Origin of the sequence: Ruegeria sp. HKCCA6707, assembly GCF_013033515.1 — a bacterium.
Classification (GTDB): domain Bacteria; phylum Pseudomonadota; class Alphaproteobacteria; order Rhodobacterales; family Rhodobacteraceae; genus Ruegeria.
In genome coordinates this window covers 1-45,177 of sequence record NZ_WQEG01000015.1, presented here as the reverse complement: position 1 = coordinate 45,177, position 45,177 = coordinate 1, and the positions used below count along the sequence as shown (strand labels likewise).

General features: G+C 57.1%; 57 protein-coding genes, 1 tRNA gene and 1 pseudogene. 47 read left to right on the top strand and 12 right to left on the bottom strand.

What is annotated here, in order from left to right:
- Positions 1 to 359: 359 nt before the first annotated feature.
- The 43 genes and pseudogenes from GOW40_RS20980 (at position 360) to GOW40_RS20765 (ending at position 32,320) form a co-directional block, all read left to right on the top strand.
- Positions 360 to 2,072 (top strand): amidohydrolase, encoded by a 1,713-nt coding sequence (locus GOW40_RS20980; RefSeq protein ID WP_254444536.1) that lies wholly within the window; start codon positions 360 to 362, stop codon positions 2,070 to 2,072.
- Positions 2,073 to 2,097: 25 nt separating this feature from the next.
- Positions 2,098 to 2,244 (top strand): annotated as a pseudogene (gene tuf, locus GOW40_RS20975) (elongation factor Tu); the annotation flags it as partial.
- Between the two features lie 469 nt (positions 2,245 to 2,713).
- Positions 2,714 to 3,028: a 30S ribosomal protein S10 gene (gene rpsJ / locus GOW40_RS20970; protein ID WP_008756422.1), complete on the top strand. Its 315-nt coding sequence runs from the start codon at positions 2,714 to 2,716 to the stop codon at positions 3,026 to 3,028.
- A 16-nt stretch (positions 3,029 to 3,044) separates the two neighbouring features.
- Entirely contained in the window at positions 3,045 to 3,779 is a 735-nt protein-coding gene (gene rplC, locus GOW40_RS20965; protein WP_171133753.1) for a 50S ribosomal protein L3, read from the top strand.
- Positions 3,776 to 4,393 carry a 50S ribosomal protein L4 gene (rplD, locus tag GOW40_RS20960; RefSeq protein ID WP_171102852.1) on the top strand — a complete coding sequence of 206 codons (618 nt, stop codon included), beginning with the start codon at positions 3,776 to 3,778 and terminating at the stop codon, positions 4,391 to 4,393. The genes rplC and rplD overlap by 4 nt, the downstream gene beginning before the upstream one ends.
- Positions 4,390 to 4,686, top strand: coding sequence for a 50S ribosomal protein L23 (locus GOW40_RS20955; protein ID WP_039523333.1), 297 nt, complete (start codon positions 4,390 to 4,392; stop codon positions 4,684 to 4,686). Before rplD ends, GOW40_RS20955 begins: the two co-directional genes overlap by 4 nt.
- Positions 4,687 to 4,820: 134 nt before the next feature.
- Positions 4,821 to 6,122, top strand: a complete 1,302-nt coding sequence (locus GOW40_RS20950; RefSeq protein ID WP_171133752.1) for a hypothetical protein — start codon at positions 4,821 to 4,823, stop codon at positions 6,120 to 6,122.
- Positions 6,123 to 6,339: 217 nt separating this feature from the next.
- The gene (gene rplB, locus GOW40_RS20945) at positions 6,340 to 7,182 is read left to right on the top strand and encodes a 50S ribosomal protein L2 (RefSeq protein WP_171133751.1); all 843 of its coding nucleotides are present in this window, start codon (positions 6,340 to 6,342) and stop codon (positions 7,180 to 7,182) included.
- Positions 7,183 to 7,185: 3 nt separating this feature from the next.
- Positions 7,186 to 7,464, top strand: a complete 279-nt coding sequence (gene rpsS, locus GOW40_RS20940; protein WP_005980699.1) for a 30S ribosomal protein S19 — start codon at positions 7,186 to 7,188, stop codon at positions 7,462 to 7,464.
- A 3-nt stretch (positions 7,465 to 7,467) separates the two neighbouring features.
- The gene (gene rplV / locus GOW40_RS20935; RefSeq protein WP_171102866.1) at positions 7,468 to 7,848 is read left to right on the top strand and encodes a 50S ribosomal protein L22; all 381 of its coding nucleotides are present in this window, start codon (positions 7,468 to 7,470) and stop codon (positions 7,846 to 7,848) included.
- Positions 7,848 to 8,558, top strand: a complete 711-nt coding sequence (rpsC, locus tag GOW40_RS20930) for a 30S ribosomal protein S3 (RefSeq protein WP_008758042.1) — start codon at positions 7,848 to 7,850, stop codon at positions 8,556 to 8,558. Before rplV ends, rpsC begins: the two co-directional genes overlap by 1 nt.
- Before the next feature lie 12 nt (positions 8,559 to 8,570).
- Positions 8,571 to 8,984: a 50S ribosomal protein L16 gene (gene rplP / locus GOW40_RS20925; protein WP_171102868.1), complete on the top strand. Its 414-nt coding sequence runs from the start codon at positions 8,571 to 8,573 to the stop codon at positions 8,982 to 8,984.
- 236 nt (positions 8,985 to 9,220) lie between these two features.
- Positions 9,221 to 9,841: a 2OG-Fe(II) oxygenase family protein gene (locus tag GOW40_RS20920; RefSeq protein WP_171133750.1), complete on the top strand. Its 621-nt coding sequence runs from the start codon at positions 9,221 to 9,223 to the stop codon at positions 9,839 to 9,841.
- A gap of 429 nt (positions 9,842 to 10,270) precedes the next feature.
- Positions 10,271 to 10,477, top strand: coding sequence for a 50S ribosomal protein L29 (gene rpmC / locus GOW40_RS20915; RefSeq protein ID WP_010437082.1), 207 nt, complete (start codon positions 10,271 to 10,273; stop codon positions 10,475 to 10,477).
- Between the two features lie 4 nt (positions 10,478 to 10,481).
- A complete protein-coding gene (gene rpsQ, locus GOW40_RS20910) occupies positions 10,482 to 10,712 on the top strand; it encodes a 30S ribosomal protein S17 (protein ID WP_068340771.1) in 231 nt (76 codons plus the stop codon).
- Positions 10,713 to 10,787: 75 nt separating this feature from the next.
- Positions 10,788 to 11,156 (top strand): 50S ribosomal protein L14, encoded by a 369-nt coding sequence (rplN, locus tag GOW40_RS20905; RefSeq protein ID WP_039523372.1) that lies wholly within the window; start codon positions 10,788 to 10,790, stop codon positions 11,154 to 11,156.
- Between the two features lie 2 nt (positions 11,157 to 11,158).
- Positions 11,159 to 11,470, top strand: coding sequence for a 50S ribosomal protein L24 (gene rplX, locus GOW40_RS20900; RefSeq protein ID WP_170576057.1), 312 nt, complete (start codon positions 11,159 to 11,161; stop codon positions 11,468 to 11,470).
- Positions 11,463 to 12,023, top strand: coding sequence for a 50S ribosomal protein L5 (rplE, locus tag GOW40_RS20895; RefSeq protein ID WP_171102872.1), 561 nt, complete (start codon positions 11,463 to 11,465; stop codon positions 12,021 to 12,023). The genes rplX and rplE overlap by 8 nt, the downstream gene beginning before the upstream one ends.
- Before the next feature lie 19 nt (positions 12,024 to 12,042).
- On the top strand, positions 12,043 to 12,348 hold the full coding sequence (gene rpsN / locus GOW40_RS20890; protein WP_010437098.1) for a 30S ribosomal protein S14: 306 nt from the start codon (positions 12,043 to 12,045) through the stop codon (positions 12,346 to 12,348).
- Positions 12,349 to 12,361: 13 nt separating this feature from the next.
- Positions 12,362 to 12,754 (top strand): 30S ribosomal protein S8, encoded by a 393-nt coding sequence (rpsH, locus tag GOW40_RS20885; protein ID WP_068340741.1) that lies wholly within the window; start codon positions 12,362 to 12,364, stop codon positions 12,752 to 12,754.
- An 11-nt stretch (positions 12,755 to 12,765) separates the two neighbouring features.
- On the top strand, positions 12,766 to 13,299 hold the full coding sequence (gene rplF, locus GOW40_RS20880; protein WP_170467582.1) for a 50S ribosomal protein L6: 534 nt from the start codon (positions 12,766 to 12,768) through the stop codon (positions 13,297 to 13,299).
- 11 nt (positions 13,300 to 13,310) lie between these two features.
- Positions 13,311 to 13,670 (top strand): 50S ribosomal protein L18, encoded by a 360-nt coding sequence (rplR, locus tag GOW40_RS20875; protein ID WP_171102875.1) that lies wholly within the window; start codon positions 13,311 to 13,313, stop codon positions 13,668 to 13,670.
- A 174-nt stretch (positions 13,671 to 13,844) separates the two neighbouring features.
- Positions 13,845 to 14,414, top strand: coding sequence for a 30S ribosomal protein S5 (gene rpsE / locus GOW40_RS20870; RefSeq protein ID WP_171102877.1), 570 nt, complete (start codon positions 13,845 to 13,847; stop codon positions 14,412 to 14,414).
- Between the two features lie 12 nt (positions 14,415 to 14,426).
- Positions 14,427 to 14,615: a 50S ribosomal protein L30 gene (gene rpmD, locus GOW40_RS20865; RefSeq protein ID WP_008757946.1), complete on the top strand. Its 189-nt coding sequence runs from the start codon at positions 14,427 to 14,429 to the stop codon at positions 14,613 to 14,615.
- A gap of 310 nt (positions 14,616 to 14,925) precedes the next feature.
- Complete coding sequence (locus tag GOW40_RS20860; RefSeq protein WP_171102878.1) at positions 14,926 to 15,195, top strand: HlyU family transcriptional regulator; 270 nt, start codon at positions 14,926 to 14,928, stop codon at positions 15,193 to 15,195.
- A 388-nt stretch (positions 15,196 to 15,583) separates the two neighbouring features.
- The gene (locus tag GOW40_RS20850) at positions 15,584 to 15,799 is read left to right on the top strand and encodes a DUF1127 domain-containing protein (protein ID WP_171102879.1); all 216 of its coding nucleotides are present in this window, start codon (positions 15,584 to 15,586) and stop codon (positions 15,797 to 15,799) included.
- Between the two features lie 101 nt (positions 15,800 to 15,900).
- Positions 15,901 to 16,809 carry a hypothetical protein gene (locus GOW40_RS20845; RefSeq protein WP_254444535.1) on the top strand — a complete coding sequence of 303 codons (909 nt, stop codon included), beginning with the start codon at positions 15,901 to 15,903 and terminating at the stop codon, positions 16,807 to 16,809.
- 153 nt (positions 16,810 to 16,962) lie between these two features.
- The gene (rplO, locus tag GOW40_RS20840) at positions 16,963 to 17,436 is read left to right on the top strand and encodes a 50S ribosomal protein L15 (RefSeq protein ID WP_171133749.1); all 474 of its coding nucleotides are present in this window, start codon (positions 16,963 to 16,965) and stop codon (positions 17,434 to 17,436) included.
- Between the two features lie 109 nt (positions 17,437 to 17,545).
- Entirely contained in the window at positions 17,546 to 18,910 is a 1,365-nt protein-coding gene (gene secY, locus GOW40_RS20835; RefSeq protein WP_171102882.1) for a preprotein translocase subunit SecY, read from the top strand.
- Complete coding sequence (locus GOW40_RS20830; protein ID WP_171102883.1) at positions 18,907 to 19,554, top strand: adenylate kinase; 648 nt, start codon at positions 18,907 to 18,909, stop codon at positions 19,552 to 19,554. Before secY ends, GOW40_RS20830 begins: the two co-directional genes overlap by 4 nt.
- Before the next feature lie 210 nt (positions 19,555 to 19,764).
- Entirely contained in the window at positions 19,765 to 20,133 is a 369-nt protein-coding gene (gene rpsM / locus GOW40_RS20825; RefSeq protein WP_171102884.1) for a 30S ribosomal protein S13, read from the top strand.
- Between the two features lie 15 nt (positions 20,134 to 20,148).
- Entirely contained in the window at positions 20,149 to 20,538 is a 390-nt protein-coding gene (gene rpsK, locus GOW40_RS20820; RefSeq protein ID WP_008757289.1) for a 30S ribosomal protein S11, read from the top strand.
- A gap of 115 nt (positions 20,539 to 20,653) precedes the next feature.
- Positions 20,654 to 21,670, top strand: coding sequence for a DNA-directed RNA polymerase subunit alpha (locus GOW40_RS20815; RefSeq protein ID WP_171102885.1), 1,017 nt, complete (start codon positions 20,654 to 20,656; stop codon positions 21,668 to 21,670).
- A 119-nt stretch (positions 21,671 to 21,789) separates the two neighbouring features.
- Positions 21,790 to 22,212, top strand: a complete 423-nt coding sequence (gene rplQ / locus GOW40_RS20810; protein WP_170476977.1) for a 50S ribosomal protein L17 — start codon at positions 21,790 to 21,792, stop codon at positions 22,210 to 22,212.
- A 170-nt stretch (positions 22,213 to 22,382) separates the two neighbouring features.
- Positions 22,383 to 23,768, top strand: coding sequence for a trypsin-like peptidase domain-containing protein (locus GOW40_RS20805; RefSeq protein WP_171133748.1), 1,386 nt, complete (start codon positions 22,383 to 22,385; stop codon positions 23,766 to 23,768).
- Positions 23,769 to 23,772: 4 nt separating this feature from the next.
- Positions 23,773 to 25,083, top strand: a complete 1,311-nt coding sequence (locus tag GOW40_RS20800; RefSeq protein WP_171133747.1) for a replication-associated recombination protein A — start codon at positions 23,773 to 23,775, stop codon at positions 25,081 to 25,083.
- A gap of 127 nt (positions 25,084 to 25,210) precedes the next feature.
- Entirely contained in the window at positions 25,211 to 26,254 is a 1,044-nt protein-coding gene (locus GOW40_RS20795; RefSeq protein ID WP_171133746.1) for an RluA family pseudouridine synthase, read from the top strand.
- The gene (locus tag GOW40_RS20790; protein WP_171133745.1) at positions 26,251 to 26,925 is read left to right on the top strand and encodes an HAD-IA family hydrolase; all 675 of its coding nucleotides are present in this window, start codon (positions 26,251 to 26,253) and stop codon (positions 26,923 to 26,925) included. Before GOW40_RS20795 ends, GOW40_RS20790 begins: the two co-directional genes overlap by 4 nt.
- A gap of 1 nt (position 26,926) precedes the next feature.
- Complete coding sequence (locus GOW40_RS20785; RefSeq protein ID WP_171133744.1) at positions 26,927 to 27,634, top strand: ATP12 family chaperone protein; 708 nt, start codon at positions 26,927 to 26,929, stop codon at positions 27,632 to 27,634.
- A 205-nt stretch (positions 27,635 to 27,839) separates the two neighbouring features.
- Entirely contained in the window at positions 27,840 to 28,856 is a 1,017-nt protein-coding gene (locus tag GOW40_RS20780) for an amino acid ABC transporter substrate-binding protein (protein WP_171102895.1), read from the top strand.
- 125 nt (positions 28,857 to 28,981) lie between these two features.
- Positions 28,982 to 30,214, top strand: a complete 1,233-nt coding sequence (locus GOW40_RS20775) for an amino acid ABC transporter permease (RefSeq protein ID WP_171133743.1) — start codon at positions 28,982 to 28,984, stop codon at positions 30,212 to 30,214.
- Between the two features lie 3 nt (positions 30,215 to 30,217).
- Positions 30,218 to 31,516, top strand: a complete 1,299-nt coding sequence (locus GOW40_RS20770; RefSeq protein WP_171133742.1) for an amino acid ABC transporter permease — start codon at positions 30,218 to 30,220, stop codon at positions 31,514 to 31,516.
- Between the two features lie 12 nt (positions 31,517 to 31,528).
- The gene (locus GOW40_RS20765) at positions 31,529 to 32,320 is read left to right on the top strand and encodes an amino acid ABC transporter ATP-binding protein (RefSeq protein WP_305848767.1); all 792 of its coding nucleotides are present in this window, start codon (positions 31,529 to 31,531) and stop codon (positions 32,318 to 32,320) included.
- Between the two features lie 46 nt (positions 32,321 to 32,366).
- Here GOW40_RS20765 and GOW40_RS20760 read toward each other — a convergent pair whose 3' ends face one another.
- From GOW40_RS20760 to rpmH, 11 genes are all read right to left on the bottom strand, one after another.
- Positions 32,367 to 32,864, bottom strand: coding sequence for a histidine phosphatase family protein (locus tag GOW40_RS20760; RefSeq protein WP_171231145.1), 498 nt, complete (start codon positions 32,862 to 32,864; stop codon positions 32,367 to 32,369).
- A complete protein-coding gene (locus tag GOW40_RS20755; protein ID WP_171133740.1) occupies positions 32,861 to 33,529 on the bottom strand; it encodes a ferredoxin in 669 nt (222 codons plus the stop codon). The genes GOW40_RS20760 and GOW40_RS20755 overlap by 4 nt, the downstream gene beginning before the upstream one ends.
- An 18-nt stretch (positions 33,530 to 33,547) precedes the next feature.
- Positions 33,548 to 34,411: an acetylglutamate kinase gene (gene argB, locus GOW40_RS20750; RefSeq protein WP_171133739.1), complete on the bottom strand. Its 864-nt coding sequence runs from the start codon at positions 34,409 to 34,411 to the stop codon at positions 33,548 to 33,550.
- Between the two features lie 58 nt (positions 34,412 to 34,469).
- Positions 34,470 to 35,123, bottom strand: coding sequence for a ribosome biogenesis GTP-binding protein YihA/YsxC (gene yihA / locus GOW40_RS20745; protein WP_171133738.1), 654 nt, complete (start codon positions 35,121 to 35,123; stop codon positions 34,470 to 34,472).
- 133 nt (positions 35,124 to 35,256) lie between these two features.
- On the bottom strand, positions 35,257 to 37,080 hold the full coding sequence (gene yidC, locus GOW40_RS20740; RefSeq protein ID WP_171133737.1) for a membrane protein insertase YidC: 1,824 nt from the start codon (positions 37,078 to 37,080) through the stop codon (positions 35,257 to 35,259).
- A gap of 123 nt (positions 37,081 to 37,203) precedes the next feature.
- A complete protein-coding gene (locus GOW40_RS22495; protein WP_371731879.1) occupies positions 37,204 to 38,181 on the bottom strand; it encodes an EAL domain-containing protein in 978 nt (325 codons plus the stop codon).
- A gap of 14 nt (positions 38,182 to 38,195) precedes the next feature.
- Positions 38,196 to 38,693: a diguanylate cyclase domain-containing protein gene (locus GOW40_RS22490; RefSeq protein WP_371731878.1), complete on the bottom strand. Its 498-nt coding sequence runs from the start codon at positions 38,691 to 38,693 to the stop codon at positions 38,196 to 38,198.
- Between the two features lie 120 nt (positions 38,694 to 38,813).
- On the bottom strand, positions 38,814 to 39,707 hold the full coding sequence (gene ttcA / locus GOW40_RS20730) for a tRNA 2-thiocytidine(32) synthetase TtcA (RefSeq protein WP_171133736.1): 894 nt from the start codon (positions 39,705 to 39,707) through the stop codon (positions 38,814 to 38,816).
- Between the two features lie 44 nt (positions 39,708 to 39,751).
- Positions 39,752 to 39,979, bottom strand: a complete 228-nt coding sequence (gene yidD / locus GOW40_RS20725) for a membrane protein insertion efficiency factor YidD (RefSeq protein ID WP_171102914.1) — start codon at positions 39,977 to 39,979, stop codon at positions 39,752 to 39,754.
- Complete coding sequence (gene rnpA, locus GOW40_RS20720; RefSeq protein WP_171133735.1) at positions 39,976 to 40,401, bottom strand: ribonuclease P protein component; 426 nt, start codon at positions 40,399 to 40,401, stop codon at positions 39,976 to 39,978. The genes yidD and rnpA overlap by 4 nt, the downstream gene beginning before the upstream one ends.
- A 25-nt stretch (positions 40,402 to 40,426) precedes the next feature.
- Positions 40,427 to 40,561: a 50S ribosomal protein L34 gene (gene rpmH, locus GOW40_RS20715; protein ID WP_005980833.1), complete on the bottom strand. Its 135-nt coding sequence runs from the start codon at positions 40,559 to 40,561 to the stop codon at positions 40,427 to 40,429.
- 294 nt (positions 40,562 to 40,855) lie between these two features.
- On the opposite strand from rpmH, the gene GOW40_RS20710 reads away from it, so the two are divergent.
- From GOW40_RS20710 to GOW40_RS20695, 4 genes are all read left to right on the top strand, one after another.
- Entirely contained in the window at positions 40,856 to 41,587 is a 732-nt protein-coding gene (locus GOW40_RS20710) for a TVP38/TMEM64 family protein (protein ID WP_171133734.1), read from the top strand.
- Positions 41,588 to 41,590: 3 nt separating this feature from the next.
- The gene (locus GOW40_RS20705) at positions 41,591 to 43,009 is read left to right on the top strand and encodes an NAD(P)/FAD-dependent oxidoreductase (protein WP_171133733.1); all 1,419 of its coding nucleotides are present in this window, start codon (positions 41,591 to 41,593) and stop codon (positions 43,007 to 43,009) included.
- 18 nt (positions 43,010 to 43,027) lie between these two features.
- Positions 43,028 to 44,410: a HAMP domain-containing sensor histidine kinase gene (locus tag GOW40_RS20700; protein WP_171133732.1), complete on the top strand. Its 1,383-nt coding sequence runs from the start codon at positions 43,028 to 43,030 to the stop codon at positions 44,408 to 44,410.
- Positions 44,411 to 44,474: 64 nt separating this feature from the next.
- Positions 44,475 to 44,551, top strand: a tRNA-Arg gene (locus GOW40_RS20695).
- Positions 44,552 to 44,659: 108 nt separating this feature from the next.
- Here the strand turns inward: GOW40_RS20695 and GOW40_RS20690 are convergent.
- Positions 44,660 to 45,109 (bottom strand): terminase large subunit domain-containing protein, encoded by a 450-nt coding sequence (locus tag GOW40_RS20690; RefSeq protein ID WP_171133731.1) that lies wholly within the window; start codon positions 45,107 to 45,109, stop codon positions 44,660 to 44,662.
- Between the last annotated feature and the right edge of the window lie 68 nt (positions 45,110 to 45,177).

Genomic DNA, 45,177 nt, shown 5'->3' with positions numbered 1-45,177 from the left:
CCGCGAAGGCGGCCGCACCGTCGGCGCCGGCGTCGTGTCGAAAATCATCGAGTAAGGCGCGCTTGCCGCGCCCGGTTGCGGCAGGCGATTTTCCATAAGAAAACCTGCCGGGAGCAACTCGGTTGAACTAAAGAAGGCCGTCCCAAAAAGGGGCGGCCTTTTTCTTTTTTGCTCAAGCCGACTGAGATGCTAACCTCTTCCGTATTTAGACGTAACAATTAGAAAGAGGTCACAAGATGTGTTTCTCGGCTCGTTCACTTTGTTTTGTCACCGCAGTCACCGCAATTATTAGCTTTTCTTCCCCAGTGTCATCACAGCAAATCGCGGACAGGATCTATCTCGGGGGTCCAATCGTTACGATGAATGACACGGCACCTTCAGCCGAAGCAGTTGCCGTCAAGGATGGGCGCATTCTAGCGGTGGGGTCTCTTTCTGATGTGTCGACCCACCAAGGCGACAAGACCGAAACCTATGATTTGGATGGCCGCGCGATGCTTCCGGGTTTCGTCGACAGCCACGGTCATGTCGTCATGGGAGGCTTGCAGGCTCTCTCTGCGAACCTTCTTTCACCGCCCGATGGCGAGGTTGTTGATATAGCCAGCCTGCAATCCACTCTTTCAGCATGGGCCGAAGAGAATGCGCAGGCTGTTGAACAAGTGAAAATGATTATTGGGTTTGGCTATGACAATGCTCAACTAAAGGAACTGCGCCACCCGACACGGGAAGAACTGGACAAAGTGTCTGAGGATTTGCCTGTCGTAATCGTTCACCAGTCCGGGCACTTGGGTGTTGCAAACTCAAAAGCCTTGGAACTGGCGGGCATCACAGCTGCTTCAGAGGCTCCTCCGGGGGGCGTGATTCAGCGGGACGAAAGCGGTGAGCCAAACGGCGTTCTGGAAGAATACGCATTCTTTTCCGTCCTTGTGCCCATGTTAGGAAATTTGGGTGAGGATGGACTGGCAGAATTTGCCAAAGCGGGCACAAAGCTTTGGGCGAAATTTGGATACACAACCGGGCAAGAAGGTCGATCCTCTGGTGAAATTGTCGAGGTACTAAAGAAAGTCGCTGCCGACGACGGGCTTCCCATCGACGTCGTAGCGTTCCCGGATGTCCTCGAAGCCAGGGAATATATTGGTGCCAACACTTCCATGAACTATGACAACCGGGTTCGGGTCGGTGGCTGTAAGCTTACAATTGACGGTTCGCCACAGGGGTTCACAGCGTTACGGGACCGACCCTATTACGACCCGGTCGGGAACTATGCTGCCGGGTATGCGGGATACGCGGCCATCACTATGGAACAACTCCAGGACGCAGTGAACTGGTGCTATGAAAACGGGTTCCAAATTATTGTTCATTCCAACGGTGAGGGGGCGTCTGATATGCTTATCGCAGCCCTCGAAGAGGCCCAGATCAAGTATGGCGACCCCGGTAACCGTCCGGTTCTGGTTCACGGGCAGTTTCTAAGAGAGGATCAGGTCGCTAGCTTCAAACGGCTCGGGGTTTTTCCATCGCTTTTCCCAATGCATACGTTTTATTGGGGCGACTGGCATCGGGATCACACGGTTGGGCCAGTGAATGCCGACAACATCTCGCCGACCGGTTGGCTACGCGAGCGCGATATGATCTTCGGCACGCACCATGATGCTCCTGTGGCTTTTCCAGACAGCATGCGTGTCCTTGCCGCGACGGTCACCCGGCGCACCCGGTCCGGTGACATTTTGGGCCCGCATCAAAGGGTTGATGTCATGACTGCCCTGAAAGCCATGACAATCTGGCCCGCCTGGCAACATTTCGAGGAAGATGCGAAGGGTTCTATCGAAGTCGGAAAGGTCGCGGATTTTGTGATCCTGTCAGACGATCCCACGGCGGTCGATCCAGAGACATTGGCGGAACTTGAAGTACGCGTGACCATCAAGGGCGACGAAGTGATCTATGAAGCTGAAGGCGATGTCAGAGAAGGAAATCTGCAATTCTCGCCATTTTCAAATGACCCTGTGATCGCTCATCTTTTCCTGCACGCGGTATATCAGGGCATGAAGGTCGAAGACCCGTGGCTCGTTAAGAACTAGCCTGTTGATGTCAGGGAAGCGATACGGCGCAGTAATGGTTAGGCCGGGCGATAACGTTGGCTTCACCGTCGAGATGATCGCGGCCATCGCAATGAAAAACGGCCTCCGCTTCGCCATCCGCGAAGGCGGCCGCACCGTCGGCGTTGGCGTCGTTTCCAAAATTATTGAATAATTTTGGAAAGCGGTGGGCGGCAGTTGCTCTGAAAGAGCAATGAGAGCCCACACCGTTGAACTAAAGATGGCCGTCCCACATCGGGGCGGCCTTCTTGTTTGCTTTTGCCCTTGGGAACAGCGACTTTAGGTTTCGCAGGCGCTTTCAAAAAGTGGAGTTGGTTGCGTTTAACAACCCGAAAACAAATTTGTTCTTCGATGCCCCCACCGATCTTAGCTTGTACGCATATGAAAACGACGACATTCGGATTTTCAAGCTGCAAAACAATACCTGTGTACCGTGGTCCTGAGCGACCTTGTTGGTGGACATCAACAATAGCCCTTGCCAAACCCCACCAACCCCACTAATACGCGCGAGTTCTTCATAAGAACGTCAAGGCGGGGTGATTCCCGCCTTTTGGGTTCGATGAGGGTTGGCGATGCGCGTCTGTCCTCCTCTCAACCTCAACGCCTGATAAAAGGCTGTATCTATGCAAAGCCAAAATATCCGTATTCGGCTGAAGGCATTTGACTATCGCGTTCTGGATGCCAGCACGCAAGAGATCGTCAACACTGCCAAGCGGACCGGCGCGAACGTGCGCGGCCCAATCCCGCTGCCGAACAAGATTGAGAAGTTCACGGTTCTCCGTGGCCCTCACGTTGACAAGAAATCCCGCGACCAGTTCGAGATCCGTACGCACAAGCGTCTGCTCGACATCGTTGATCCGACCCCCCAGACCGTTGACGCGCTGATGAAGCTCGACCTCGCTGCTGGTGTGGATGTCGAGATCAAGCTGCAGTCGTAATCGGAGGGTATTATTCATGCGCTCTGGTATTATCGCAAAAAAAGTTGGCATGACCCGCCTGTTCATGGAAGACGGCAAGCAGATCCCTGTGACCGTTCTTCACCTGGACAACCTGCAGGTTGTTGCACAGCGCACCGCTGACAAAGACGGTTATACCGCCGTTCAGCTGGGCGCCGGTGCGGCCAAGGCAAAACGCACCTCGAAAGCCATGCGCGGTCACTATGCCGCTGCCAAGGTCGAGCCCAAGCGTAAGCTGGCCGAGTTCCGCGTCTCCGAAGATGGCCTGATCGATGTGGGTGCCGAGATTTCGGCAGAACACTTCCTGGAAGGTCAGAAGGTTGACGTTTCGGGCACCTCGATCGGTAAAGGCTTTGCCGGTGCGATGAAGCGCTGGAACTTTGGTGGTCTGCGCGCCTCGCACGGTGTTTCGATCAGCCACCGTTCGCACGGTTCGACCGGTCAGTGTCAGGACCCGGGCAAGGTGTTCAAAGGCAAGAAGATGGCCGGTCACATGGGTGCTGCCCGTGTTACCACCCAGAACCTCGAGGTTGTCAAAACCGACGCCGACCGCGGTCTGGTCTTCATCAAAGGCGCCGTTCCCGGACCGAAATCGGGCTGGGTCACCGTCAAGGACGCCGTCAAGAAGAAAGCACCGGAAGGCCTGCCTTTCCCGGCTGCTGTGAAATCGGCCGTATCTGAGGCAACCGAAGCTCCTGCGGAAGAAGCACCCGCGGAAGGTGGTGAAGCATGAAACTTGATGTAATCAAACTGGACGGCGGCAAAGCCGGCAACATCGAGCTGAACGCCGAACTGTTCGGGCTCGAGCCGCGCGCGGACATCCTGCACCGTGTGGTCCGTTGGCAGCGCAACAACGCGCAGGCCGGCACCCACAAGGTCAAGACCCGCTCGGAAACCAGCTACTCGACCAAGAAGATCTATCGCCAGAAGGGCACCGGTGGCGCGCGCCATGGTGACCGCAACGCGCCGATCTTCCGCAAGGGTGGTATCTACAAGGGCCCGACCCCTCGCTCGCACGGCCACGACCTGCCGAAAAAGTTCCGCAAGCTTGGCCTGCGCCACGCTCTGTCGGCCAAAGCCAAAGCAGGTGAACTGGTTGTGATCGAGAACGCCGAAGCCGAAGGCAAGACCGCCGCTCTGGCCAAACAGGTTGCAAACCTGGGCTGGAAACGTGCTCTGGTCATCGACGGCGCGACCGTGAACGAAGGGTTCCTGAAAGCGTCCAAGAACATCGAAGGTCTGGATATCCTGCCGTCGATGGGCGCAAACGTCTATGACATCCTCAAGCGTGACACTCTGGTGCTCACCAAAGCGGCTGTCGAAGCACTGGAGGCTCGTCTGAAATGAGCGCGAAGGCAGAACATTACGACGTGATCCGCAAGCCGGTCATCACCGAAAAGTCGACCATGGCGTCCGAAAACGGCGCGGTTGTCTTTGAAGTGGCGATCGACAGCAACAAGCCGCAGATCAAAGAGGCCGTTGAGGCGCTGTTTGGTGTGAAGGTCAAAGCGGTGAACACCACTGTGACCAAAGGTAAGGTCAAGCGGTTCCGCGGCCAGTTGGGCAAGCGGAAAGACGTCAAAAAAGCATATGTGACCCTTGAAGAGGGGAACACCATCGACGTGTCCACCGGTCTTTGATCGGATCACGTTTGTGGAGAGAGATAATGGCCCCCGCGCAAGCGGGGGTTTTTTTGTTTTAGTACGTATGCCTCTGGCACTTGATATTCTTGCATGCATAAGATGTGCGAGAAGTGCATCGGAGGTGCTAATAGTTGTCGCGTTGGTCTAACGAATTTGAGAATCACCCACTACACGAAACGCTGCGGCAATCTGCAGAATTTTTAGATACTACAGTGGAGAACAGCGAACCAGAATTTGAGGTGGAACGGCACCGACTAACGAAGGTTCTAGATAACTTACAGACTATTGTTACCGGCTTAGATGATGAGTTTTTTCCAAAGGCTTTGTTAGATCAGATCAACCAACACTTGCGACATGCGCACTTTTTTCAACAGCTTCAAGCTTATTCGAATTCACCTCAGATAACGCACCTGCAAACAGCCAATAATCACATAACACAATACGCTCTGCAGATCTATCAATTGGCGGCGATGTCCCGACTCCCTGAGCCTCAGTCGGTCATTAAGCAAGCAGAAAAAGCCTACAGATCATTTTCCGCATCGATGGAAGGCTTCATCAAACAGACAGAGGGAAGACTTGAAGAAACTGCTGAGGCTCACTCCAAACTAGAAAGTAAGGCGAACGACTTAGGAGATCAGCTAGATCATCTTTCGACAGACGCTGAAACGAAGCTTTCAGAGTGGCAGTCTGACTTCACGGAAAAGCAAACGGCTCGCGCTGAAGAACATTCCGAAGCCCAAATAGAACGGGATACGAAGTTTGAAGAGCTGTTGTCAGAATGGCGAAAGTCGGCCGATACTCAGCATATTGAGTTAGGGAAAACACAAGCCGAGAAACTCGCGGCGCTACTGGAGCGTTTTGCAAAGCGAGGCGAAGCGGCTTTGGCGGATGTGAATGAGAAACATCAAGCTGTGTTGGAAATACACGAATTGGTTGGCCGTGATAGTGTCGCCGGGGGGTACCAAAAGAGCGCTGGTGAAGAAAAGGAAGAGGCTGACCTTTGGCGATGGATATCCATGGGATCACTGGTCGCAGCTATCATATGGTTAGGTTTCAAGTATTGGATCGGGTTTGAGCCAACTGACTCTGGCGCTATAAATTGGGCCAACATCGTCACTGCATCATCGCTTACAGCAATTCTCTTAGTGACAGCCGGATACGCGTCGCGGCAATCAAAAATGCACCGAGACAACGAGAAGCAGATGCGATCATTCGCTCTTGAGACCAAAGCCCTCGATCCCTTCATTGCCAACTTGGAGGAAAAGGATCAGAAGGAGATTAAAGCTGAGTTGATCAAACGTATGTTCGGTCAGCAGCATAACCACACCATGGGTGGATCAAACAAAATAGATGACGGGACTGTAAACACAGTGGCGGAGCGAATAGCTGATAAAGCTTCTACACTGATCATGAAGGCGGGCGACAAGTCTTAGCTCATATTCTATGAAGGCCACCACACAAATCACTCCCACCCTATAGACACCCACCCCCAACCCTGTTACACGCTCCCAATCTTGCGGCCTCGGATTCGTTCCGGGGCCTCTGATATTTGTAACCGGGGACCTTCGGGGCCCTTCACCTCGGGCACCTACGGGGGCCTATCACATAGCGGGGCAAAGCCTCGCACTTGCTAAACGGAAGACAGAAAGCATGGCACTCAAGTCGTACAAGCCGACGACGCCGGGCCAGCGCGGGCTGGTGCTGATCGACCGTTCGGAGCTTTGGAAAGGACGTCCGGTCAAATCTCTTACAGAGGGTTTGACCAAATCGGGCGGCCGGAACAACACCGGACGGATCACTTCACGCCGCCGCGGCGGTGGCGCAAAGCGTCTCTACCGGATCGTTGACTTCAAACGGAACAAGATGGATGTCGCGGCAACCGTCGAGCGGATCGAATATGACCCGAACCGGACCGCATTCATCGCACTGGTAAAATACGAAGACGGCGAGCAGGCCTATATCCTGGCGCCTCAGCGTCTGGCTGTTGGTGACAAGGTCATCGCGTCGGCAAAGGCCGATATCAAGCCGGGCAACGCAATGCCGTTCTCGGGCATGCCCATCGGTACCATCGTCCACAACATCGAGATGAAGCCTGGCAAAGGCGGTCAGATCGCGCGTGCGGCCGGTACTTACGCTCAGTTCGTTGGTCGCGATGGCGGCTACGCTCAGATCCGTCTGAGCTCGGGCGAGCTGCGCATGGTCCGTCAGGAATGCATGGCCACCGTTGGTGCCGTGTCCAACCCCGACAACAGCAACCAGAACCTCGGTAAAGCCGGTCGTATGCGCCACAAGGGCGTTCGTCCGTCGGTTCGTGGTGTTGCAATGAACCCGATCGATCACCCGCACGGAGGTGGTGAAGGTCGGACCTCGGGTGGCCGTACGCCGGTTACTCCGTGGGGTAAGGACACCAAGGGTAAGCGTACCCGCAACAAGAACAAAGCGTCCCAGAAGCTGATCATCCGCTCGCGGCACGCCAAGAAGAAGGGACGTTAATCTATGTCTCGCTCTGTTTGGAAGGGTCCTTTCGTCGATGCTTACGTGCTGAAAAAAGCCGAAGCAGCGCGCGAGTCGGGCCGTAACGAAGTCATCAAAATCTGGTCGCGTCGTTCCACCATTCTGCCCCAGTTCGTGGGTCTGACTTTTGGTGTGTACAACGGCCAGAAGCACATTCCCGTCAACGTCTCGGAAGACATGATCGGTCAGAAGTTCGGTGAATACTCGCCGACCCGCACCTATTATGGCCACGCCGCAGACAAAAAAGCGAAGCGGAAGTAAGTCATGGGCAAGGAAAAGAACCCCCGCCGCGTGGCTGAAAACGAAGCAATGGCGAAAACCCGCATGCTTCGCACCAGCCCGCAGAAACTGAACCTGGTAGCGCAGATGATCCGCGGCAAGAAAGTCGAGAAGGCCCTGACCGACCTGACTTTCAGCAACAAGCGTATCGCGCAGGACGTTAAAAAGTGCCTGCAATCCGCAATCGCCAACGCCGAGAACAACCACAACCTGGACGTCGACGAACTGATCGTCGCCGAAGCCTGGGTTGGCAAGAACCTGGTCATGAAACGCGGTCGTCCGCGGGCTCGCGGCCGTTTTGGTGCGCTGAAAAAGCCGTTCTCGGAGATCACCATCAAGGTGCGTCAAGTTGAGGAGCAAGCCTAATGGGTCATAAAGTCAATCCGATCGGCATGCGCCTGCAGGTCAACCGCACCTGGGATAGCCGCTGGTACGCCGACACCAAGGACTACGGTGATCTTCTGCTGGAAGACCTCAAGATCCGTGAGTTCATCAACAAAGAGTGCAAGCAGGCCGGTGTTGCCCGTGTGATCATCGAACGTCCGCACAAGAAGTGCCGCGTGACGATCCACACAGCACGCCCCGGTGTCATCATCGGCAAGAAAGGTGCAGACATCGAAGTGCTGCGCAAGAAACTTGCTCGCATGACCGACAGCGAGTTGCACCTGAACATCGTCGAAGTGCGCAAGCCCGAGCTTGACGCGCAGCTGGTTGCCGAGTCCATCGCTCAGCAGCTGGAGCGTCGTGTTTCGTTCCGTCGCGCAATGAAGCGATCGGTTCAGAATGCCATGCGCATGGGCGCCCTGGGGATCCGGGTGAACGTCGCTGGTCGTCTGGGCGGCGCCGAAATCGCACGGACCGAGTGGTATCGCGAAGGCCGCGTGCCTCTGCACACTCTGCGTGCCGACATCGATTACGCACATGCCGAAGCGATGACTCCCTACGGGATCATCGGGATCAAGGTCTGGATCTTCAAAGGTGAGATCATGGAGCACGATCCGCAGGCACGTGACCGTAAAGCACAGGAACTCCAGGACGGCCCTGCACCTCGTGGTGCTGGTGGCGGTCGTCGCTAAGGAGGGAAAGATATGCTTCAACCAAAGCGTACTAAATTCCGCAAGATGCACAAAGGCCGGATCAAGGGCGAAGCCAAGGGCGGCTCTGATCTGAACTTTGGCACTTACGGTCTGAAAGCTCTGCAGCCCGAGCGCGTCACCGCGCGTCAGATCGAAGCTGCACGTCGTGCCATGACGCGTCACATGAAGCGTCAGGGCCGCGTCTGGATCCGCATTTTCCCTGACACTCCGGTCACGGCCAAGCCGATCGAAGTGCGGATGGGTAAAGGTAAAGGTTCGGTTGACCGCTGGGTTTGCAAGGTCAAGCCCGGTCGAGTGATGTTCGAGATCGACGGCGTCAATGACGACATCGCCCGCGAGGCCCTGCGCCTGGCTGCGATGAAACTGCCGGTCAAGACCCGCGTTGTGGTCCGCGAAGACTGGTAAGCGATCTGGGGTACCCCCGTTCGTGACAAGATTGACCCCCGTCGGGAAACCGGCGGGGGTCTACTTTTTGGGGGGGGCGCTGCCCCCGCCGCGGCAAGCCGCGCCTCCCCTGAGGTATTTTTGAACAGAAGAAGACAGGATCCGTTCTTCATCTGGCTAAAAAAATCCCGGAGCGCGAGGCAGAGCCTCGCAAAACACCCATCGCCAAGGGCGCGCGGCTGATATAAAGCGGGCCCATGGCCCAGATTGAATCGCTCTTCGTTACCCGTCTTTACCGTGCAGCCCTGTCCGAGTTCGATCCGAAGATCGACGCCGAGGAGTTGGAAAATTCGTGCCTCGTCATCGCCGAGGACGATGAGGCAGGGCAGGAGTGGTGCGAGGAAAACGGCTATCCCGGCTATACCAGCTATGCCTCGTTGACCGATCTGCCCTGGCGGTTTCCGATCTTTGCGGATCTGGTTTCAGTTCTGGATCAACATGTCGCAGCCTTTGCGAAAGATCTGGAATTCGATCTGGGCGAGGGCGCGCTGAAGCTGGAGGACCTGTGGATCAATATACTGCCTGAAGGCGGGATGCATTCCAGCCATATCCACCCGCACAGCGTGATCTCGGGCACGACCTATGTGGCGATGCCCGAAGGGGCCAGCGCGTTGAAACTGGAAGACCCGCGTTCAGGCCGCATGATGGCCGCGCCGACGCGGATCAAAGGCGGGCGGCGGGATTTGCAGTCGTTCATCTATATGAAGCCGCAGGTCGGCGACGTCTTGCTGTGGGAAAGCTGGCTGCGGCATGAGGTGCCGATGAACATGGCCGAGGACGAGCGGATCAGTGTCAGCTTTAACTACAAGTGGGATTAATCCTTGTATCAGGCAATCAATGGAAGCTGCGACACCGGTGTTCTGGGTTGGGGTATTGGTGCTGTTTGTATTGATTTCACATCGAACAGGCTGGAACTTTCGTGAGAGCATAATGGTACTTATCGGACTGCGGGGCTCTGGCAACGTAACTACGCTTGAGTTGTTAGTTGGGGCAGGGACAATCGGCGGCACATTTTTTGTGTTCTTGCAGGTGTTGGACGCTTGTAAGCCTTCTTGAACCGGAGATGGGTTTCAGGACATTCGGTTTCCCCAAACTTCCTCTTGCCACCCACCCCCTTAACCCTTATACGGCGGCATCCTGCGATCTCCCGGCTATGTCGGGCGATTCGTATGTCTATCATTCATCCACCAGGTCCAAGGTGACCCTGTAAGGGGGCCTTCTGGTGTTTTGAGCAAAGGAAAAAGGCGATGAACGCCCAAGAACTGCGTGACAAGACCCCGGACCAGCTCCGCGAGGAACTGGCCAACCTGAAGAAAGAAAGCTTTAACCTGCGCTTTCAACAGGCCACCGGTCAGCTGGAAAACACTGCTGGTATCAAAGCGGCCCGCCGCAACGCTGCCCGCGTCAAAACCATTCTGAACGAAAAGGCCGCTGCTGCGGCATCCGAGGAGTAATCAGATGCCCAAGCGTATCCTGCAAGGCACCGTGACCAGCGACGCCAACGAACAGACTGTAACCGTATCCGTCGAGCGCCGCTTTACGCATCCGGTTCTGAAGAAAACCATTCGTAAGTCCAAGAAATACCGGGCTCACGATGAAAAGAACGCCTTCAAGGTCGGTGACACCGTTCGCATCATCGAATGCGCGCCGAAATCGAAGACGAAACGTTGGGAAGTTCTGGAGGCGTAAGCCACCGGGACTTTTCATTTGTCGAAACCCTGGGGGACCTAAACAGAACAGCCCCCACAGGTCGGGAGAAACCACATGATCCAGATGCAGACCAATCTGGATGTTGCTGACAACTCTGGCGCTCGCCGAGTTCAGTGCATCAAGGTCCTGGGTGGTTCCAAGCGTAAATACGCCTCCGTTGGCGACATCATTGTCGTCTCGGTGAAGGAAGCCATCCCGCGCGGCCGCGTGAAAAAAGGGGACGTCCGCAAGGCCGTCGTCGTGCGCACCGCCAAGGAAGTCCGTCGCGAAGACGGCACCGCGATCCGTTTCGATCGTAACGCCGCCGTCATCCTGAACAACAACAACGAGCCGATCGGTACCCGTATCTTTGGCCCCGTTGTGCGTGAACTGCGCGGCAAGAACTTCATGAAAATCATCTCGCTGGCTCCGGAGGTGCTGTAATCATGGCTGCTAAACTCCGCAAAGGCGACAAGGTCGTCGTACTGGCTGGCAAGGACAAGGGCAAAGAGGGAACCATTTCCTCGGTTGACCCAAAAGCCGGTAAAGCTGTTGTCGATGGCATCAACATCGCCATCCGCCACACCCGCCAGACCCAGAATTCGCAAGGTGGTCGTCTGCCTCAGGCAAACCCGATTGACCTTTCGAACCTGGCTCTGCTGGACGCAAACGGCAAAGCAACCCGCGTTGGCTTCCGTATGGAAGGTGACAAGAAGGTACGTTTTGCCAAGACCACGGGGGACGTGATCGATGCTTGATACCGCAAACTATACCCCGCGTCTGAAAGCTCAGTACGCTGAAACCATCCGCGCCGCTCTGAAAGAAGAGTTCGGCTATAAGAACGACATGCAGCTGCCCAAGCTGGAGAAAATCGTTCTGAACATCGGTTGTGGTGCCGAGGCCGTTAAGGACTCGAAGAAAGCAAAAGCTGCTGTCGAAGATCTGACCGCGATTGCAGGTCAGCAGGCGGTTGCAACCAAGGCGAAGAAATCGATTGCGGGTTTCCGCGTCCGTGAAGACATGCCGCTGGGTGCCAAAGTGACCCTGCGCGGTGACCGGATGTATGAATTCCTGGATCGTCTGATCACCATCGCGCTGCCGCGCGTGCGCGACTTCCGCGGTGTGAAACCCTCGTTCGATGGTCGTGGCAACTTTGCCATGGGCATGAAAGAGCACATCGTGTTCCCCGAGATCGACTTCGACAAGGTCGATGAGGTCTGGGGCCTGGATATCGTAATTGCCACCACAGCGAAAACCGACGCTGAAGCGAAAAGCCTGTTGAAAGCGTTCAACATGCCGTTCAACGCGTAAGCGCCCGGAGGATTAAGACATGGCTAAAAAAGCAATGATCGAACGCGAGAAGAAGCGCGAACGCCTGGTGGCCAAATATGCCGCAAAGCGTGCCGAGCTGAAAGAAATCGCGAATGACGAGAGCAAGCCGATGGAAGAGCGTTTCAAAGCGCGTCTGAAACTGGCGAAACTGCCGCGCAACAGCTCGGCTACCCGTCTGCACAACCGTTGTCAGCTGACCGGTCGTCCCCACGCTTACTATCGTAAGCTCAAGGTCAGCCGTATCGCGCTGCGCGAGCTGGGTTCTGCTGGTCAGATCCCCGGCATGGTGAAATCGAGCTGGTAAGGGAGACATAGATATGAATGATCCTATCGGCGATATGCTCACCCGTATCCGCAACGCGCAAATGCGCGGCAAGTCCACCGTATCCACCCCGGCATCCAAGCTGCGCGGTTGGGTTCTGGACGTGCTGGCGGACGAAGGCTACATCCGTGGCTATGAAAAGACGACCGGTGAAAACGGTCATCCGGCCATTGAAATCAGCCTGAAATACTACGAAGGCACCCCTGTTATTCGCGAGCTGAAGCGGGTTTCCAAGCCCGGTCGTCGCGTCTACATGGGCGTCAATGACATCCCGCAGGTCCGTCAGGGTCTGGGCGTGTCGATTGTCAGCACTCCGAAAGGTGTGATGTCGGACGCAAACGCGCGCTCCAACAATGTTGGCGGCGAAGTGCTCTGCACCGTCTTCTAAGGAGGTCTGCAATGTCTCGTATTGGTAAAAAACCGGTCGAGCTGCCCAGCGGCGTTACCGCCTCTGTGTCGGGTCAGACCATCGAAGTGAAGGGTCCGAAAGGCACCCGCAGCTTTACCGCCACCGACGACGTGACGCTGTCGGTTGAAGACAACGTGGTCAAGATCGACCCCCGTGGCATGTCAAAGCGTGCCCGCCAGCAATGGGGCATGAGCCGCACTATGGTTGCCAATCTGGTGACCGGTGTGACGACTGGCTTCAAAAAAGAGCTGGAGATCCAGGGTGTTGGTTACCGGGCTCAGATGCAGGGCAATACCCTGAAGCTGAACCTGGGCTACAGCCACGATGTTGATTTCACTGCCCCGGAAGGTGTCACCATCACCGCGCCGAAGCAGACCGAAATCGTTGTGGAAGGCATCGACCAGCAGCTGGTGGGCGAAACCGCGGCCAAAATCCGCGAGTGGCGCCGTCCCGAGCCGTATAAAGGCAAGGGCATCCGCTATAAGGGCGAGTTCATCTTCCGCAAGGAAGGCAAGAAGAAGTAAGGACGCAGAAAATGGCAAACAGCAAAAGAACCCTGTTTCTGAAGCGCCGCCTGCGCGTTCGGAACAAACTTCGCAAGGTCAATGCAGGCCGAGTGCGCCTGTCGATCCACCGCTCGAACAAGAACATCTCTGTTCAGCTGATCGACGATGTGCGCGGTGTGACTCTGGCCTCGGCCTCGACCCTGGAAAAGGATCTGGGCGTTGTCGGCAAGAACAACATCGAAGCGGCCACCAAAGTGGGCGCGGCCATCGCCGAGCGTGCCAAGAAGGCTGGCGTCGAAGAGGCCTATTTCGATCGTGGGGGCTTCCTGTTCCACGGCAAGGTGAAGGCAGTCGCCGACGCCGCGCGTGAAGGTGGTCTTAAGATCTAAGACCAAGCGCATCCCGAAAACTGGGTAACGGTTTTCGGATCAAGATGCGCGATATCAAAGATTGCGGGCGGGTTTCGATCCGCCCCGATGATCCGGGGGCCTCGGCGACAGTCGGGGCTCACTTGGATTGAAGCAAACGGCGCCGAGAGCGCCACATGAGAAAAGGGATGCCAAATGGCAGAACGTGAAAACCGTCGGGGCCGTGGCCGCGACCGTGAGGAAGCACCGGAATTTGCCGACCGTCTGGTCGCCATCAACCGTGTGTCGAAAACCGTAAAAGGTGGTAAGCGCTTTGGCTTCGCCGCTCTGGTGGTTGTCGGCGATCAGAAAGGCCGTGTGGGCTTTGGCAAGGGTAAAGCGAAAGAAGTACCCGAGGCGATCCGCAAGGCCACTGAACAGGCCAAGCGTCAGATGATCCGCGTGCAGCTGCGCGAAGGTCGTACCCTGCACCACGACATCGAGGGCCGTCACGGCGCCGGTAAAGTGGTCATGCGCACCGCACCTGAAGGTACTGGTATCATCGCCGGTGGTCCGATGCGTGCTGTGTTCGAAATGCTGGGCGTCAAGGACGTTGTGTCCAAGTCGCTGGGCTCACAGAACCCCTATAACATGATCCGCGCCACCATGAACGGCCTGCAAAAAGAGCAGAGCCCCCGTTCAGTCGCCGCGCGTCGTGGCAAGAAAGTTGCTGACATCCTGCCCAAGCGGGACGAAGCACCGGCTGCCGCCGAAGCTGAAGCGTAAGGAGAGCGAACCATGGCTAAAACCATCGTCGTCAAGCAGATCGGTTCCCCGATCCGCCGCCCCGCCGAACAGCGCGCAACCCTGATCGGTCTGGGCCTGAACAAGATGCACAAAACCCGCGAACTGGAAGACACCCCTTCGGTCCGCGGTATGGTCAACAAGATCCCGCATCTGGTCGAGATCATCGAAGAACGCGGCTAAACGCGAATTCTTTGTAGAACTTGAAACGCTCTCGACGACGTCGGGGGCGTTTTTTGTTTATCTGTTTGCATAGAGCTCAGGTGGATTGAGGCAGAACCTGTGTTGGCGTCAGGTCGAGTTCAGTGAAGGGCCCGTGTTCACCATAGTTTTTTCAAGGGTTTGGATCGTCGCTGCCAATACCAAGGTTTTGACCAATCAAGGAAAGCGCTTTTGGGTCCAGGATCCCTTCAACAAGAGTGTACAACACGCTTCACCAACCCAACGATCGGCGCTAGTCTCTGACCTACGCAACGCTAAAAGGAGCGGCCCGATGTCTCTATTGTCTAAACTCTTCGGTGGCGCAGAAAAGTCCAAGCCCGAGCCGGTTTTTTACAAAGAGTTCGAGATTTTCCCCGACTTGATGGCCGAGGGCAACAAGTTCCGCCTGATGGCGCGCATTGAAAAGAGCATCGACGGAGACCGCAAGACCCATACAATGATCCGGGCAGATGTCTTTGAAAGTCGGGATCAGGCCGAAAGCGTCAGCATCGCCAAGGCGAAACAGGTGATTGACGAACAGGGCGAGCGCATGTTCGACTAGTGAACAGTTCGTTTGCTTCCCGGACCGCACCCATAGATGGAATTAACCGCCATCGCCGACGAGCGATCTAAGCAGTGGTCTGGACACACGCATTCAGTTCTTTTTTCTGAACATTTGGTTCATGAAAACCCCATAGAAAAACTGCTTTTCACTGTTGCAGTGACGCACGTAAAGTCGAGTTCGCATAATAATCCAGGCGGCCGTGCCGTTGCCAAAAGTAGCAACGAAGACTGATCAATACTGACCTCGCGCCATACCCAAAACGCATAACGGCTAGACCGAAACCTGTGTTGTTAGCGCTGCCAAGCACTCCTATCTGAGCCTTGTCCCAAAAGGAACAAATGGAAACGCCCGGGGAATACGCCTCGGTACAGAAAGGAATAGAAATATGGCACATACAGCTACACTGACACATAACGGATTTGGCCTGAGCGCCCGGTTTGCAGCACTTGTCGAGCGCGTCAAAGAAGCCCGCGCACGGTCGGCGGAATACAACCGCACCTTCCACGAACTGCAGAGCCTGAGCGATCGTGAGCTCAACGATATCGGCGTGCGCCGCTGCGACATCGCGGATATCGCGCGCGATCACGCCTATTGCGCGTAAAACCCAAACCACTCACTCACCAAGAGGCGTCGGAACCCCGGCGCCTCTTTTGTTTTGCAGCATCAAAAGCACGGCCTGTCTCCTGCTTCACAATCTGATCGTTGCGCAGCGACGGCAAAATTGCTTACTGCTGGTTCAGGCCGCGAAACTCCTTTGCGGATCAAGTGCAGAAAGTCGGCAGCGTGCGGGAATACCAGATTGGAATGTTATGGGTCGATGGCCCCCTTAGCTTTCTTGAGCAGCTTTGCATCAAATCGTTCTTGGATGCCGGACAGCATGTATGCCTCTATACCTACGGAGATGTGACGCACATCCCCGACGGGGTTGAGCGTCGCGACGCCAGAACCATTCTTCCCGACAGCGAGTTAATAACGCATGGCCGAACCGGAAGCCCGGCACCGCATTCTGACAAGTTTCGATATCGTATGTTGGTGCAGGAACCCGATCTGATCTGGGCGGATACTGATGCCTATTGCGTAAAGCCATTTTCAACGCCTAACGGTCATTATTATGGTTACCTCGAAGGCGAGGTTGCGATTGGGGTACTTGCGATGCCGCCCGATAGCGAAGCCTTGGGGCTGCTTAATACCTACACCCAAGATCCCTATCTTATACCGCCCTGGACCCCGAAACGTATCCGGATACCGCTGCAAGAGGCGCAGGAAAAAGGCGAACCCATCAACGTGCCCGAGGTCTATTGGGGTGCCTGGGGTCCCAAGGCGATCACATGGGCGCTTACGAAGACGAAAGAAATCGAACACGCTTTGCCCGAACACGTGTTTTATCCTGTGAATTTCTCGCGGCGCAGGGCATTGGCGCGTCCAGGTGCCGACCTGTCGGCGTTTATGAAAGAGGACACCGTGTCCATTCACTTTTATGGCAGACGGATGCGGTCGATTTTATCCAACAAGTACGGCGGCATACCTGACCCGAACAGCCTTGTCGGACAGTTGGTTGCAAAGCATGGGATCGATCCCAGAGAAGCGCCGATTTTTGCGCATGGGTCTTGACCGATTGCCTGTAGCCTAAGATCGGAACTTGCATCGAAAGTCGCAACGCTGTAGAGCGCTCCGGTGGATTTTGCTCCACGAGAATCAAAATCAAGAAATGCCGTGTTTGACCCATCACGCTTCGGGGGTCACATCCGGCTTAGGAGAAGCGAAATGAAACTGAACGAATTGCGCGACAATCCTGGCGCCGCCCCCAAACGCACTCGCGTCGGTCGTGGCCCCGGTTCCGGCAAGGGTAAGATGGGTGGTCGTGGTATCAAGGGCCAAAAATCCCGTTCGGGTGTGGCCATTAATGGCTATGAAGGCGGCCAGATGCCGCTGTACCAGCGCCTGCCTAAGCGTGGCTTCAACAAGCCGAACCGCAAGGAATTTGCCGTTATCAACCTGGGCCTGATCCAGAAATTCATCGATGCCGGCAAGCTCGACGCTAAAGCAGCGATCACAGAAGACGCTCTGGTTGCTTCGGGCCTGGTGCGCCGCAAACTGGACGGTGTCCGCGTTCTGGCCAAAGGCGAAATCAGCGCCAAAGTGAACCTGGAAGTGACCGGTGCTTCGAAATCTGCCGTCGAGGCAGTCGAAAAAGCGGGCGGATCACTGACGGTCACAAAAGCTGCTGCGGCAGAGTAAGCGCTTGTGAGCGGGCCGAGTCCTGCTTACATAGAGCACTAAGTTTTCCCAGACGCCGCCCGAGCCGGAAAACGGTTCCGGGCGGTGTTTTCATAAGAGAGACCGATTTATGGTATCAGCAGCAGAACAAATGGCAGCCAACACAAGCTGGGCTGCTTTGGGCAAAGCCACCGATCTGCGCAACCGCATCCTGTTCACGCTGGGTTTGCTGATCGTCTATCGCCTGGGCACTTTTATTCCGGTGCCAGGGATTGACGGGCAAGCGCTGCGCGAGTTCATGGAACAAGCGGGGCAAGGCATCGGCGGCATGGTTTCGATGTTCACCGGTGGGGCGCTGGGGCGGATGGGTATCTTTGCCCTTGGGATCATGCCCTATATCTCGGCCTCGATCATCGTGCAGCTGCTGACATCGATGGTTCCGGCGCTTGAACAGCTCAAGAAAGAGGGCGAACAGGGCCGTAAGAAGATCAACCAATACACCCGTTTCGGCACCGTGGCATTGGCCACCGTGCAGGCCTATGGGCTTGCGGTATCGCTGGAATCGGGTGATCTGGCCACCGATCCGGGCCTGTATTTCCGTATGTCGACCATGATCACGCTGGTCGGCGGGACCATGTTCCTGATGTGGCTTGGTGAGCAGATCACCGCGCGCGGTATCGGCAACGGCATCTCGCTGATCATCTTTGTTGGCATCATCGCCGAGGTTCCGGCTGCGTTGGCACAGTTCTTTGCAAGCGGTCGCAGCGGTGCGATCAGCCCCGCCGTGATCGTGGGTGTGATCATCATGGTCATCGCCGTCATTACCTTTGTGGTGTTCATGGAGCGCGCCTTGCGCAAGATCCATATTCAGTATCCGCGCCGTCAGGCCGGTATGAAGGTCTATGAGGGCGGATCAAGCCATCTGCCGGTCAAAGTGAACCCTGCTGGCGTGATCCCGGCTATCTTTGCAAGCTCGCTCCTGTTGCTGCCTGTGACGATCTCGACCTTTTCATCAGGGGCCACCAATGGGCCTGTGATGTCCTGGTTGCTGGCCAATTTCGGCCCCGGACAGCCGCTTTACCTGCTGTTCTTTGCCTCAATGATCGTGTTCTTTGCGTATTTCTATACGTTCAACGTGGCCTTCAAGCCGGATGACGTGGCGGACAACCTGAAAAAGCAAAACGGTTTTGTCCCCGGTATTCGCCCCGGTAAGAAAACCTCGGAGTATCTGGAATACGTGGTCAACCGGGTGCTGGTTTTGGGCTCGGCTTATCTGGCGGCTGTCTGTCTGTTGCCCGAGATCCTGCGGGGCCAGTTTGCCATTCCGTTCTATTTCGGTGGTACTTCGGTTCTGATTATCGTCTCGGTCACCATGGACACGATCCAACAGGTCCAAAGCCACCTGCTGGCGCACCAATACGAGGGGCTGATCGAAAAGTCCCAACTGCGCGGCAAGGGTAAAAAACGCGGTAAGAAGGCTCCGGCGCGTCGATGAACATCATTCTTCTCGGCCCCCCGGGGGCAGGTAAAGGGACGCAAGCGCGTCATCTGGTTGAAACCCGCGGAATGGTGCAACTGAGCACTGGCGATATGTTGCGCGAGGCCAAGGACAGCGGCACTGAAATGGGCAACCGCGTGGCCGAAGTGATGGCCAAGGGCGAGTTGGTCACCGACGAAATCGTCATCGGCCTGATCCGCGAAAAGCTGGAGCAGGGCGCAAAGGGCGGGTTCATCTTTGACGGCTTCCCGCGCACATTGGCGCAGGCGGACGCTTTGGGTGATCTGCTGGACAGCACCGGTGAAAAACTGGATGCCGTGATCGCGATGGAGGTCAATGACGACGCGCTGGTCGCACGGATCACGGCGCGGTCGACCTGTGGTGGTTGTGGTGAGGTCTATAATGACATCACCAAACCGATCCCGGCGGATGGCAAATGCACCAATTGCGGCAAAGAGAATGACTTCAAACGCCGCGCAGACGACAATGAGGAAAGCCTCAAGACCCGTCTGATGGAATACTATAAAAAGACCTCGATGTTGATCGGCTACTACCACGCCAAGGGCAATCTGTCTTGGGTTGATGGCTTGGGCGAGATCGAAGAGGTTCAGGGCGCGATCGCAGGCGTGTTGGACGCCTAACCCAGCTTGTTCTGAATATGGGCTTGACGACACGTTCAAAAGCCCATATCGACCCCCATCCCCAATGGGAATCAAGACCGTAGGCGGGATTCGCCCCGTTTGCCCCGACCACCTCGAATAATGCTGAACCCTCTGGCGACACTGCCACGGTAAAGCGTTGTGAAAAAAGGTTCTGGAGTTACGGAACCGCAACGAAAAGGAAAGTGACACGTGGCACGTATTGCCGGCGTAAACATCCCGACTGCAAAGCGGGTACCTATCGCCCTCACATATATCACCGGTATCGGCAACACCTCGGCGAAAGCGATCTGCGAAGCCGTGGGCATTGAAGCGCATCGTCGCGTCAACGAGCTGTCGGACGCCGAAGTACTGAAAATCCGCGAATACATCGACGAAAACTTCACCGTTGAAGGTGATCTGCGTCGTGAAGTTCAGATGAACGTTAAGCGCCTGATGGATCTGGGCTGCTATCGCGGTCTGCGTCACCGCCGTAACCTGCCGGTTCGCGGTCAGCGCACCCACACCAATGCTCGTACCCGCAAAGGCCCCGCAAAGGCCATTGCTGGTAAGAAGAAATAAGGGAGGGTCTGACCGATGGCACGTGACAAGACTCGCGTTAAGCGCAAAGAGCGCAAGAACATCGCATCGGGCGTGGCCCATGTGAACTCGACCTTCAACAACACCAAGATCCTGATCTCGGACGTACAGGGCAACGCGATCTCGTGGTCGTCTGCTGGTACCATGGGCTTCAAAGGGTCGCGGAAATCGACACCCTACGCCGCTCAGATGGCTGCAGAAGACGCAGGCAAGAAGGCGCAGGAACATGGCGTCAAGACGCTGGAAGTCGAAGTTCAGGGCCCCGGTTCGGGTCGTGAATCGGCCCTGCGTGCGCTGGCTGCTGTTGGCTTCAACATCACGTCGATCCGCGACGTGACGCCGATTGCCCACAATGGCTGCCGCCCGCCGAAGCGCCGCCGCGTCTAAGCGATTTTGAATTGAGCTGGGGCCCGCGTTTTCGCACGGCCCCAGCACGTCATTTTAAACCTCGGGCGTCTGCACCTTGTTGGTCATGGGGCGCGGACAGGAATGGAGGGATTACATGATCCACAAGAATTGGGCAGAATTGATCAAGCCGACCCAGTTGGAAGGCAAGCCGGGCAACGACCCTGCGCGTCAGGCGACCTTGGTCGCTGAACCGCTGGAACGTGGCTTTGGTCTGACTTTGGGCAACGCGCTGCGCCGCGTTCTGATGAGCTCGCTGCAAGGTGCGGCCATCACCAGCGTTCAGATCGACAACGTGCTGCACGAGTTTTCAAGCGTTGCCGGTGTGCGTGAAGACGTCACCGACATCATCCTGAACCTCAAGCAGGTTGCCCTGCGCATGGAAGTCGAAGGCCCCAAGCGCCTGTCAATCAATGCCAAGGGTCCGGCGATTGTCACCGCCGGTGACATCAGCGAAAGCGCAGGCATCGAGGTTCTGAACCGCGATCACGTCATCTGCCACTTGGATGATGGTGCTGACCTGTTCATGGAACTGACCGTCAACACCGGCAAGGGTTATGTCTCGGCCGAGAAGAACAAGCCCGAAGACGCGCCCATCGGCCTGATCCCGATCGACGCGATCTATTCACCGGTCAAAAAGGTTGCTTATGACGTTCAACCGACCCGTGAAGGTCAGGTTCTGGACTATGACAAGCTGACCCTGAAGATCGAAACCGATGGTTCGATCACGCCCGAAGATGCGCTGGCCTTTGCCGCTCGTATCCTGCAGGATCAACTGTCGATCTTCGTCAACTTCGACGAGCCCGAAGCGGCTGGCCGCCAGGACGAAGATGATGGTCTGGAGTTCAACCCGCTGTTGCTGAAGAAAGTGGACGAGTTGGAACTGTCGGTCCGTTCTGCGAACTGCCTGAAGAACGACAACATCGTATACATTGGCGATCTGATCCAGAAGACCGAAGCCGAGATGCTGCGCACCCCGAACTTTGGCCGCAAGTCGCTGAACGAGATCAAGGAAGTGCTGTCCGGAATGGGTCTGCACCTCGGCATGGATGTCGAGGATTGGCCGCCTGACAACATCGAAGATCTGGCCAAGAAATTCGAAGACGCGTTCTAGACGCGTCTTCCCAAATGCCCGGGCTTGCCGGGGATCATATGGGCAGTTCCGCCCCAAGGAGAGCCGGTGACACGCATCGCCGGCCAGACAAAGCAAAACGCGAAAGAAGGAATTAGAAAATGCGTCACGCACGTGGTTACCGCCGCCTGAACCGCACGCACGAGCACCGCAAAGCTCTGTTTGCAAACATGGCTGGCTCGCTCATTGAACATGAGCAGATCAAAACAACTCTGCCCAAGGCCAAAGAACTGCGCCCGATCGTTGAAAAGCTGATCACCCTGGGCAAACGCGGCGACCTGCACGCCCGTCGTCAGGCCGCATCGCAGCTGAAAGAAGACAAGGACGTCGCGAAGCTGTTCGAGGTTCTGGGCCCCCGCTATGCCGAGCGTCAGGGCGGTTATGTCCGTATCCTGAAAGCTGGCTTCCGTTATGGCGATATGGCTCCGATGGCGATCATCGAATTCGTGGACCGTGACCTGGATGCCAAAGGCGCCGCCGACAAGGCCCGCGTTGCTGCCGAAGAGGCTGCTGACGAAGAATAAGAAAGCCTAGGCTTTCCGAAAACGACCCCTGCGCCCCGGGCGTGGGGGTTTTTTAGTGTCACAGAGCATCCGACCGTTGCGGTACCTGGCACTGGCCTACTGGCACAGCCGCTTGCATTACTGCGCTGGCCACCGCATATCGGGTTGAATTCAATGCGGTCGAGGTCCCAATGCTCCGCCAGACATTTATTGCCGCTCTGTTTGCCTGTGCGTCTGTCGCCCATGCAGAAACACGCGTGCCTCAGTCACAGGCCGAGATTTCGATGGGCTTTGCCCCCGTGGTGAAACAGGCTGCTCCGGCCGTGGTAAATATCTATGCCAAGATCGTCCGGCAGGGGCGGGCCAATCCGCTGTTTGCGGATCCGTTCTTTCGCGACTTTTTCGGCGATGGCTTTGGCGCGCCGCAGCCGCGTGTGCAGAACTCACTGGGGTCCGGGGTGATCCTGTCTGAAGATGGCTATGTGGTTTCGAACTATCACGTGGTCGGCGCGGCGACCGAGATACGGGTTGTGACCACAGATCGCCGAGAATATTCGGCCGAGGTTGTCTTGGGGGACCGGGAAAGCGATATCGCAATTCTGCGACTAGCCGAGGCTGAAGACCTGCCGTTTCTGACCTTGCGCGATTCCGATCAGGTTGCGGTAGGCGAGCTTGCGCTTGCAATCGGTAACCCATTTGGCGTTGGGCAGACGGTTTCGTCGGGGATCATCTCGGGTCTGGCACGTACCGGGACGGCGACGGGCAATGCGCGTGGTTATTTCATCCAGACCGACGCGCCGATCAACCCGGGCAATTCGGGTGGGGCGTTGATCGATGTGAACGGAGATCTGATCGGGATCAATACATCAATCCTGACCCGCTCGGGCGGCTCGAACGGGATCGGTTTTGCTATCCCGGCCAATCTGGTGGCCGAGTATCTGGATCAGGCCCGCGCCGGGAACGAGCGGTTCATCAGCCCTTGGGCAGGGATGGCAGGCCAGCACATGAGTGCGGATATCGCGGAGTCGCTTGGTCTGGCTGTGCCCGAAGGTGTTGTCATCTCGGATCTGCATGCGCTTAGCCCGCTGGCCGAGGCGGGTTTGTCCGTTGGGGATGTGATCACCCATGTGGACGGCAAAGAGGTCAATTCTCCCGCCGAGATGAAGTTTCGCATGTCCATCGCGGGTGTTGGCGGAACTTCGGTTCTGACCCGGCTGAAAGGCGCAGACCGACAAGAGATCGAAGTGGCCCTGATCCCCGCCCCTGAAACACCCGCGTCGGAGGAGACGACATTAGACGGTGGCACCGTTCTGCCGGGCTTGGTTGTGGCACGGGTCAATCCGGCGCTGATCACGCGTTTGGGCCTTTCGCTGTCGCAAGAGGGCGTGGCCGTCATTGATCCTGGCTCATTCGGGGCGCGGGCAGGTTTGCGTCCCGGTGATGTATTGAGCGCGATTAACGGAACGATTGTTGTGCGCCCGGTGGATGTGGTCGATGCGCTTACCAATCCCGGACGGCGCGTTCAGATGGACATCCAGCGCGGCAATCGGGCGGTTTCCCTGAGGTTCCGGTTGTAGAGCGATGAGCGATCTGTTCGACACTGGCGAAACGCCCCCGGCGGCAGACCCGCATCGCCCACTGGCCGACAGGTTGCGCCCGCAGACACTGGCTGAGGTGATCGGGCAGGAACAGGTCTTGGGACCGGACGCGCCTTTGGGGGTGATGCTGGCTTCGGGCAGCCTCTCCAGCTTGATCTTCTGGGGCCCGCCCGGGGTGGGCAAGACGACTATCGCGCGCTTGCTGGCTCGCGAAACCGATCTGCATTTCGTGCAGATCAGCGCAATCTTTACCGGGGTGCCGGATCTGAAAAAGGTCTTTGAGGCGGCCAAGATCCGGCGTCAGAACGGGCAGGGCACTTTGCTGTTCGTCGATGAGATCCACCGGTTCAACAAGGCGCAGCAGGACGGGTTTCTGCCACATATGGAGGACGGCACGATCCTTCTGGTGGGCGCCACGACCGAGAACCCGTCGTTCGAATTGAACGCCGCGGTTCTGAGCCGGGCGCAGGTGCTGGTTCTGGAACGGCTCAGCCTTGCGGATCTGGAACGCCTGACCCAGCGCGCCGAAACAGAACTGTCGCGCGAACTGCCGCTGACCGGCCCCGCACGCGAAGCATTGCAAGAGATGGCTGACGGAGATGGTCGTGCGCTTTTGAACCTGATCGAACAGGTCTCGGCCTGGACGGTTGAGGGACCATTGGACGCTGATGCGCTGGCCACGCGACTGATGCGGCGCGCGGCGAAATACGACAAGTCAGGCGATGAGCATTACAATCTGATCTCGGCCTTGCATAAATCGGTACGGGGATCAGACCCGGACGCGGCGCTTTATTGGTTTGCGCGGATGCTGACAGGTGGCGAAGACCCGCGATACCTGGCGCGGCGGATCACGCGCATGGCCGTCGAGGATATCGGGCTGGCCGATCCGCAAGCCCAATCGCTCTGCCTGCACGCGTGGGAGACCTATGAGCGACTGGGCAGCCCCGAAGGCGAGCTGGCACTGGCGCAGGCGGTTGTCTATCTGGCTTTGGCGCCGAAATCTAACGGGGCCTATGTGGGCTATAAGGCGGCGATGCGTTTGGCCAAGCAATCGGGCAGCGCGCCGCCGCCGAAACATATCCTGAATGCACCGACATCTTTGATGAAAGATCACGGATATGGGGCGGGCTATGCCTATGACCATGATGCCGAAGACGGGTTTTCCGGGCAGAACTACTTCCCCGAAGACATGGAGCGGCCCAGCCTTTACCAACCGGTTGAGCGCGGGTTCGAGCGTGAGTTGAAGAAGCGTTTGGACTATTTTTCCAAGCTCAGAACTCAACGCAATGGGTGAGTTGGCGGCCCGGATGCGTACTGCCTTGACTCTTCCGGTCCCGCGCGCGACAGACGCGGATGTTTTCAAAGGCAGCTAAAGGCTTGAACCGCGTGCGGATCGACTGCGCGGGTCAGAGGAAATCGACATGAGCGGCGTACAGATCATCACCGTGGCAGAGGGCGACGGCGACCAGCGGCTGGATCGGTGGCTGCGGCGTCTGTTTCCGCATGTGAGCCAGGGCCGTATCGAAAAGATGTGCCGTAAAGGCGAGCTGCGCGTCGATGGCGGGCGGGTCAAGGCCTCGACCCGGCTTGAGGTGGGGCAGGCGGTGCGGGTGCCGCCCTTGCCCGACGCGGATCACAAACCGGCCGAGGTGCGGCGTCAGATATCGGATGCGGATGCCAAGATGATCCAATCCTGCGTAATCTATCGCGATGACCACGTTCTGGCCTTGAACAAACCGCATGGGTTGCCGGTGCAAGGCGGCAGCGGTCAGACCCGTCATGTGGATAGCTTGTCCGAGGCATTGCGTTTTGGCTATGACGAAAACCCGCGCCTTGTTCATCGGCTGGACAAAGACACATCGGGCGTCTTGCTGATGGCGCGCACGCGGGATGCGGCCAAAGGTCTGACGGCGGCTTTCCGTCACCGCAACACGCGCAAGATTTATTGGGCGTTGGTTGCCGGCGTGCCGACCCCCTATCTGGGTGAGATCAAGACCGGTCTGGTCAAGGCCTCAGGCCATGGTGCGCACGGCGAAGGCGAAAAGATGATCGCCGTGCATCTGAACGATGTCGATCAGACCCAAGGTGCCAAGCGGGCGCATACGCTTTACGCCACGCTCTACCGTGTCGCTGGCCGTGCCGCCTGGGTCGCGATGGAGCCCATCACGGGCCGTACCCACCAGTTGCGGGCCCATATGGCCGCAATTGGGCATCCGATTATCGGCGATGGGAAATATGGTGGGTCAGGTCAGGAAAACCTGGGGGATGGCTGGGGTGCGCAACTGGGCGGAATCATCAGCAAAAAGCTGCATCTGCACGCGCGTCGCCTGTCTTTCGAACATCCGGTGACCCGCAAAGCCGTGACGATCACGGCCAGCCTGCCGCCGCATATGAAAGACAGCTGGGACACTTTGGGCTGGACCGAAGATCTGGCCGCAGATGATCCCTTTGAGTCGCTGCAATGAGCAACCCTTTGCGTTTGGTTCTATTCGATGTGGACGGCACTCTGGTCGATAGCCAGGGCAGTATCGTTTCGGCCATGACGGCCAGTTTCTCGGCTTTGTCGCTTGATGCGCCATCGCGTGATGCGATCTTGTCCATCGTTGGCTTGTCTCTGCCACAAGCGATGCAGAACTTGGCGCCGCAGCAATCAGAGGCTGCGCAGGTTCGGTTGGTTGAAGAATACAAGCAAGCGTACCACGCTCAACGCTTGGCGCAGGGGGCGGCAAGCTCACCGCTTTATCCCGGAGCGCGCGACGTTCTGGAAGAGTTGCACGCACAGCCCGAGACATTGTTGGGTGTCGCGACCGGGAAATCGCAACGTGGGTTGGACGCGCTCGTCGAAGCGCACGGGTTGGAGCGGTTTTTCATCACCTGGCAGGTGGCGGATCACCACCCTTCCAAGCCGCACCCGTCCATGATCCAAACCGCCCTTTCAGAAACCGGTGTCGCGGAACGAAATGCCGTTATGATCGGGGACACGCGCTTTGATATGGATATGGCGGCAGCGGCTGGGATTGCTTCTATCGGTGTCAGTTGGGGGTATCACGACGTGTCCGCTCTGAACTCGGCCACAGCGGTAATAGACGACTTTGCGCAGCTTAGCCCTGCGTTGGCACAGCTTTGGGACAAGTAAGATGAGCGACTGGAAACCAAAACGCTTTTGGAAGCAAAGCGCCGTGGTCGAGGCCGAAGGTGGTTTCACTGTTGAGCTGGATGGGCGGCGGGTCAAGACGCCTGCCAAAGCGGGTTTGATCCTGCCGACCCAAGCCATGGCCAAAGCGGTTGCACTGGAATGGGATGCGCAGGAGAAAGAGATTGATCCGGTCACCATGCCTGTCACGCGATCCGCCAACGCAGCCATCGACAAGGTGACTCATCAACATGCGGAAGTCGCAGACATGTTGGCGGGCTATGGCGATTCGGATCTGCTTTGCTATCGTGCGACGCATCCGCAAGAGCTGCGCCACCGCCAGGCCTCAAAATGGGACCCCGCGCTGGATTGGGCAGCCGAGGCTCTGGATGCGCGGCTTTCACCGGTTGACGGTGTTTTGCACCAACCTCAACCATCCGAGGCTGTTGCCCGGTTAACCCAACGTGTACATGCGTTTGACGCGTTCCAGCTGGCCGCGTTTCATGATCTGGTCAGCCTGTCTGGCTCTTTGGTTTTGGGGTTCGCCACTGCGATGAACTGGCGAAATCCCGATGCAATCTGGGAAATCTCGCGTCTGGACGAATTGTGGCAGATCGAGCAATGGGGTCATGATGAAGAGGCTGCGGCAGCGGCCGAAGTGAAGCGCGTAGCGTTTCTGCATGCAAAACACTTCTTTGATCTATCGAACTGATCCTTTGCGCTTAATTTTTCACTGCCAGAGTCGCCCGGTTGGGCTTTGATCCATCGATTTCACTGTTCCGGCACTTGACGTTTGTTGATGAATGCGCCCAAACTCAGGCCACTTAAGGGGAGACACCCGTTGGGTAACCTTTCCGGCAGGGGAGTGCCGGACAGAAACGTCCCTGCAGGGGATGGCAAATCAGGAAGAGGTAAAAATGAAAAAATCCGTAATCTTGGGCGCGGCGACAATTGCCGGTCTGGCTGCTGGTGCAGCTGCGGCGGGAACTGTTGACGACGTCAAAGCACGCGGCAAGCTGAACTGCGGTGTGACCACTGGTCTGGTCGGCTTTGCTTCGCCCGACGCGAATGGCGAATGGCAGGGCTTTGACGTATCGCTGTGCCGCGCGGTTGCAGCAGCCGTTTTGGGTGACGCAAGTGCAGTTGAATTTGTTCCGACCACCGGTAAAACTCGCTTTACCGCACTGGCCTCGGGCGAGATCGACATGCTGGCGCGTAACACCACATGGACATTCAGCCGCGACGTAGACCTCAAGTTCGAATTCGTTGGCGTGAACTACTACGACGGCCAGGGCTTTATGGTTCCCAAAGAGCTGGGCGTAAGCTCGGCCAAGGAACTGGACGGCGCAACCGTTTGTATCCAAACCGGTACCACCACCGAGCTGAACCTGGCCGATTTCTTCCGTGCCAACAACATCAGCTACGAGCCGGTTCCGATCGAAACCAACGCAGAAGCACAGCAGCAGTACCTGGCTGGCGCTTGTGACGTATACACCACTGACGCTTCGGGCCTGGCCGCGACTCGCGCCTCGTTCGAGAACCCTGGTGATCACGTTCTGCTGCCCGAAATCATCTCGAAAGAGCCGCTGGGCCCGCTGGTCCGCCACGGCGATCACGAGTGGGGCGATGTTGTCCGCTGGACTCTGAACGCGCTGATCTCGGCGGAAGAGCTGGGTGTCACCTCGGCTAATATCGACGAGATGGCCGCTGGTACGGACAACCCGGAAGTCAACCGCCTGCTGGGTACCGAAGGTACTCTGGGCGAGATGCTGGGTCTGGACGCTGACTGGGCCGCCCGCGCGATCAAAGTGGACGGTAACTATGGCGAAGTGTTCGCCAAGAACATCGGTGAAGAAACTCCGATCGGTCTGGCACGCGGGCTGAACGCCCAGTGGACCGAAGGTGGTCTGCTCTACTCGCCGCCGTTCCGCTAAAATTTCGACAGGAGAGGGCGCAGGGTAACCTGCGCCCTCTTTCATAACAAATGCTACGGGTCGCTCGAGAGCGAGGAAAACCTCGCCGGTTGAAACGCACCCGATAAGCACGGGGACTCCAAATCATGTCAACTATGACTGACCCACCGAAAGCTGACTTTCGGTTGTCTATGCTCATAAACGACACCCGCTATCGCTCTCTGACATTTCAGGTGATTGCGGCGATCGTTATCGCGCTGAGCATCTGGTATCTTGGCAACAACCTGATCCAGAACCTCCGGGCCGCTGGCCTGAACATTTCCTATTCATTTCTTGGCGACCCGTCTGGTTACGACATCAACCAGCGCCTGATTGAATATGACAGCCAAGCTTCGCACGGGCGCGCGGCTGTTGTCGGCATTCTGAACACGTTGTTGGTGGCCTTTCTGGCCTGTATCACGGCAACCTTGTTTGGGGTGATCGCTGGTGTTCTGCGCTTGTCCAACAACTGGCTCATCTCAAAACTGATGGCGTTTTATGTTGAGATCTTTCGGAACATTCCCGTCCTGATCTGGATCCTCATCATCTTCTTTATCATTACCGCTTCGATGCCTGCACCAAGGGCCTATTTGGGTGAGGATGCCGAGCGTGGAATGACACTCGGACTGTTTGCCTTTACCAACCGAGGAATATACGTACCGTTTCCTTACTTTACCGGTGGATTTGGCGGCATTGCGAACTGGTTGCTTGTGATTGCCGTCTTGGTCGCGTCCTATTTCTCGACGCGGGTTGTGAATAAAAACGCCCAATTAAAGCAAGAGAAAACGGGGATCAGACCCAATACGCTGCTGTTGAACGCTGCGATTTGGCTCGTACCGCTAATCGTTGTTCTATTCTTGTTAGGACTGTCATGGGACCTGCCTGATCCACTGGCCAACCGCTTCAATCTGCGTGGTGGTCTTCAAATCGGTGCACCCCTGATCGCGCTTTGGTTCGCTTTGTCGATCTATACAGGCGCGTTCATTGCGGAAAACGTGCGAGCTGGTATCCAGGCGATCTCGAAAGGTCAGACCGAGGCTGCGGCCGCGTTGGGCCTGCGTCAGGGTCGGATCATGAACCTTGTAATCCTGCCGCAAGCGCTAAGGGTCATCATCCCGCCGCTGATCTCGCAATATCTTAACATCACCAAGAACTCGTCGCTGGCGATTGCGGTGGGCTATGCCGACATCACCGCGACATTGGGTGGTATTACGCTGAACCAAACCGGTCGTGCGATCGAATGTGTTCTGCTGCTGATGCTGTTCTATCTGACAGCCTCGCTGCTGATCTCGATGGTGATGAATATCTACAACGCATCCGTCAAGTTGAAGGAGCGCTGAGCCATGGCCGATCAAACAACAAATCCGATCGCCTTTGTGGCCGAAGGCACTATCCCTCCGTCACCGCCCCCGGCAAATGAGGTCGGTGTGGTCAAGTGGATGCGCGAGAACTTGTTCTCGGGCGTGGGCAACACGATCCTGACGGTGATCTCGCTGATCCTGATCTACCTTGTTCTGAAGAACACATTGCCGTGGATTCTGAATGGGGTCTGGAATGCCAACTCGTTGGCGGAATGCCGCGAAATTCTAGCGGGCAAGACAGGGGCCTGTTTTGCGGTTCTGACCGAGCGTTGGCCGCAGCTGATCTATGGCTTCAAATATCCAACTGACGCCTATTGGCGCCCAAACTTGGCCTTTGTGCTGATGCTGGTTGCCATTGCACCGGTACTGTTCTTCGACCTGCCACGGAAACTGCTGATCATCACAGCGCTGTATCCCTTTGTGGCCTTCTGGCTGATCTGGGGTGGGACAATTCTTGTTCCGCTGGTCGCGCTGATCGGCTGCGTCGCTGCTGGTTTTGTCTTTCAGAAGCTGGGCAAGAACAGCTTTGCAGCGGGGTTCTTTGGCGCCATCATCGCGGCCTTGGTCGTCTGGAACCTTGGTGGGGCATTGATCCCCGAAGGCGCGTCCGAGAACGCCGTGCTTTCCCCGGTGCCCAGCCGTGATCTGGGTGGCTTCATGTTGAACATGATGCTGGGTGTCACCTGTGTTTCGTTGTCGGTTCCGCTGGGCATCGCCCTGGCGTTGGGCCGTCAGTCCGACATGCCGTTGATCAAGTGGGTCTGTGTGATCTTCATCGAATTCATCCGGGGCGTGCCTTTGATCACGCTGTTGTTCGTGGCTTCGGTGATGCTGTCCTACTTCTTCCCGCCCGACAGCACGGTCGACCTGTTCCTGCGCGTTGTGATCATGATCACCATGTTCTCGGCCGCCTATATCGCTGAGGTGATCCGAGGCGGTCTGGCTGCGCTTCCGCGGGGTCAGTATGAGGCCGCAGACAGTCTTGGGCTTGATTACCCGCAGGCAATGCGTCTGATCATCCTGCCGCAAGCGTTGAAGATCTCAATCCCGGGTATCGTGAACGTGGCCGTTGGCCTGTTCAAGGATACCACACTGGTTTCGGTCATTTCGATGTTTGATCTGGTGGGCATGATCCGTGGACCCATCCTGGCGTCAACCGAGTGGCAGGGCATCTATTGGGAGCTTTTTGGCTTCGCCGCGCTTCTGTTCTTCGTCGTCTGCTACGGCATCTCTCAATATTCACAGTGGCTCGAGCGTCGCCTTGCCACCGATCATCGTTAAGGAGTTCAACACATGTCTGAACTTGCAATAGAACGCGAAATCGACCGCTCCAAGATGCAGGTGAGCGACGAGGTCGCCATCGAAATCAACGGCATGAACAAGTGGTACGGATCGTTCCACGTGCTGCGTGACATCAACCTGACCGTCAATCGTGGCGAGCGGATCGTGATTGCCGGGCCGTCGGGGTCGGGTAAATCGACCCTGATCCGTTGCCTGAACGCGCTGGAAGAGCACCAGCAGGGCACCATCGTGGTGGACGGAACCGAGCTGTCGAATGACCTGAAAAACATCGACAAGATACGGTCGGAAGTTGGCATGGTGTTCCAGCACTTCAACCTGTTCCCGCACCTGACCATTCTGGAAAACTGCACGCTGGCTCCGATCTGGGTGCGCAAGACGCCTAAGAAAGAGGCCGAAGAGCGCGCGATGCATTTCCTGGAAAAGGTGAAAATCCCGGATCAGGCGTTGAAGTATCCCGGCCAGCTTTCGGGTGGTCAGCAACAGCGTGTGGCGATTGCCCGCTCGCTTTGCATGATGCCGCGGATCATGTTGTTCGATGAACCGACCTCGGCGCTTGACCCCGAGATGATCAAAGAGGTGCTCGACACCATGATCGAACTGGCCGAGGAAGGCATGACCATGCTGTGTGTTACCCACGAGATGGGCTTTGCGCGCCAGGTTGCCAACCGCGTGATCTTTATGGATGCCGGTCAGATCGTGGAACAGAACGAACCTGAAGAGTTCTTCAACAATCCACAGAGCGAACGCACCAAGCTGTTCCTCAGCCAGATCCTGGGCCACTGATACAGGACGATCTCAGAGAAAAGGCGGGGTTTGGCCCCGCCTTTTTTCATTCCAGCAATTCGCGTGGGACGGCGAAATCCAGCACGGTACCGCTGTGCCAACTGATCTGCGTCCAGTCGGTTAGAGCAAAGCGGATCACTTTAGTGGCACCGGTTGGATAATCGTGGAATCTCGGATGTCTCGGCGCTTGGGCCACGATACGGCTGGCGAATTCTGAAATGCCGGGGTTATGGCCCAGCATCAGCACGGTGCCTCCGCTGGCGGTCGCCAGTTCGGCGAGCATTTCCTCGGGTTCAGCCAGGTAAAGCGCGCGGATGAACCGCTTGGTGTCTGCCTGCAAGCCCATCCGATCCCATGTTTCGCGGGTACGGGTTGCAGAGGAGCTCAGCACCTCATCGGGCAGCCAGCCATGCGCGCGCAGCCATGCGCCGATGGCTGGGGCCGATTTTCGCCCGCGTTTGTTCAAGGGGCGGTCATGGTCGTTCAGTGATGGGTCGTCCCAACTGGACTTCGCATGCCGTGTCAGAATCAGGACGCGGCTCATGAGGGGTGAAACGCCCGCATGTGGTGCGCGGACTGTTCTGGATCGCGCTCTGCGCCCGCGCTGAGCGGGCAGGAAAGGCGGGCGAGGCATCCGCCGGTCATGCAGGTCTGGCCCTCAGGGGTGGATAAATGCCCATGGCAGGCCTCGACATCATAGAAGCTTTGGTCATTTAACGCACCGACCGGGCATGCTTGGGTACATGGCGCAGGGCATGCGATACAGGGTGAACCTGCCGAGGCCGGCGGGATCGCAATCTCGTCCGCAAATTGCAGCGCTCCGCGGAATGAGATCATCATGCCAACCGTGTCGTGCACCAAAGCCCCGACCGGGCTGCTGAATGTCCGCCCGGATTTCAAAGCCCAATCTATGAAGGGCGCATAGGGGGGACCACCAAAGGGAAAATGCGCCTGAGCACCTAATTGCTGCGCCATCTGACCAATCACACGCAGCGACCACTGATCCACCGGGTCACGGCCTCGCCATTCCGGTGCAGCCTTCAGAACCGGCCAGAAGCCCGGCCCTGCACCCAAAAGGATCAAGGTCCCGCTGTCCAGCTGCTTGGCGACTGTCACACGCGGGTGCAGCGCACCCATAACGATCAGGCCTGCCCGATGCGCGGTTTCTTCGACAATCTCATAGGTTATGGCAGAGGGGCGCTCGGTCATGTCTCCTCCGCTGTCCGCTCAATCGGGCCGGATCAGTGAGCCCGCACCGTGCTCGGTAAACAGTTCCAGCAGCACGGCATTGGGCGCGCGCCCATCCAGTATGACCACCGCGCGCACGCCGCTGTGCAGCGCATCCAGCGCGGTTTCGGTCTTGGGGATCATACCCCCTGCAATGGTGCCATCCATGGTCATCTCGCGGATCTGACCCGCTTTCAGCTCGGTCACAACCTCTCCACCCGCGTTCTTGACGCCGGACACATCTGTCAGCAACAGCAGGCGGTCGGCTTTCAGCGCCGAGGCGATTGCCCCCGCCGCGGTATCACCATTGACGTTAAACGTCTCACCATTGCGACCTGCACCCAGAGGTGCGATCACCGGGATCATGTCATGCGAGAACAGGTCATGCAGGACCTTCGGGTTCATCTCAGAGGGTGCGCCGACAAAACCCAAAGACGGGTCCGCCTGATCACAGATCATCAGATTGGCGTCCTTGCCCGACAAGCCGACCGCCATGCCACCTTGATCGTTGATCGCTTGCACGATGCGCTTGTTCACGAGGCCGGATAGAACCATCTCGACCACCTCAACCGTGGCCTTGTCTGTTACGCGTTTGCCGTTCACGAACTCGGACTGGATGTTCAACTGGTCCAGCATCGCGTTGATCATGGGCCCACCGCCATGCACGACCACCGGGTTCACGCCGACCTGGCGCATCAGAACCACGTCACGGGCAAAGCTCTCCATCGCTTCATCGCTGCCCATTGCGTGTCCACCCAGCTTGATGACAACGATGGCGTCGTCATAGCGCTGCAAATACGGTAATGCGCTGTTCAGAGTTGCGGCGGTAGCGATCCAGTCCCGGTTCATGTCTCTTGTCTTCATGGCGTGTCCCTTTGGCGCTCCCTGTTAGGCCCTTTGGGCCGGGCTGCCAAGGGGCAAGCTATTCCAGATGTGCGATGATCGAACGCAGGGTGGGGATGCCATCCCCTTTTTCTGAAGAGGTCAAAACGATTTCAGGATACGCTGCAGGGTGTTTGGACAGCGCGGCCCGCACTTGATCCAGAACCTTCGCACGATCCTTTTCCTTAACCTTGTCGGCCTTGGTCATCACGCATTGAAAGGTGACGGCGCTGGTGTCCAACAGCTTCATGATCTCGTCGTCGACAGGTTTCACCCCATGGCGCGCATCAATCAAAACAAAGGCACGGCGTAGCGTCTGACGGCCACTGAGATACTGCTTTAGCAGCCGCTGCCACTTCTCAACCACCTTCACAGGCGCGTTGGCATAGCCATAGCCGGGAAGGTCCACCAGATAAAGCTCGGGGCCTTGGGTGAAAAAGTTGATCTCTTGCGTGCGGCCCGGCGTGTTCGACGCGCGCGCCAGCCCTTTGGTGCCCGTCAGCGCATTGATCAGACTGGATTTGCCCACGTTCGAGCGACCTGCAAAGCAAACCTCCAACCTGTCCGGAGCGGGCAAACCGGTCATCGCGACCACGCCTTTGACAAATTCCGACGGTCCCGCGAACAGTTTGCGCCCATGCTCCAACGCAAGAGCGTCGGGATCTTCGGCCAGCGGAAAGGGGAGAGGGGTCATTCTATGTGCACTCCGTCACAAACGTGAACACGACACATGGTGCCCCAAACACGATCCCCGGGCATGGTTTGCCCGGGGGTCTTTCTGAGACGCTCATGGTCGGCGCGCCGCCTAAAGGTGGTGGCGGTGCTGCTCATTTATCCCCGGTTTTCGGGCTTCGCTTGAACCCGGATTTGATGTTGCCGAACACATCCGGTTTGTAACCCTGGCTGCGCATAATCAAATATTGCTGGGTAAATGTGATCGTGTTGTTCGCGATCCAGTAGACCACCAGACCACTGGCGAACCCGCCCAGCATGAACATGAAGACCCAAGGCATCCAGGCAAAGATCATCGCCTGAGTCGGATCGGTTGGCGCCGGGTTCAGCTTTTGCTGCAGCCACATCGAAATCCCCAGCAAAAGCGGCAGGATCCCGATAAAGACCAGCGCCATCAGGCTTTCGGGCTGGGGCGCGGCCCAGGGCAACAGGCCGAAGAAGTTGAAGATCGACGTTGGGTCAGGTGCGCTGAGGTCTTGGAACGGGCCAAACCACGGGGCCTGGCGCAGTTCGATCGTGACAAAGATCACCTTATAGAGCGAGAAGAAGATCGGGATCTGCAGCAGGATTGGCAGACACCCGGCGGCGGGGTTCACCTTTTCCTTCTTATACAGCTCCATCATGCCCTGCTGCATCTTCTGGCGGTCGTCGCCAGCGGACTCCTTCAATGCCTCCATCTGAGGCTGAAGCTCTTTCATCTTCGCCATCGAGACATAGGATTTGAACGCCAACGGGAACAGGATCGCCTTGATGATCAAGGTCAGGCCAATAATCGACCAGCCCATATTGCCGATCAGCAGGTTGATATTGTGCAGCAGCCAGAAAATCGGCTTGGTCAGGAAGTAGAACCAACCCCAGTCGATGCTGTCGATGAATTTCTGCACGCCTTCAGCCTGGTATTCGCGGATAGCGTCCCATTCCTTGGCTCCGGCGAACAACCGTGTAGTCACCTCTTCGGTGGTGCCCGGTGCAACGGTCAGCGTCGGCAGCACAGTTTCGGTTTGATAGATCTTGCGGCGGGAATCGTATTTCGCTGCGGCCTTGAACGTGGCGCCTTCGGCCGGGATCAAGGTTGTCATCCAATAGTGATCGGTAAAGCCGACCCAGCCGCCTTCTTTGACCTGGTAAACTTCGGCCTGCGCGCGCTCATTGGGGTCGATGTCGAAATCGCGGACATCACCATAGTCGATCTCATCCAGAACCCCGTCAGCCATGACCATGACGCCTTCATGCAGAATGAAGAAGTTCTTGAGGCCGGGCAGATCGCCATCTTCGCCAATGCCGTGGCGCGCCAGAATGCCGTAGGGGGCCATGCCTACCTCGGCTTCGGTGGCGTTTTCGACCGATTGCGTGACCGAGAACATATAGTTTTCGTCTACCGAGATGGTGCGGCGGAAGGTCAGGCCACTGCCGTTCGCCCAGACCAGCGTTATCGGGCTGTCGACGCCTAGGGTTTCGCCCTGTTCCAGCGTCCAGAGCGTGTTTGGTCCCGGTACATCTGTGCCTGTCAGACCCGCGCCCGGGGCCCAGCCGTAAAGCGCGTAATAGGCCGAGTCAGAGCCGACCGGAGACAGCAGCTCAACGATTGGTGCGCCCTCTTCGATCGAGACCTTGTAGTCTTTCAGAAACAGCTCATCGATGCGTCCACCGGACAGCGAAAGGCTGCCTTTCAAACGCGGCGTGTCAATTTCGACGCGGGGGGCTTGCTCTTCCGGCAGGGTTTCTTCCGGCGCGGCTGTGGCCTCGGCCACGGTGTCGCTTGCGCTGGGTGTTTGAACCCCGGTGTCGTCAACGGCGCTGATTTCCGTTTGCTCGGTCGTCGTTGCCGGTTCCGGTGGAGGGAACAGAACGAACCACACGAGGATCACCAGAAAGCTGAGCGCGGTTGCGAGGATGAGATTCTTATTCTGTTCGTCCATCTGGGACAGCCACCTTGAGCAGTGAAAGACACCGGAGGGTTCAACAGAGTGCAGCCCCAAAGGTCAAGTGGAATCGGCCCATATTTGCATGGAAGGTTGGATCTGTCAGACGGATTTTCCGGCTCAGCCGGTTTTCCGTCCGATTTTTGGCGCGTCTTTCATGCGCGCCCGATGGTTTTTGATCCAATCCATGGTCTTTTCGATGGGCATCGGTTTGCCGATGCCAAAGCCCTGGACATGATCACTGCCCAATTGCGCCATCAGAGCATGTTCGCCCGGGGTTTCGACACCTTCGGCCAGTGTTTCAAGGTGCAAACGCTCTGCCATGGTCAGGATGGCACTGACCAATTGTTGCTGGCCGGGGTCCTGGTCTACCTTGGCGATAAAAGATCGGTCAATTTTGATACGGGACACATCAAAGCGTTTGATGGATGCGATGGACGCATGACCGGTGCCAAAGTCATCAAGATCGATACAGCACCCCAAGTTGGCCATACTGGTTACATTGCGTGTAATGACGTCATCGGGCCGCCGCGAGAACACGGTTTCCAGCACTTCGACCACCAGCCTGTCGGGTGTCAGGTCGAATTGGTCCAGTTCCCATTTCAGCCGGTCAACCAGGCCGGGGTCGCGCAATTCATCGGACGAGAAGTTTACAGCGACGCGGGGTATGACAAAACCGTCCTGTGCCCAGGTTTGCATGGCTGCAAAGGCATGGTGGCGCATGACTTGCCCCAGCCGCTCCATCAGTGCAGCTTGCTCGGCAAAGGGCAGAAATACTTGCGGACCCATAATGCCCTTTTCTGGGTGTTCCCACCGGGCCAGCGCTTCGAATCCTGAAATTTCACCGGTTTCTGTGGAAACCTGAGGTTGAAACCACGGGCGGATCTGTGCATTGTCAAGCGCAGCTTCGAATTCCTTGCGCAGATTGGCCCGCACCAGAGAGCGTCGACGGGTATCTGCAGAATAGGCCCTAATGGTCGAAGGCCCGTTGCGCTGCGCTTCGCTCAACGCAGCATTGGCAGCCTCAACCCATGCCTCTGCTTCGCCGTCGAACAGAGTGGTGTCGAGACAAAACCCGATAGAACATGACAAATACACGCTTGCCCCGTTGATCAATACCGGCTCTTCGATGTGCTTTGGATGCGCCCGGACATCTGGATACAGGCCTCAAGATCCAGATGGGGCGAAGGCTGCAGCCCGATAAGAAACTTGTTCTGCTGTACCTGCGTGACAAAGTCCTGATTGCGAATGACCGAGTGGATGCGGTCGCCAAACTGTAGCGAGACAAAATCTGCCGCTGTCTGGCCGTGTAGATCCAAAATGTCCTCGTAACCGTCCAGCGCCACAGCGATGCACGCCGCCGAATGCCCGGTCTTGCGCGTTGCTTCGTGAAGCGCCTGCAACTCTTGAAAGAAGACATCATTCGTCACTGCACCACTGGGTTTTGCACCCTTTGCGGTCGTGGTGATGGAGTGTTCTTTCAAAGACCCAAACGCAACAAAAACGCAAGGAGCCCCCAATGCGACCAGTAGCAGCGCCATTTCACCGCCAAGCCAGAAAGCTGCCAGGCAGATCGCCGGAACAAAGGCCAGCGCAGGTGGCCCTGTCATAACAGCGCACAGCGTTTCAACTAGACGTTCAACAGGAGCTCGTTTCGGCATTCTTCTCTCGGCCTTCGTCTTTTGCGGGATCGCACAAACTGTAGTTAGAAAGCCAATCTGAGTCAGTCGTTAACGCAGGCGCGGAATTTCTTCTGAATTTTCGTCGTTTTCTTCGGACTTTAACGAAAGGTTTTCGAAATCGAACAGTTTTGGGTCTAACAGATGTGAGGGCCGGGCATTTGTTAACGCTCGGAACATAACTTGACGGCGACCGGGGCTATTCTTTTCCCACTGATCGAGAATCTGTTTGACTTGTTGGCGCTGCAACCCGTCCTGGCTGCCACACAGGTCACATGGGATGATCGGGTAATTCATCGCTTTGGCAAATTTTTCGCAATCAGCCTCGGCCACATGCGCGAGTGGGCGGAAAACAAACAGATCGCCTTCCTCATTCACCAGTTTGGGCGGCATCGTGGCCAGCCGACCTCCGTGAAACAGGTTCATGAAAAAGGTCTCGAGGATGTCATCGCGATGATGCCCCAGGACAACGGCGGTACATCCTTCTTCGCGGGCAATCCTGTACAGGTTGCCGCGACGCAGGCGCGAACACAGCGCGCAATAGGTTCGGCCTTGCGGGACTTTGTCGACAACCAAGGAATACGTGTCTTGATACTCGATCCGGTGTGGCACCTGCATGCGTTGAAGGAAGTCAGGCAGAACCGTCGCCGGAAAGCCGGGCTGTCCCTGATCCAGATTGCAGGCCAACAGGTCCACCGGCAGCAAACCGCGCCACTTCAACTCGTAGAGCACCGCCAACAGGGTGTAGCTGTCTTTCCCACCCGATAGACAAACCAGCCATTTCGGCGGTTTGGCGTCTTTGTCATGCGCGGACGGTTTTATCATCCCGTACTGCTCGATCGCCTCGCGCGTCTGGCGCACAATGCGTTTGCGCAGTTTCTTGAACTCGGTGGTCGAGGGCGCGCCCGCGAAGAGTGGATGGATATCGTCAGCGTTGTCAAACATGGGCTGGGCCTATCGCAGATGGACGCACCGGGCAAGGGCAGGGGTTAGTCGTCTTTGGGAACAGGATCATACCCGTCCCCACCCCAAGGGTGGCAACGACCGATGCGGCGCGCAGCCAGCCATGCGCCCTTGATGGCACCATGCTTTTCCAACGCCTCCAACGCGTAGGCAGAGCACGTGGGCTGATAGCGGCAATTAAAGCCGACCCAGGGGCTGAAGATCAGGCGATAGGCATGAATGGGCAGAGCCAGAAGGCGTGCAAACAGCGTCACTGGCCGCCCCCATGCAGCTTGCGCAAGGCGTAGCGCAGGTCGTCCTGCAAAGCCTCGAATGGGCGCGCGGCGGTGACCTGAGCACGACCGATCAAAACATAATCCCAGCCGTCTTTGCCGTGGACAGGTAAAACGGCCCGAGCCGCCTCGCGCAGACGACGTTTGGCGCGGTTACGGGCAACGGCATTGCCGACCTTCTTGGAACAGGTGAAACCTACGCGAATGCCTTTGGCTTCGTCTGACGCGCGTTTGCGCGCCTGCACCATCATCGAAGAGGTGCCTTGTCGTTTTGCCCGCGCAGCTTTCAGAAAATCAGAGCGATTTTTCAGAACGGTCAATGTTTCAGCCGCGCAAACGGACGCCGCCAGGGGCGTATCCCCGGGCTGGTTCGTACCATCCTCAGGGGCCTCCGGCGGCGTCATGTTCATAACCTGTGAAGTGAGCGGTTTACGCGCTCAGCGACTTGCGGCCACGAGCGCGGCGCGCGTTCAGGATCTTGCGGCCGGCCTTGGTGGCCATGCGCGCGCGGAAACCGTGGCGGCGTTTGCGAACCAGGTTCGAAGGCTGATAGGTGCGTTTCATCGCTCCGTCTCCAATCTATGCGGTCGGGTGCGGCGCGGATTCGCCTGCCCGTGGTGTTCGAAGCCCGTCCTCTACTGACAAGCGCAGGGTAAGTCAAACCCTATGGCCGCCGAATTCGCCCGTTTTGCAACAATTCTGTAACCGAAACAGAAAAAAGATTTCAAAATCCCGCTTTGAGACCCGAAACCCTCACATTCTGTGCGATAATCATCAAGGCAACGTGAGGGACCTGTTGTACCGGCATGATGTAACTCATCTTGGGTGCAAGATGAAGCAGACATTGTGGACTGTTAGATGAGCGAAACTACTCAGCCAACCCGCAGCGGGATTGGACGTCATATTCCATTATTGGTGATCCTGGCGGTCGCCTTGGCGGGGTTCTTTACCCTAGGCGATTACCTGTCGTTTGAGACCCTGCGCGACAATCGCGAGGCGCTGTTGGCGTGGCGCGACGCGAATTACTGGGCCATGGCTGCAGCCTTTGTGGGCATCTACATCGTGATCGTCGCCTTTTCTCTGCCCGGGGCAGCCGTTGCATCCATGACCGGGGGGTTCCTGTTCGGCCTGATGTTCGGCACAGTGTTCAACGTTGTAGCGGCCACTATCGGTGCCTCCGCGATATTCTTGGCGGCGCGTTGGGGGCTGGGAGAGACGTTGACCGCCAAGCTGGAGACATCCGAAGGGACCGTCGGCAAGCTGAAAGACGGTCTGCGCGAGAACGAAGTCTCGGTTCTGTTCCTGCTGCGCCTCGTCCCGGTCGTACCGTTCTTTGTCGCCAATCTGGTCCCGGCCCTTGTCGGAGTGAAGTTCCGCAATTTCCTGATCACCACTGCGCTGGGCATCATCCCCGGTGGAATCGTCTATACTTGGATCGGCGTAGGGCTTGGCGGTGTCTTCGACCGCGGAGATACGCCTGAATTGTCGCTTCTCTGGGAACCGTTTGTGATTGGTCCGATTATCGGTTTGTGTGTATTGGCTGCTTTGCCGATCGCCATCAAATATCTGCGCCGACAAAAGGACGTCTGATCCATGAAAGATTTGAAAACAGATATCCTGGTGATCGGAGCCGGGTCAGGAGGGCTGTCTGTTGCCGCCGGTGCCAGCCAGATGGGCGCGGATGTTGTCCTGCTTGAAGGTCACAAGATGGGTGGCGATTGCCTTAACTTTGGCTGCGTCCCGTCTAAAGCTCTGATCGCCAGCGCCAAAGCAGCCTATGGGCAGGCACATTCGGCTCCTTTGGGAATCGCCAGTGTGACGCCTCAGATCGACTATGCCGCGGCGAAGGACCATGTGCATGACGTGATTTCTCAGATCGAGCCTATGGACAGCCAGGAACGGTTCGAAGGGTTCGGCGTTAAGGTGATCCGCGAATATGGCAGCTTTGTCTCCCCGACACAGGTCGAGGCCGGTGATACACGTATCACCGCGCGCCGCATTGTGATTGCCACCGGATCTTCTCCTCTGGTGCCGCCCATGCCCGGCTTGGACCAGGTGCCGTTCTATACCAACGAGGACATTTTTGAGCTGCGCGAAAAGCCCGAGCATCTGTTGATCATCGGCGGCGGCCCCATCGGTATGGAGATGGCGCAGGCCCATATTCGACTTGGCTGCAAAGTTACTGTCATCGAGGGCCAAAAGGCGCTGGGCAAGGATGACCCCGAGGCCGCCGCCATAGTGCTGGACGCGTTGCGCAGCGAAGGCGTGGCTATTGAAGAAAACCAGATGGTGGCGCAGATCCGTGGCCAAGCTGGGGCGGTGGAAGTTGTTACTGAGAACGGCCAGATCTATGCGGGTTCGCATTTGTTGCTGGCGGTTGGTCGCAAGTCGAATTCCGACCGCTTGAACCTCGAGGCCGCTGGAATCGAAACCACACGTACCGGACTCAAGGTAGACGATGCGCTCCGCACGACCAATCGCAAGGTCTATGCGATTGGTGACGTGGCCGGAGGCCTGCAATTCACGCACGTCGCAGGGTATCATGCGGGGATTATCATCCGATCCGCTCTGTTCGGTATGCCATCCAAGGCGAAAACCGCACATATTCCTTGGGCCACCTATACGGACCCTGAACTGGCGCAAGTCGGACTGACCGAAGCTCAGGCGCGCGAAACGCATGGGGATGCGGTCGAGATTGCCCGGTTTGACTATCACCACAACGATCGGGCCATCGCTGAGCGAAAGACTACCGGGTTCATCAAGGTCATGGTTGTCAAAGGTCGTCCGGTTGGCGCGACGATCGTTGGGCATCAGGCTGGTGAATTGATCAATCTGTGGTCTTTGGCCTTGGCGAACCGCCTGAAAATGGGGCAGGTTGCGGCGATGGTTTCGCCTTATCCGACGATAGGCGAGCTTAACAAACGCGTAGCGGGTGCCTATTTCTCGCCGAGGCTGTTCGAAAATGAGACGGTAAAACGCGTGGTTAGGTTCGTCCAGCGCTGGATACCGTGACCCAATGAAGGAGCGCAAATGAACTCGCTGTCCGGCCGCTTCCTGATACTGACTACGGTCTTCGTCATGTTGGCCGAGATCATGATCTTCGTGCCTTCAATTGCGCGATTCCGCGAAGACTTTTTGCTTAACCGGCTGGAACGGGCCCAAATCGCCTCGCTGGCGTTGCTGGCCGATGACATGCTGGCCGATGACCTCGAAGCGGAACTGCTGGCGAACGCGGGCGTCTTCAACGTCGTGCTCCGCCGGGACGAGGTGCGGCAACTGATGCTGTCGTCGCCAATCCCGGATCAGGTTGCCAACACCTATGACCTGCGCGATGCCAGCCCCTGGGTATTGATCCGCGACGCGACAAGCCGACTGTTCACCCCGGGCAACGAAGTCATTCGCGTCATCGGTGCACCCGTGAAAGATGCCGGTCTGCTGATCGAAGTGACGATGGAAACCGATCCGCTGCGGATGGCGATGACAGATTACGGGTTGCGCATTTTGGGGCTGTCCTTTGTCATCTCGATTATCACCGCCTCATTGTTATTTCTCGCCGTTCGCATCCTTCTTGTACGACCCATCAAAGGGGTGGTCGGGTATATGCAGCGCTATGCCAGCGCGCCCGAAGATGCCCGAGGCATCATTTCTCCCAACTCGAAAGTGTCTGAACTGCGCGAAGCCGAAGAGGCGCTGAAGACCTTGCAAACGGATCTGACACAGGCCCTGAAACAGCGCGAGCGCCTGGCTCAGCTGGGTGGGGCAGTGGCCAAGGTCAGCCACGATCTGCGCAATATCCTGACATCCGCGCAACTCTTTACTGACCGAATAGAATCTAGCGACGATCCGCTGGTGGCGCGCCTGGCGCCCAAGTTGGTCAACTCGATCACTCGCGCCGTGTCCTTGTGCGAAAGCACGCTCGCCTTTGGTCGTGCCGAAGAACCGGCACCAACCCTGACCATGATCGAGTTGCAAACTATCACCGGAGATGTGGTTGCCAGTGAACAAATGGCCATCGACGGTACCGAGGTTGAGATCGAGAGCCAAGTGCCGGGCGATCTGGTGGTCCGTGCTGATCCCGAACAGCTATACCGCGTGATCTTGAACCTGGTCCGCAATGCCCGTCAGGCGTTGGTTGCTTCGAACAAGCCAGGCACAGTTACCATCAGCGCCGTTGAGACCGATAATTGCTGGTGCATCGAAATCAGTGATACAGGTCCGGGGCTGCCCCCCAAAGCACAGGAAAACCTGTTTACGGCATTCCAGGGCAGCGTGCGCAAGGGCGGCTCAGGTCTCGGTCTTGCGATCTCGCAGGAACTTGTGCGCGGTCACGGCGGAGAGCTGTTCCTGAAACAGACGGGGCCTGAGGGAACCACCTTCGAAATCAAGCTTCCAAAGAGCGACGGGACTTTTTGAGCAATTTTTGAAGAATCGACTTGCACGTATCAAATCCCGGGTCTACATAGCGCCTCACCAACGCGGACCGATAGCTCAGCTGGATAGAGTACTTGACTACGAATCAAGGGGTCGGGGGTTCGAATCCTCCTCGGTCCGCCATTTAAATCAATCACTTGGTGGAAATCTGGCAACTGGAAAACAGGGCTGTGTCAGTCTGGTGTCAGTCGCGGCGCTTCATTTCATCCCGTAAGATTCGCTTGGCCACTATCAGCCCAGCACTGCTTTTTTCATCGCCCAACTCGTACGACCAAACATTGGGTCGTTGTCTCCTTCTGCCAAACAGCGGTCGAGGATTGCGTCACTCAGTTGCGCCATTTCGTGCAACTCATCCAAGATCAGTAACACAGGACGGCGGCCCACTGCGTTACGCATGCTGCACGAGATAATCTGAATGACGATACCGCTTGTGATGTGCGTCAGGCTCTTGGACTGGGCGTTACTACGGAATAGGGGGCGCAACTCATCATCCGCAAGAATGGCCTCTAAGACGTGGTTGAACACGATCTTTGCGCCTTCGATATTCGCGGCCATTATGACAACCTGTCCGCGCGTGTTGATACGCAGGATGCTGGACAACATGACATAGCCCAGAGCAAAGGCACCGACGCTTACAGATTTGCCGCTGCCCTTGCCCAGAACCCAGAGCGACTCGCGCACTTGAAAGCTGGCCTTCCAGTGACATCAACTGCCACCCTAGCAAGTCCAGTTGATGCCACAGGATGCCC

Coding starts and splice junctions, on each gene's coding strand:
- GOW40_RS20785 (WP_171133744.1), top strand. CDS start 26,927: ATGAGCGACTGGAAACCAAAACGCTTTTGGAAGCAAAGCGCCGTGGTC.
- rpmH (WP_005980833.1), bottom strand. CDS start 40,561: ATGAAACGCACCTATCAGCCTTCGAACCTGGTTCGCAAACGCCGCCAC.
- GOW40_RS20700 (WP_171133732.1), top strand. CDS start 43,028: ATGAACTCGCTGTCCGGCCGCTTCCTGATACTGACTACGGTCTTCGTC.
- GOW40_RS20770 (WP_171133742.1), top strand. CDS start 30,218: ATGGCCGATCAAACAACAAATCCGATCGCCTTTGTGGCCGAAGGCACT.
- GOW40_RS20765 (WP_305848767.1), top strand. CDS start 31,529: ATGTCTGAACTTGCAATAGAACGCGAAATCGACCGCTCCAAGATGCAG.
- rplR (WP_171102875.1), top strand. CDS start 13,311: ATGGCAAACAGCAAAAGAACCCTGTTTCTGAAGCGCCGCCTGCGCGTT.
- GOW40_RS20860 (WP_171102878.1), top strand. CDS start 14,926: ATGTCTCTATTGTCTAAACTCTTCGGTGGCGCAGAAAAGTCCAAGCCC.
- yidC (WP_171133737.1), bottom strand. CDS start 37,080: ATGGACGAACAGAATAAGAATCTCATCCTCGCAACCGCGCTCAGCTTT.
- GOW40_RS20790 (WP_171133745.1), top strand. CDS start 26,251: ATGAGCAACCCTTTGCGTTTGGTTCTATTCGATGTGGACGGCACTCTG.
- GOW40_RS20830 (WP_171102883.1), top strand. CDS start 18,907: ATGAACATCATTCTTCTCGGCCCCCCGGGGGCAGGTAAAGGGACGCAA.
- rplB (WP_171133751.1), top strand. CDS start 6,340: ATGGCACTCAAGTCGTACAAGCCGACGACGCCGGGCCAGCGCGGGCTG.
- rpsH (WP_068340741.1), top strand. CDS start 12,362: ATGAATGATCCTATCGGCGATATGCTCACCCGTATCCGCAACGCGCAA.
- GOW40_RS22490 (WP_371731878.1), bottom strand. CDS start 38,693: ATGACAGGGCCACCTGCGCTGGCCTTTGTTCCGGCGATCTGCCTGGCA.
- GOW40_RS20705 (WP_171133733.1), top strand. CDS start 41,591: ATGAAAGATTTGAAAACAGATATCCTGGTGATCGGAGCCGGGTCAGGA.
- rplD (WP_171102852.1), top strand. CDS start 3,776: ATGAAACTTGATGTAATCAAACTGGACGGCGGCAAAGCCGGCAACATC.
- rpsS (WP_005980699.1), top strand. CDS start 7,186: ATGTCTCGCTCTGTTTGGAAGGGTCCTTTCGTCGATGCTTACGTGCTG.
- GOW40_RS20815 (WP_171102885.1), top strand. CDS start 20,654: ATGATCCACAAGAATTGGGCAGAATTGATCAAGCCGACCCAGTTGGAA.
- rplQ (WP_170476977.1), top strand. CDS start 21,790: ATGCGTCACGCACGTGGTTACCGCCGCCTGAACCGCACGCACGAGCAC.
- rpsE (WP_171102877.1), top strand. CDS start 13,845: ATGGCAGAACGTGAAAACCGTCGGGGCCGTGGCCGCGACCGTGAGGAA.
- GOW40_RS20775 (WP_171133743.1), top strand. CDS start 28,982: ATGTCAACTATGACTGACCCACCGAAAGCTGACTTTCGGTTGTCTATG.
- rpsN (WP_010437098.1), top strand. CDS start 12,043: ATGGCTAAAAAAGCAATGATCGAACGCGAGAAGAAGCGCGAACGCCTG.
- GOW40_RS20710 (WP_171133734.1), top strand. CDS start 40,856: ATGAGCGAAACTACTCAGCCAACCCGCAGCGGGATTGGACGTCATATT.
- rplN (WP_039523372.1), top strand. CDS start 10,788: ATGATCCAGATGCAGACCAATCTGGATGTTGCTGACAACTCTGGCGCT.
- GOW40_RS20805 (WP_171133748.1), top strand. CDS start 22,383: ATGCTCCGCCAGACATTTATTGCCGCTCTGTTTGCCTGTGCGTCTGTC.
- GOW40_RS20800 (WP_171133747.1), top strand. CDS start 23,773: ATGAGCGATCTGTTCGACACTGGCGAAACGCCCCCGGCGGCAGACCCG.
- rplV (WP_171102866.1), top strand. CDS start 7,468: ATGGGCAAGGAAAAGAACCCCCGCCGCGTGGCTGAAAACGAAGCAATG.
- ttcA (WP_171133736.1), bottom strand. CDS start 39,707: ATGTTTGACAACGCTGACGATATCCATCCACTCTTCGCGGGCGCGCCC.
- yihA (WP_171133738.1), bottom strand. CDS start 35,123: ATGACCCCTCTCCCCTTTCCGCTGGCCGAAGATCCCGACGCTCTTGCG.
- GOW40_RS20780 (WP_171102895.1), top strand. CDS start 27,840: ATGAAAAAATCCGTAATCTTGGGCGCGGCGACAATTGCCGGTCTGGCT.
- rpsC (WP_008758042.1), top strand. CDS start 7,848: ATGGGTCATAAAGTCAATCCGATCGGCATGCGCCTGCAGGTCAACCGC.
- argB (WP_171133739.1), bottom strand. CDS start 34,411: ATGAAGACAAGAGACATGAACCGGGACTGGATCGCTACCGCCGCAACT.
- GOW40_RS20760 (WP_171231145.1), bottom strand. CDS start 32,864: ATGAGCCGCGTCCTGATTCTGACACGGCATGCGAAGTCCAGTTGGGAC.
- rplP (WP_171102868.1), top strand. CDS start 8,571: ATGCTTCAACCAAAGCGTACTAAATTCCGCAAGATGCACAAAGGCCGG.
- rplF (WP_170467582.1), top strand. CDS start 12,766: ATGTCTCGTATTGGTAAAAAACCGGTCGAGCTGCCCAGCGGCGTTACC.
- rplE (WP_171102872.1), top strand. CDS start 11,463: ATGCTTGATACCGCAAACTATACCCCGCGTCTGAAAGCTCAGTACGCT.
- GOW40_RS20850 (WP_171102879.1), top strand. CDS start 15,584: ATGGCACATACAGCTACACTGACACATAACGGATTTGGCCTGAGCGCC.
- rpsJ (WP_008756422.1), top strand. CDS start 2,714: ATGCAAAGCCAAAATATCCGTATTCGGCTGAAGGCATTTGACTATCGC.
- rplC (WP_171133753.1), top strand. CDS start 3,045: ATGCGCTCTGGTATTATCGCAAAAAAAGTTGGCATGACCCGCCTGTTC.
- rpmD (WP_008757946.1), top strand. CDS start 14,427: ATGGCTAAAACCATCGTCGTCAAGCAGATCGGTTCCCCGATCCGCCGC.
- rpmC (WP_010437082.1), top strand. CDS start 10,271: ATGAACGCCCAAGAACTGCGTGACAAGACCCCGGACCAGCTCCGCGAG.
- secY (WP_171102882.1), top strand. CDS start 17,546: ATGGTATCAGCAGCAGAACAAATGGCAGCCAACACAAGCTGGGCTGCT.
- rplO (WP_171133749.1), top strand. CDS start 16,963: ATGAAACTGAACGAATTGCGCGACAATCCTGGCGCCGCCCCCAAACGC.
- GOW40_RS20980 (WP_254444536.1), top strand. CDS start 360: ATGAATGACACGGCACCTTCAGCCGAAGCAGTTGCCGTCAAGGATGGG.
- GOW40_RS20795 (WP_171133746.1), top strand. CDS start 25,211: ATGAGCGGCGTACAGATCATCACCGTGGCAGAGGGCGACGGCGACCAG.
- GOW40_RS20755 (WP_171133740.1), bottom strand. CDS start 33,529: ATGACCGAGCGCCCCTCTGCCATAACCTATGAGATTGTCGAAGAAACC.
- rplX (WP_170576057.1), top strand. CDS start 11,159: ATGGCTGCTAAACTCCGCAAAGGCGACAAGGTCGTCGTACTGGCTGGC.
- GOW40_RS20955 (WP_039523333.1), top strand. CDS start 4,390: ATGAGCGCGAAGGCAGAACATTACGACGTGATCCGCAAGCCGGTCATC.
- rnpA (WP_171133735.1), bottom strand. CDS start 40,401: ATGACGCCGCCGGAGGCCCCTGAGGATGGTACGAACCAGCCCGGGGAT.
- rpsQ (WP_068340771.1), top strand. CDS start 10,482: ATGCCCAAGCGTATCCTGCAAGGCACCGTGACCAGCGACGCCAACGAA.
- GOW40_RS20920 (WP_171133750.1), top strand. CDS start 9,221: ATGGCCCAGATTGAATCGCTCTTCGTTACCCGTCTTTACCGTGCAGCC.
- rpsK (WP_008757289.1), top strand. CDS start 20,149: ATGGCACGTGACAAGACTCGCGTTAAGCGCAAAGAGCGCAAGAACATC.